This window comes from Cellulomonas sp. ATA003 (genome assembly GCF_031582905.1).
Lineage (GTDB): Bacteria > Actinomycetota > Actinomycetes > Actinomycetales > Cellulomonadaceae > Pengzhenrongella.
The window spans coordinates 1,374,941-1,432,611 of the sequence record NZ_CP133990.1; the positions used below are offsets into that span (position 1 = coordinate 1,374,941).

The 57,671-nt window shown below is 73.4% G+C and carries 42 protein-coding genes, 1 tRNA gene and 10 pseudogenes (2 of these 53 running past the window's edge); 28 read left to right on the top strand and 25 right to left on the bottom strand.

Translation table 11 applies throughout. The features are described from left to right. From REH70_RS06750 to REH70_RS06770, 6 genes and pseudogenes are all read left to right on the top strand, one after another. On the top strand, positions 1-231 hold the 3' end of the coding sequence (locus REH70_RS06750) for an extracellular solute-binding protein (RefSeq protein WP_310753343.1). Its footprint begins 1,161 nt before the window's first position; only the last 231 of its 1,392 coding nucleotides appear in the window; the start codon falls outside the window, past its left edge; it ends in the stop codon at positions 229-231. 349 nt (positions 232-580) lie between these two features. Further along, a pseudogene (locus REH70_RS20505) lies at positions 581-1,147 on the top strand (carbohydrate ABC transporter permease); the annotation flags it as partial. An 82-nt stretch (positions 1,148-1,229) separates the two neighbouring features. Next, positions 1,230-2,155: pseudogene (locus REH70_RS20510) on the top strand (carbohydrate ABC transporter permease). Positions 2,156-2,183: 28 nt separating this feature from the next. Then, positions 2,184-2,516, top strand: coding sequence for a LacI family DNA-binding transcriptional regulator (locus REH70_RS06760; RefSeq protein WP_310753345.1), 333 nt, complete (start codon positions 2,184-2,186; stop codon positions 2,514-2,516). Then, positions 2,513-3,271, top strand: a complete 759-nt coding sequence (locus REH70_RS06765) for a substrate-binding domain-containing protein (RefSeq protein WP_310753346.1) — start codon at positions 2,513-2,515, stop codon at positions 3,269-3,271. The genes REH70_RS06760 and REH70_RS06765 overlap by 4 nt, the downstream gene beginning before the upstream one ends. A 171-nt stretch (positions 3,272-3,442) precedes the next feature. Next, a complete protein-coding gene (locus REH70_RS06770; protein ID WP_310753347.1) occupies positions 3,443-3,790 on the top strand; it encodes an STAS domain-containing protein in 348 nt (115 codons plus the stop codon). A 9-nt stretch (positions 3,791-3,799) separates the two neighbouring features. Here REH70_RS06770 and REH70_RS06775 read toward each other — a convergent pair whose 3' ends face one another. After that, positions 3,800-6,433: an EAL domain-containing protein gene (locus REH70_RS06775; protein ID WP_310753349.1), complete on the bottom strand. Its 2,634-nt coding sequence runs from the start codon at positions 6,431-6,433 to the stop codon at positions 3,800-3,802. Between the two features lie 238 nt (positions 6,434-6,671). Between REH70_RS06775 and REH70_RS06780 the strand changes: the two genes are divergently transcribed. Next, positions 6,672-7,730 (top strand): GGDEF domain-containing protein, encoded by a 1,059-nt coding sequence (locus tag REH70_RS06780; protein WP_310753350.1) that lies wholly within the window; start codon positions 6,672-6,674, stop codon positions 7,728-7,730. Here REH70_RS06780 and REH70_RS06785 read toward each other — a convergent pair. The 9 genes and pseudogenes from REH70_RS06785 to REH70_RS06825 form a co-directional block, all read right to left on the bottom strand. Beyond that, positions 7,727-8,734 carry an IS481 family transposase gene (locus REH70_RS06785; protein ID WP_310747141.1) on the bottom strand — a complete coding sequence of 336 codons (1,008 nt, stop codon included), beginning with the start codon at positions 8,732-8,734 and terminating at the stop codon, positions 7,727-7,729. The genes REH70_RS06780 and REH70_RS06785 overlap by 4 nt on opposite strands. A 190-nt stretch (positions 8,735-8,924) precedes the next feature. After that, the gene (locus tag REH70_RS06790) at positions 8,925-9,488 is read right to left on the bottom strand and encodes an ATP-binding cassette domain-containing protein (RefSeq protein WP_310753352.1); all 564 of its coding nucleotides are present in this window, start codon (positions 9,486-9,488) and stop codon (positions 8,925-8,927) included. Next, positions 9,481-9,726, bottom strand: a pseudogene (locus tag REH70_RS06795) (ATP-binding cassette domain-containing protein); the annotation flags it as partial. The gene REH70_RS06790 and the pseudogene REH70_RS06795, both read right to left, overlap by 8 nt. After that, positions 9,723-10,688, bottom strand: coding sequence for a putative F420-0 ABC transporter permease subunit (locus REH70_RS06800; RefSeq protein WP_310754169.1), 966 nt, complete (start codon positions 10,686-10,688; stop codon positions 9,723-9,725). The gene REH70_RS06800 and the pseudogene REH70_RS06795, both read right to left, overlap by 4 nt. Before the next feature lie 307 nt (positions 10,689-10,995). After that, positions 10,996-12,165, bottom strand: coding sequence for a putative F420-0 ABC transporter substrate-binding protein (locus REH70_RS06805; RefSeq protein ID WP_310753354.1), 1,170 nt, complete (start codon positions 12,163-12,165; stop codon positions 10,996-10,998). A 197-nt stretch (positions 12,166-12,362) separates the two neighbouring features. After that, complete coding sequence (locus tag REH70_RS06810) at positions 12,363-12,602, bottom strand: hypothetical protein (protein ID WP_310753356.1); 240 nt, start codon at positions 12,600-12,602, stop codon at positions 12,363-12,365. A gap of 154 nt (positions 12,603-12,756) precedes the next feature. After that, positions 12,757-13,881: a Gfo/Idh/MocA family oxidoreductase gene (locus tag REH70_RS06815; RefSeq protein WP_310753358.1), complete on the bottom strand. Its 1,125-nt coding sequence runs from the start codon at positions 13,879-13,881 to the stop codon at positions 12,757-12,759. Between the two features lie 116 nt (positions 13,882-13,997). Continuing rightward, the gene (locus REH70_RS06820) at positions 13,998-15,524 is read right to left on the bottom strand and encodes an alpha/beta fold hydrolase (RefSeq protein ID WP_310753360.1); all 1,527 of its coding nucleotides are present in this window, start codon (positions 15,522-15,524) and stop codon (positions 13,998-14,000) included. A gap of 543 nt (positions 15,525-16,067) precedes the next feature. Continuing rightward, a complete protein-coding gene (locus tag REH70_RS06825; RefSeq protein ID WP_310753362.1) occupies positions 16,068-16,691 on the bottom strand; it encodes a helix-turn-helix domain-containing protein in 624 nt (207 codons plus the stop codon). Positions 16,692-16,733: 42 nt separating this feature from the next. On the opposite strand from REH70_RS06825, the gene REH70_RS06830 reads away from it, so the two are divergent. Further along, complete coding sequence (locus REH70_RS06830; protein ID WP_310753364.1) at positions 16,734-17,525, top strand: MFS transporter; 792 nt, start codon at positions 16,734-16,736, stop codon at positions 17,523-17,525. 17 nt (positions 17,526-17,542) lie between these two features. Beyond that, positions 17,543-17,944, top strand: coding sequence for an MFS transporter (locus REH70_RS06835; RefSeq protein WP_310753366.1), 402 nt, complete (start codon positions 17,543-17,545; stop codon positions 17,942-17,944). 106 nt (positions 17,945-18,050) lie between these two features. Here REH70_RS06835 and REH70_RS06840 read toward each other — a convergent pair whose 3' ends face one another. Continuing rightward, positions 18,051-19,727, bottom strand: a complete 1,677-nt coding sequence (locus REH70_RS06840; RefSeq protein ID WP_310753368.1) for a DUF222 domain-containing protein — start codon at positions 19,725-19,727, stop codon at positions 18,051-18,053. Between the two features lie 278 nt (positions 19,728-20,005). Next, on the bottom strand, positions 20,006-20,440 hold the full coding sequence (locus REH70_RS06845) for an HNH endonuclease (RefSeq protein ID WP_310753369.1): 435 nt from the start codon (positions 20,438-20,440) through the stop codon (positions 20,006-20,008). Positions 20,441-20,530: 90 nt separating this feature from the next. Between REH70_RS06845 and REH70_RS06850 the strand changes: the two genes are divergently transcribed. The 3 genes and pseudogenes from REH70_RS06850 (at position 20,531) to REH70_RS06860 (ending at position 22,708) form a co-directional block, all read left to right on the top strand. After that, positions 20,531-21,259: a DUF72 domain-containing protein gene (locus REH70_RS06850; protein ID WP_310753370.1), complete on the top strand. Its 729-nt coding sequence runs from the start codon at positions 20,531-20,533 to the stop codon at positions 21,257-21,259. Positions 21,260-21,567: 308 nt separating this feature from the next. Then, a pseudogene (locus REH70_RS06855) lies at positions 21,568-21,654 on the top strand (hypothetical protein); the annotation flags it as partial. Positions 21,655-21,778: 124 nt separating this feature from the next. After that, complete coding sequence (locus REH70_RS06860) at positions 21,779-22,708, top strand: MFS transporter (RefSeq protein ID WP_310754171.1); 930 nt, start codon at positions 21,779-21,781, stop codon at positions 22,706-22,708. A 163-nt stretch (positions 22,709-22,871) separates the two neighbouring features. Here REH70_RS06860 and REH70_RS06865 read toward each other — a convergent pair whose 3' ends face one another. From REH70_RS06865 to REH70_RS06880, 3 genes and pseudogenes are all read right to left on the bottom strand, one after another. Further along, on the bottom strand, positions 22,872-24,125 hold the full coding sequence (locus tag REH70_RS06865) for an endo-1,4-beta-xylanase (RefSeq protein ID WP_310754173.1): 1,254 nt from the start codon (positions 24,123-24,125) through the stop codon (positions 22,872-22,874). Between the two features lie 74 nt (positions 24,126-24,199). Further along, a pseudogene (locus tag REH70_RS20515) lies at positions 24,200-25,190 on the bottom strand (acetylxylan esterase). 217 nt (positions 25,191-25,407) lie between these two features. After that, positions 25,408-26,436, bottom strand: a complete 1,029-nt coding sequence (locus REH70_RS06880) for a LacI family DNA-binding transcriptional regulator (RefSeq protein WP_310753372.1) — start codon at positions 26,434-26,436, stop codon at positions 25,408-25,410. 116 nt (positions 26,437-26,552) lie between these two features. On the opposite strand from REH70_RS06880, the gene REH70_RS06885 reads away from it, so the two are divergent. From REH70_RS06885 to REH70_RS06925, 9 genes and pseudogenes are all read left to right on the top strand, one after another. Then, the gene (locus REH70_RS06885; protein WP_310753374.1) at positions 26,553-27,851 is read left to right on the top strand and encodes an extracellular solute-binding protein; all 1,299 of its coding nucleotides are present in this window, start codon (positions 26,553-26,555) and stop codon (positions 27,849-27,851) included. Positions 27,852-27,860: 9 nt separating this feature from the next. Next, on the top strand, positions 27,861-28,883 hold the full coding sequence (locus tag REH70_RS06890) for a sugar ABC transporter permease (RefSeq protein WP_310753375.1): 1,023 nt from the start codon (positions 27,861-27,863) through the stop codon (positions 28,881-28,883). A 67-nt stretch (positions 28,884-28,950) separates the two neighbouring features. After that, on the top strand, positions 28,951-29,766 hold the full coding sequence (locus tag REH70_RS06895; RefSeq protein WP_310754176.1) for a carbohydrate ABC transporter permease: 816 nt from the start codon (positions 28,951-28,953) through the stop codon (positions 29,764-29,766). A gap of 145 nt (positions 29,767-29,911) precedes the next feature. After that, positions 29,912-32,370: pseudogene (locus tag REH70_RS06900) on the top strand (beta-glucosidase). After that, a pseudogene (locus REH70_RS06905) lies at positions 32,367-33,188 on the top strand (glycoside hydrolase family 43 protein); the annotation flags it as partial. The pseudogenes REH70_RS06900 and REH70_RS06905, both read left to right, overlap by 4 nt. Positions 33,189-33,598: 410 nt before the next feature. Continuing rightward, a complete protein-coding gene (locus REH70_RS06910) occupies positions 33,599-33,979 on the top strand; it encodes a hypothetical protein (RefSeq protein ID WP_310753376.1) in 381 nt (126 codons plus the stop codon). Positions 33,980-34,157: 178 nt separating this feature from the next. Then, positions 34,158-35,063 (top strand): gfo/Idh/MocA family oxidoreductase, encoded by a 906-nt coding sequence (locus REH70_RS06915; protein ID WP_310753377.1) that lies wholly within the window; start codon positions 34,158-34,160, stop codon positions 35,061-35,063. A gap of 44 nt (positions 35,064-35,107) precedes the next feature. After that, a complete protein-coding gene (locus tag REH70_RS06920; RefSeq protein WP_310753378.1) occupies positions 35,108-35,359 on the top strand; it encodes a hypothetical protein in 252 nt (83 codons plus the stop codon). Between the two features lie 503 nt (positions 35,360-35,862). Then, positions 35,863-37,434, top strand: coding sequence for a DUF222 domain-containing protein (locus REH70_RS06925; RefSeq protein ID WP_310753379.1), 1,572 nt, complete (start codon positions 35,863-35,865; stop codon positions 37,432-37,434). Positions 37,435-38,131: 697 nt separating this feature from the next. Here the strand turns inward: REH70_RS06925 and REH70_RS06930 are convergent. The 3 genes from REH70_RS06930 to REH70_RS06940 all read right to left on the bottom strand — a co-directional run bounded on the left by REH70_RS06930 (position 38,132) and on the right by REH70_RS06940 (position 43,211). Beyond that, entirely contained in the window at positions 38,132-42,160 is a 4,029-nt protein-coding gene (locus REH70_RS06930) for an endo-1,4-beta-xylanase (RefSeq protein ID WP_310753381.1), read from the bottom strand. A gap of 298 nt (positions 42,161-42,458) precedes the next feature. Next, entirely contained in the window at positions 42,459-42,917 is a 459-nt protein-coding gene (locus tag REH70_RS06935; RefSeq protein ID WP_310753383.1) for a DUF2510 domain-containing protein, read from the bottom strand. 27 nt (positions 42,918-42,944) lie between these two features. Then, entirely contained in the window at positions 42,945-43,211 is a 267-nt protein-coding gene (locus REH70_RS06940) for a CDGSH iron-sulfur domain-containing protein (RefSeq protein WP_310753384.1), read from the bottom strand. 269 nt (positions 43,212-43,480) lie between these two features. On the opposite strand from REH70_RS06940, the gene REH70_RS06945 reads away from it, so the two are divergent. Next, positions 43,481-44,515, top strand: a complete 1,035-nt coding sequence (locus REH70_RS06945) for an iron-containing redox enzyme family protein (RefSeq protein ID WP_310753385.1) — start codon at positions 43,481-43,483, stop codon at positions 44,513-44,515. A 169-nt stretch (positions 44,516-44,684) separates the two neighbouring features. Here the strand turns inward: REH70_RS06945 and REH70_RS06950 are convergent, their stop codons facing one another. Beyond that, a complete protein-coding gene (locus REH70_RS06950) occupies positions 44,685-45,047 on the bottom strand; it encodes a sulfite exporter TauE/SafE family protein (protein WP_310753386.1) in 363 nt (120 codons plus the stop codon). A 65-nt stretch (positions 45,048-45,112) separates the two neighbouring features. Next, positions 45,113-45,478, bottom strand: a pseudogene (locus REH70_RS20520) (sulfite exporter TauE/SafE family protein); the annotation flags it as partial. 52 nt (positions 45,479-45,530) lie between these two features. Between REH70_RS20520 and REH70_RS06955 the strand changes: the two are divergent. Both REH70_RS06955 and REH70_RS06960 read left to right on the top strand, forming a co-directional pair. Next, complete coding sequence (locus tag REH70_RS06955; RefSeq protein WP_310753387.1) at positions 45,531-46,106, top strand: transcriptional repressor; 576 nt, start codon at positions 45,531-45,533, stop codon at positions 46,104-46,106. After that, entirely contained in the window at positions 46,103-47,761 is a 1,659-nt protein-coding gene (locus tag REH70_RS06960; RefSeq protein ID WP_310753389.1) for a catalase, read from the top strand. Before REH70_RS06955 ends, REH70_RS06960 begins: the two co-directional genes overlap by 4 nt. Before the next feature lie 57 nt (positions 47,762-47,818). Here REH70_RS06960 and REH70_RS06965 read toward each other — a convergent pair whose 3' ends face one another. The 5 genes from REH70_RS06965 to REH70_RS06985 form a co-directional block, all read right to left on the bottom strand. Then, on the bottom strand, positions 47,819-48,382 hold the full coding sequence (locus tag REH70_RS06965) for a hypothetical protein (RefSeq protein ID WP_310753390.1): 564 nt from the start codon (positions 48,380-48,382) through the stop codon (positions 47,819-47,821). Positions 48,383-48,801: 419 nt separating this feature from the next. Further along, complete coding sequence (locus tag REH70_RS06970) at positions 48,802-49,191, bottom strand: SelB C-terminal domain-containing protein (RefSeq protein ID WP_310753391.1); 390 nt, start codon at positions 49,189-49,191, stop codon at positions 48,802-48,804. After that, complete coding sequence (locus REH70_RS06975; RefSeq protein WP_310753392.1) at positions 49,191-50,573, bottom strand: GTP-binding protein; 1,383 nt, start codon at positions 50,571-50,573, stop codon at positions 49,191-49,193. Before REH70_RS06975 ends, REH70_RS06970 begins: the two co-directional genes overlap by 1 nt. Further along, positions 50,573-51,790 (bottom strand): L-seryl-tRNA(Sec) selenium transferase, encoded by a 1,218-nt coding sequence (gene selA, locus REH70_RS06980; RefSeq protein WP_310753393.1) that lies wholly within the window; start codon positions 51,788-51,790, stop codon positions 50,573-50,575. The genes REH70_RS06975 and selA overlap by 1 nt, the downstream gene beginning before the upstream one ends. Positions 51,791-51,972: 182 nt before the next feature. Beyond that, positions 51,973-52,067: transfer RNA gene (locus REH70_RS06985), tRNA-Sec, on the bottom strand. 113 nt (positions 52,068-52,180) lie between these two features. Between REH70_RS06985 and selD the strand changes: the two genes are divergently transcribed. From selD to nrfD, 4 genes and pseudogenes are all read left to right on the top strand, one after another. After that, positions 52,181-53,209: a selenide, water dikinase SelD gene (gene selD, locus REH70_RS06990; RefSeq protein ID WP_310753394.1), complete on the top strand. Its 1,029-nt coding sequence runs from the start codon at positions 52,181-52,183 to the stop codon at positions 53,207-53,209. Further along, a pseudogene (gene fdh / locus REH70_RS06995) lies at positions 53,196-56,523 on the top strand (formate dehydrogenase). The gene selD and the pseudogene fdh overlap by 14 nt, the downstream one beginning before the upstream one ends. 418 nt (positions 56,524-56,941) lie before the next feature. After that, positions 56,942-57,511, top strand: coding sequence for a 4Fe-4S dicluster domain-containing protein (locus tag REH70_RS20525; RefSeq protein ID WP_396134692.1), 570 nt, complete (start codon positions 56,942-56,944; stop codon positions 57,509-57,511). Between the two features lie 146 nt (positions 57,512-57,657). Further along, a pseudogene (nrfD, locus tag REH70_RS07005) lies at positions 57,658-57,671 on the top strand (NrfD/PsrC family molybdoenzyme membrane anchor subunit); its annotated part runs 502 nt beyond the window's last position; the annotation flags it as partial.

Sequence of the window (57,671 nt, forward strand, 5' to 3'; positions counted from 1 at the left end):
GTCCCCGAGCCGTGGGCGTCCGCGATCGACGCGGCCTACACCGCGAACGACAACTCGTTCTCGCTGCCGGCCAACCCGGCCGACGCCGAGTTCAAGTCCGCGTGGCAGGACGCCGTCAACCGCGTCCTCAACGGGCAGGCGGAGCCGCAGGAGTCGCTCGAGCAGGGGCAGGAGGAGGCCCAGGAGGCCCTCGACCAGGCCTGGGCCACCTGGGACGAGCAAGAGGGATGACGTCGTGAGCACCACGACCCGCGGTGCGGGGGACGCGCGCACGGCGCGCGCCGCCCGCACCGCCGACGGGTCGTCCGGCCCCGGCCGGGCGCGCGAGGCGCAGCGCACGAACCGGCGCCGGGAGACCCGCGCCGCGCTGCTGTTCATCAGCCCGTGGATCCTCGGGTTCCTGGTGCTCACGCTGTGGCCGGTGCTGTACAGCGGCTACCTGTCGCTGACGGACTACGACGTCTTCAACGCCCCGAACTTCGTCGGGCTCGAGAACTACGAGCGGCTGGTGACCGACGACGACGCCCGCCGGGCGATCGGCAACACGTTCTACTTCGCGATCATCCAGGTCCCGCTGCAGGTGGTCGTCTCGCTCGCCCTTGCCCTGCTGCTCAACCAGGCCGGGCGGTCGGCGGGCTTCTTCCGCACCGCGTTCTTCCTGCCGCGCATGACGCCGCCGGTCGCCGTCGGCGTGCTGCTGCTGCTGCTGTTCAACGGCCAGGACGGGCTCATCAACGAGGTGCTCGGCTGGTTCGGCATCGACGGCCCGAACTGGACGACGGACTCCGCATGGGTCAAGCCGGGGCTCATCCTCATGAGCCTGTGGGCGGTGGGGTCGTCCGTCATCATCCTGCTCGCGGCGCTGCGCAACGTGCCGACCGAGCTCTACGACGCCGCGCGCGTGGACGGTGCGAACGCGTGGCAGAAGACGATCAAGATCACCGTGCCGATGATCAGCGGGCCGCTGTTCTTCATCTTCATCATCAACTCGATCGACGCGCTGCAGTCATTCACGGAGGCGTACACCGCGTACTTCGGCGCCGGGAACTCGACCTACAGCAACGAGGCGGCCGAGTTCTACTCGATCTACCTGTTCCGCCAGGCGTTCGAGTTCCTCAACATGGGTTACGCGTCCGCGCTGGCCTGGGTCCTGTTCGTCATCATCCTGCTCATCACGCTCGTGCAGCTGAGGGTCTCCAAGCGCTTCGTCTACTACGAGGGGAGCAGCGATGACGCCCAACGCCACGACCGAGTCCATGGCGCGGGAGAACGTGGGCCGGGCCGCCGTCGTCGACAACACCGGCGGGCTGCACCGCGACCACCACAAGCCGATGACGCCGGGCCGGGTCCTGGTGATCCTCGCGCTCCTCGCGTGCACGGTGATCTTCATCTACCCGTTCGTCTGGCTGGTCTCGGCGTCCTTCAAGCCGCGCGGCGAGGTGTTCGACAACAAGATCATCCCCGAGACGTTCACGCTGGCGAACTACGTCGAGGTGTGGCAGGAGGCGCCGATGCTCCTGTGGCTCGGCAACACCCTGCTCGTCACAGTGCTGGCGGCCACGACGGTCACCGTCTCGAGCGCGCTGGTGGCGTGGGGCTTCTCCTACTTCCGCTTCCGCGGGCGGGGGCGCTGTTCGGTCTCGTGCTGGCGACCATGATGCTCCCCGGTGCGGTCACCATGATCCCCACGTTCCTCATCTGGAACTCCCTCGGGCTGACCGGGACCCTGTACCCGCTGTGGGCCGGCAACCTGTTCGGCAGCGCCTTCTACATCTTCCTGCTCCGGCAGTTCTTCCTCGGGCTGCCGCGCGAGCTGTTCGAGGCCGCCAAGATCGACGGCGCGAACAACTGGGGCATCTTCTGGCGGATCGCGATGCCGCTGACGAAGCCGGCGATCGTCGTGACGCTGCTCTTCGAGTTCCAGGCCGCGTGGACCGACCTCATGCGCCCGCTCATCTACCTGCGCGACTCCAGCACCTTCACCATCCCCCGGGGGCTCAAGTCGCTCGTCGACCGCTACGGCTTCGGCGGGGAGTGGCACTGGGAGATCATCGTCACGGCCAGCGTCATCACGACCGTGCCGATGATCATCCTGTTCTTCCTCGGCCAGAAGCACTTCGTCGAGGGCATCGCGACCACCGGCTCCAAGGGCTGACCGGGCGGCGCGGGACGCTCACGGGCGGGTGAGGACAGTGACGGGCACCGACGAGCCGCCGCACCGCCGGGGGTCGGCGCAGCGACGCGCCACGATCAAGGACGTCGCCGAGGCCGCCGGGGTGTCGCGGTCCACGGCGTCGCGCGCGCTGACCGGCCGCGGCTACGTCGGCCTCGGGGTGCGCGAGCGCGTCCAGGCGGCCGCCGACGCCCTCGGGTACGTGCCCGACGACATGGCGCGGCACCTCAAGGAGCGCGTGTCACGCTCCGTGGGCGTCCTCGTCCCCGAGCTGCGCGACTCGTTCTTCGCCGACGTCGCGGCCGGGATCAGCCAGGGGCACGCCGCCGCGGCTTCGCGATGATCCTCGCCGACGGGGACGGCTCCGCTGGCGGGGAGGTCGAGGCGGCCCGGCGCTTCGTCGCGCTGCGCGTCGCCGGGGTGCTCGTGGCGCCGCTGTCCGACCAGGTGACGAGCTTCCTCGCCGGTCAGCGCGTCCCGGTGGTGCAGGTGGACCGGCACGTCGGTGACGGCCCGGTGGACGCCGTCGTGGTCGACAACCACGCCGCTGCGCGGGAGGTCACCGAGCACCTCCTGGCCCTGGGGCACCGGCGGCTCGCCCTGCTCGTCGACGACTCGGGCTCGAGCACGGCGCGGGACCGTCACCGCGCGTACCTCGAGGTGTGCCGCGCCGCCGGGGTGCCGGTCGACGACGCGCTGGTCGTCACCTGCCCGCCGGACGCCGCGACCGCGCGGGACCGGGTGCGTGCGCTGCTCACGGGTCCCGGCGCCCCCACCGCGGTGTTCGCCGCGGGTGCACCGCTGGCCGAGGGGGCGTGGCGGGCGGCGTCCGACGTGGGACTGCGGCTGCCGGCGGACCTCAGCCTGGCGGCGTACGACGACGCCACCTGGATGAGGCTCGTGACCCCGGGCGTGACGGCGGTCCGGCAGGACGCGGTGGCCCTCGGCGAGGCCGCGCTCGCCCGGCTGCTCGACGTCATCGGCGCCCCGGGCCCGCCGAGGACGACGTCGCTCAGCGCCGAGGTGCTGCACCGCGGGTCGACGGCGCCGCCGCGGCCGGACCGCGTCGTCCCCGAGCCGGCCAGGGCGTCGTCCTGACGGGTGCGGGATCGGCCGGGTGCAGCCGATGCCTGTCAGTCATATGGGTGCCGACCCTGGTCAAGACGTCAGGTGACGTGGCACGCTGAGCGGGTCGCCGACGACGTCCGTCGGGCCCCGGCCCGCAGGACGCGCCGCACCTCGCTGCCGCCGTGATCGTCAGGACGCACCATGACCCAGACCCTGCCGTACCGGACCATCCCGCCGACCGGCGTCGGCCCCGCCGGTGACGTCACCCTCCAGGCACGGCGCGGGCGCCTGCTCGTGCGCTTCACCGGTGAGGTCGACACGGCGCTGCGGGCGCAGTTCACCCGCGTGCTGGGGGCCGTGCGCTCGAGCCACGAACCGGTCGAGGTGGACTGCCGCGACGTCACCTTCTTCTGCGCGGAGGGTGTCCGCATGCTCATGCTCCTGCAGGTGGCCGCCGGCGGACCGGGGGTGTGCTCGTTCAGGTCGAGCCCCACGGTCGACCAGGCGCTGCGGCTGTCGGGCATCGAGGGCTACCCCACGCCGGCCTGACGTCGGGCGTCAGCGCACCCGGGCGCCCGGTGCGAGCAGCGGCGTGAAGTCGTCGGCCCGGCACGGTCGGCCGAAGAGGTAGCCCTGCGCCGACGCGCACCCCAGGTCGCCGAGCAGGTCGCGCTGGCCCTCCGTCTCGACCCCTTCCGCGACCACGGCGAGGTCGAGCGCGCGCGCCATGCCGAGCACGGCGTCGACCAGGTGCCGGTCCCGCCCGTCGTGCTCGATGCGGGTGATGAACGACCGGTCGATCTTGAGCGACGTGATCGGCAGGTGCTGCAGGTAGGACAGCGAGGAGTACCCCGTCCCGAAGTCGTCCACGGCGACCTGGACCCCGAGGCGACGCAGGCGGTGGAGGTTCTCGATGCCACCGCCGGCGCGACGCACCACCGCGCTCTCGGTGACCTCCAGGCACAGGTGGTGCGGTGCCAGACCGGTGTCCCGCAGCACCTGGGCGACGCACCGGGCGAAGTCGTCGTCGAGCAGCTGGGCGGCGGCGACGTTGACCGACATGACGAACGGGTGGTCGGTGCGCTGCCACTGCGCGGCCTGACGGCAGGCGCGGCTGAGCACGAGGTCGCCGATCGCGGTGATCTGGCCCGACCGTTCGGCGACCGGGATGAACTGCAGCGGCGGCACGAGGCCGCGCTCGGGGTCCTCCCAGCGCACGAGCGCCTCGGCGCCGGTGATGCGGCCCGAGTCGAGGTCGACGATCGGCTGGTAGTGCACGACGAGCTCGTCACCGGCCAGCGCTCGACGCAGCCGGTGCTCGGTCTCCAGCTGGTGGGTGGCGCGCACCCGCATCGAGTCGTCGAAGACCGACAGCACGCGGCCGCCGGACTGGGCGTGCCCCAGGGCCGTGGCCGCCGCCCGGAGGAGGTCGTCGGCGGTGCGCCCGGCGTGCCGCCCGCCGTCGCGCGCCCGGTCGCCTGGGTCATCGCCTACGGGACCGTCGGCTGCCGACCCGTCGCCTGCCGATACGTCGGCTGCCGACCCGTCTGCTGCCGGCCCGTCGGCTGCCAGCCCGATGCCGGCCGTGACCCGCACGACCACGCCCGGCGCCGGCCAGCCCATCGGCTCACCGACGGCGACGTGCAACGACTGCGCGAGGTCGATCGCCTCGTCCCGGGTGAGGTCCTCGCACACCACGAGGAAGCCGTCGCCGGCCGCACGCGCGAGTGCGTCGCCGGGCCGCACGCCGGACCGCAGCCGCGCCGCGACCTCGATCACGACGCGGTCGGCCGCGTCGGGTCCGATGCCCGTGGCGATGGCGTCGAAGTCGGTGAGACCGAGATGGAGCACACCGGGGCGCGCGGGACCGGTCGCCCGGGACAGCAGGAGGTCGAGGCGGGCGCGCGCCCAGTCGGCGTCGGGCAGGCCGGTCAACCGGTCGTGCGACGCCTGGTAGGCCAGTCGCGCCTCCTGCCCGGCGCGCACGTCGAGCATCGAGTTGTAGGCGCGGGCGAGCTCCACGAGCTCCGCGGCGCCGTCCTCGGGGACACGGGCGTCCCCGGCGTCGTCCCGGGCGCGCACGGCGTTGCTCGTCAGCGCACGCAGCGGTCCTGCGACGCGGCGGTCGAGGACGGCGAGCGCGGCGGCGAGGAGCAGCAGCGCCGCGCCACCGGTGAGGGCCTGCCGGACGAGCGTCCCGCGTGCGGACTCCAGCACGGTCGAGTGCTCCAGACCCGCGACCACGCGCCAGGGCAGGCCGGCGACGTCGGCCGACGCCTGGGTGCGGACCACGCCGTCCGGTCCGGCCCAGCGTCCGGTGCCGCCCGCCCCCATCCCGCCGACGCGGGACGCGTCGGGGGCTGCGGGGTCGGAGGGGGCTGCCTCGGCTGGCGGGGCGTCGGCGGGCGCTGCGCCGGCGGGCGCGGGGTCGGCAGCCGCTGGGTCGGCGCCGGCCCGGTCCGGCGTCGAGGTGGACACGACGTCGGCCCCGGTGCGGTCCACCACGAGCAGGGCGGCGTCGGCCGGGAGGGCCTGCGTGGTCGCGAGCGCCGTGGCCGCGTGGGTGGCGTCGAGGAACACCGCGACCACCCCGGCCGGCTCGGTGCTCGGCCCGTCGGTCGGCCCGTCGTTCGGCTCGGTGCTCGGGCCCGCGATGGGCTGGGTGACGACCACCACCCGGCGTCCGGTCACGGCGTCCGTCGCGGGCCAGTGGATGGTGAGCCCGGGGGCGCCGAGCGCCTCGGCGAGCCACGGTGAGCCGCCGTGCACCTCGAGGTCGACGAGCGACGGCTCCGACGAGCACCCGACCCGGCCGTCCGGCGCGACGAGCGCCGCACGGGCGTCCGGGAATGCCTCGCCCCCACCCACGACCAGGGTGCAGTCGTTCGGCCCCTCGAAGGCTAGGGCGAGCGTCGGCTGTGCGGCGAGGCGCTCGACCTGGTCGGTCGCCAGGCCCAGGGCGTCGGTGATCTCCTGCGCGGCGATGCGCGCCTGGTCGGTCATCCGGGAGGTGGCGTACCGCTCGGCCTGGGCGGCGCTCCAGACGTAGCCGGAGCCGAGGGAGGCAGCCAGCACGACGACGGCGACCGCGAGGACGGTCCACAGGTGCGCCCGGACGGACCACGGCCGACGTGCCCGGCTCGAGGGCACGGCGGCGCCCGGACGTCCGGGCTGGCGGGTGCTGCGCGGCATCGGCTCACAGTTCGATCGGGTCGGATCGGGCAGCCGGGGCCGGCGTCCCGCGGTGTCGAGCCGTCACCGGTACGAGTGAGACCTGCCCCCGCGAAGAATGGAACGCTGAGTGCCGAGGGTCTGTCAAAACGACGCCACGAGCAAGTCACGGACGGTGTGTCGGCGCGCTCGTGCACGGCCGGACGGGTGAACGCTCACGGTGCGGTCAAGGACCGGGCCCGTCCTCCGATGGACAGGTGTGAAGCCGTTGGCGCAGGACGAGGAGCAAGTGCTCTTCTGGCGACGCCATGCCGTCCTGGGGGTGCTGCTGTGCACCGTGCTGCCGGCCGTCGCGGTCCTCGACACCTGGATGTCCGACGCACCCGCGCACGAGGCGCTGCGCTACGGCATCTGCCTGACCGTGATGGTGCTCTCCCCGCTCCTGCTGCTCGTACCGGTGGGACGCGTCGTGCGGCACCCGGCAGGGCGGTTGTTCTTCGACGCGTGGGAGACCGCCGGGCTGACGCTCGTGCTGACGATGGCGGTGCTCGACGGCGGCGCGTACAGCCCCTACCTGCAGATGCTGTACATCCTCCTCGCGCACGCCGCCCTCGCGTACCCGCCCGGCGGCATGGTGGTGGCCGGCGCGCTCGCGGTGACCGGGTTCCTCGGGGTATCGCTGACCGGCGGCGCGCCCGACGCCCGGTACCTCGTGACCGGCGCGCTGCTGCTCACGGTCACCACCGGGACCTGCGCCTTCGCGTCGCACAACCACGTGCGCGCGTACCGGCGCACCGCGAGCCGGGCCCGCCGCGTGGAGCGGCTCGCCGAGCTCGACGGGCTCACCGGCTGCGTCAACAACAGGACGTTCCACGAGCGGCTCGCCGACGCCGCCGAGGTCGCCGGGCCGGCGCACCCGCTGAGCCTCCTGGTGATCGACATCGACCAGTTCAAGTCCGTCAACGACGGTCTGGGGCACCCCGCCGGGGACGCCGTGCTCCAGCGCGTGGGCGCCATCCTGCGCGGGGTCTCCCGCGCGATCGACACCGCCGGGCGGCTGGGTGGCGACGAGTTCGCCCTGCTGCTCCCCGCGACGACCACCGACGACGCCGTGCGGGTCGCGGAACGCGTGCGCGAGCAGGTCCGCGCGGTCACCGGCGACGGGGCGGTGACCGTGAGCGTCGGGGTCGCGACGTGCGCGACGGACCGCACCGACCCCGCGGCGCTGATGGCCGCCGCCGACCGGGCGGTGTACCGGGCGAAGGCGACCGGGCGGGACCGCGTCGTCCGTGGCGCGGCGGACGCGCAGACGGTCTAGGTGTTCTGGCTCAGGACGTTGGTGACGCCTGCGTGCAGGCGTGAGGCCGGTGGTTGGTTGCCGGCGGCAGTGTGAGCGCGATGGTAGTTGTAGTGCACGTTCCACATCGTGATGGCCGCGGCGCGCTCGTCCTCGCAGGTCCAGACGCGGGCGTAGAGGAGCTCCTCGGCCAGGGTCCGGTTGTACCGCTCGACCTTGCCGTTGTGGCGCGGGGTGTGGGGGCGGATGCGCTGGTGGCGGGACGCGACGGCGGTCACGGTGCGGGCGAACGCGGTGGCCTTGTAGTTAGCGCCGTTGTCGGTGACGACGCGGACCAGGCGCACGATGCCGTGAGCGGCGAAGAACGCCCGGGCCCGGTGGAAGAACCCGATGGTGGTGACGGCCTTCTCGTCCGCGAGGTGTTCGGTGTACGCCAGCCGGGAGTACCCGTCGATCGCCGAGTGCAGGTACACGTACCCCGCACGGGCCCCGGTTGTCTTGGCGCGCCGGGCGGCCTTGTCCTGGGCTGAGCCGCGGCCGTGGGCGCGCCATCCGCCCCCGTCGGGGATGCGGCCGACCTTCTTCACGTCCAAGTGCACCATGTGCCCGGGGTACCGGGCCGTGATCGCCGTGGTGGTGCGGTTGGTCTGCCCGTCGGGGTCGATGTCGCGGCGGCGGTTGATCCCCAACCGGACCAGCCACCGTGACACGGTCGCCAGGGACACCGTGTGTCCGGTGCGGATCAGCTCGAGGTGGATCTGCCGGGCGGTCCACTTGTGCGTGCGCCGCCACGTCTCGATTTGCTCGACCACGTCGGCCGGGACCTGGGTCGGGGTGCGGTGCGGGACGCTGGGCCGGTCGACCAGGCCGGCGTCGCCGAGGTCGTCGTACCGGGTCTTCCACTTCGACAGGCACTGGCGCGACACCCCGGCCTCAGCCGCGACGTGCGCGATCGGACGGGACTCGCACCGCAGGACCAGACGGAGCCGGCCGGCAGGGGTCAACGGAGCGTTAGCGTGGGTCATCGAGGGGTAGGTCCTTCAGCTCGCAGGAGGTTGGTCGCACTTCCATCCTGCCGCCGGGACCTACCCCTCCCTCACACCCCCGCCGGCGTCACCAACCTCATGAGCCACAACATCTAGGGCCTCGGCACGACGCCGCCGGCGCTGTCGATGCCGTTGATGCCGTGAATGCCGGCGGGTCGGACGCTCCAGATCACGCGGGGGTGGTCGCGGCCGCGAAGGTGAGGACCGGGCGTCCCGTCAGGGGATGGCGCAGCACGGTGGTCGAGACGCCGTAGACGGGGTCCAGCACCTCGGGCACGAGCACGTCGTCGACGGGGCCGGCCGCGACGACGCGGCCGCGGGAGAGCACCACGACGTGGTCGCAGTAGGCGGCGGCGAGGTTGAGGTCGTGCAGGGCGACGAGCGCCGTCGTGCCGGCGCCGGCGGACCCGCGCACGAGGTGGAGCGCGGCGAGCTGGGCCGCGACGTCGAGGTGGTTGGTCGGCTCGTCGAGGAGGAGCAGCTCGGGCTCCTGGGCCAGTGCCCGCGCGAGGTGCACCCGCTGCCGCTCGCCGCCGGACAGCGTGCCGAACCGCCGGTCGGCGAGGCCCGCGAGGTCCACCGCGGCGAGGGCGGTGCGGACCGCGGCGACGTCGGCGGGGAGTCCGCCGCCCAGCGCGAGCGGTGGGGGTGCGGCCCAGCGCGACGGCGTCGTGCACGGAGAGGTCCACCTCGGTCTGCGCGTCCTGCTCCACGAGGGCGACCCGGTGGGCACGGTCGCGGGGGCGCAGCGCGAGCAGGTCGTCGCCGCGCCACAGCACCGCGCCGGTGGACGACGACCGCCCGGGCAGGGCGCCGCCCACGCCCGCGACGAGGCGCAGCAGGGTCGACTTGCCCGAGCCGTTGGGTCCGAGCAGACCGGTGACGGTGCCCTCCGGGACGGTGAGGTCGACGTCGTGCAGGATCGTCGCGTCACCGACCCGCCAGCCGCCGCCTCGCACCTGCAGGGTCATGCCGCGGCCCGGCGGCGGCGCAGGATCCACGCGAACACGGGGGCCCCGATGAACGCCGTCAGCACGCCGACCGGCAGCTCGCGGGGGGCGAACACCGTGCGAGCGAGCGTGTCCGCCCAGATGAGGAACGACGCGCCGACGAGCGCCGACAGCGGCAGCAGCACGCGGTGGCGGGCACCGACCAGCAGCCGCGTGGCGTGCGGGAGGATCAGGCCGATGAAGCCGATCGAGCCGCTGACGGCGACCATGCCGCCCGTCAGGAGTGCGACGCCGGTGAGCATGACCCAGCGGGTCCGCCGGACGTCGACGCCCAGCGCGGCGGCGGACGTGTCGCCGAAGGCGAAGGCGTCGAGCGTGCCGCCGGCCGAGGCCAGCAGCGTGCCGACGACGAGAAGCGCGGTCGTGGCGATCACGACGCTCGACCACGTCGCGCCGCCGAGCGAGCCCATCAGCCAGCTGAGGATCTCGCGGTAGGAGTCCCCGGTCGACGACCAGAAGATGACGAACGACGTCGCGGCGGCGCACAGCTGCGCGACCGCGAGGCCGGCCAGCACCGTGCGCGTGGGGGTCAGGGCGCCGAGCGACCCGGCCAGCGCGAGGGTCGCGACGAGGGCCCCGGTGGCGCCGAGGAACGCCGCGGCCGGCAGCGCGACGCCGATTCCGAGCACGAGGACGCCGACCGCCCCCAGGGAGGCCCCGGAGGACAGCCCGAGCAGGTAGGGGTCGGCCAGCGGGTTGCGGGTCAGGCTCTGCATGACCGCGCCGGCCAGCGCGAGCCCGGCCCCGACGGCACCGGCGGTGAGCACGCGGGGCAGGCGCATCTCCCACACGATCGCGTCGCGCAGCTCGGTGAGCGGCGTGGTGCCCAGGCCGGCGTGCGAGGCGACCGACCGCCACACCTCCGTCGCGCTGATCTGGGCCGGGCCGACGGTGATGGAGAGCACGACCGAGGCCGCGAGCAGGACGCCGGCGAGGACGACGAGGACCGGGGCGGGGACCGGCCGGCGGCGTCGGCCGGCGTCGGAGCGGTCGAGGTTGCTCGCGCCGGTGCCTGCGTCCACGCTGTCGCCGGTGCGCTCGCCGGTGCGCTCGCCGGTGGGCTCGCCGCCCGTGCCGAGCGCGCGCCCGGACCGCGGGGACGTGGCCCCGGCGGCGTCGGGGACGGCGCGGGCTCCGCTGCGGGGGTGGGCGGTCTGGGTCACGGCCGGGTCGCCGTCGTCGGTGTCGTCGCTGTCATCGCTGTCGTGGCTGTCGCCGGTGTCACGGCTGTCACTCCGGGACGCGGAGGTCGGCGAGCTGGCCCGCGAGGTCGTGCACGGCGTCGACGGTCCGGACGCCGGCCTCGGTGGCGGGGAACGGGACGACGAGGTAGCTGCCCTCGCGGACGGCCGTCAGGCGCGCGGTCGCGGGGTTGCCCTCGAGGACGTCGATCTTCTTCTCGGCCGTGTTCCACTCGGCGTCGACCAGGACGATGACATCGGGGTCCGCCGCCACGACCTCCTCCCAGGCGAACGACGTCCAGGTGTCGCGGACGTCGCCGGCGATGTTCTCGAGCCCGACGGCGTCCATGACGAGCTGCGGTGCACCGATGCCGGCGCCGACGTACGGGACGTCCGAGCCCGAGGAGTACCAGAGGGCGGTGCGGCCGGCGTCGTCCGGGACGACGTCGTCGAGCCGGGCGCGCTGGTCGGCGACCAGGTCGGCGGCGGCCTGCGGCGCGCCGAAGAGCCGGCCCGCCTCCTCGATCTCCGCGAAGACGTCGTCGAAGGTCAGCGGGTCGGGCTGGTACCCGGCGGTCCGGCAGGCCGACGGTGACACGTAGGACGCCACCCCGAGCTCGGCCAGCGCCGCGCGCTCGCCGGCGCTCTCGGTGGAGAAGCTGCTCTCCCAGCCGGCGTAGACGAGGTCGGGCTCGAGCGTGAGGACGGCCTCGGGGCCGGGGGCGCGCTCCGAGAGCACCGGCAGGTCGGTCGCGGCCGCAGCGAGGGACTCGGGCACGGGGCCGTCGAGGAACGACGCGCCCACGATCCGGTCACCCAGCCCGAGGGCGAGGAGCATCTCGGTGGTGCTCGACTTGATGGTCACGATGCGCTCGGGCGGGGCGTCCACCGTGACGTCGAACCCGCAGTTGTCGACCGTGACGGGGTAGCCGGCCTCGGCGCCCTGGCCTGCACCGGCGGAGCCGCCGCCGCCCTCGCCCGCACCGGCAGAGGCGCTCGCGTCCCCAGCGGTCGGGGCGTCGTCGGCGGATCCGCCGGAGGATGCCGCGCCGGCGGACGAGCAGCCGGCGAGGACGAGCGCCGCGAGGAGACCGAGGGCACCTGTCGTTCGGCGGGCCGCCGGTCGGTTCGGGCGGTCACCGGTCGCGCGCGCGGGGACGGGGTCGAGGGGGCAGCGGTCGGCATGGGGGCTCCGGGAGGGTCGGTGGAGGCGGCGCACAGCGCGCGGCGTCGGACCAGCTGCCCAAAGTCGGAGCAAGCGCACAGGGCCAACTCCGACCCCGGGATCCCGATGTCCATTTGTACCCCAGGACGGCGTCGGACCCCGTACCGAGACGGGTCGGTACGGGGTCCGGTGCGGTCGTGCCGCGGTGGTGGTGTCGTCGCGCTGCCGTCGTGGCGCGGTGAGGCGCCGCGTCAGCCCGCCGAGCTGAGCCGGCCGGCGAGCATCGACTTGCCGAGGTCGGCTCCCTTGCGACTGTCGGCCTGAGCCTTGCGGAAGAACTCCGCGAGCTCGGTGTCACCGTCGCGGTCGGCGTCGTCGATGTACGTCTGCAGGCGCAGCACGTTGCTCAGGCACGCCTCGACGAACCAGATGAGGTTGTAGTCCTTGTCCTTCGTCCCGGTCAGGGCGCCGGTCTCGCCGTCGATCGCCATCGTGGTCCTCCTGTCGGATCCTGCGGACTGCGGGCCCGCGGTGCGTGCCCGAGGTCGACGTTACGACCGGGTGGGCGGGTCCGCACGGGTCCGGGCGCCTGCGGCTCCGACGGGTCGGGGCACCCGGTGCCTCGAGGTCGTCCGGGGGCGCGGCTCAGCGCGCGGCCGCGGCGCGGTGGCCGGCGAGCAGCGTGTCGATCACCCGGGTGGTGCGCAGCGCCGTGCGTCCCGTGCTCGGGCACCGGCCGCGACCGGTGAGCTCGTCCACGACGGTCTGGATGAGGGGCAGCTGCACCGTCTCGGGGTTCGGCGCGCTCACCTCGCGGGTGCCGCCGGGGGTCACGACGCGGATCGGCTCGCGGCCGAAGCTGGAGAAGCGCAGCGACCCGCCGTCACCGACGATCTCGACCTCGTCGAGCGACTCGGCGGCGTCGAACAGCCACAGCCCGGTCCCGTGCACGCCGGACGCGAACGAGAAGCTTGCGGCGACGACGTCTTCGGCGAGAGGACCCACGGCGTCGGCGGTGCCGTCGACGTTGCCGGTGCCGACGTTGCCGGTGCCGGCGCTGCCGGTGCCGGCGTCGGCGGTGCTGTCGTCGGCGGTGCTGTCGGGGCTGACGGTGCCGCTCGTGCTCCTCGGCGGTGCGCCGGCCGCCACCCCGCTGCAGTCGGTCACCGGTCCCAGCAGGTGGTCGAGCAGGTCGAGCGTGTGCGACCCGAGGTCGACGAACAGCCCACCGCCGGAGACCTCCGGGCGCAGCCGCCAGGGCAGGACGCCGTCGGGGGACGTCGGGGCGGGCCGCTGCAGCCGCACGCTGACGGCGCGCGGTGTGCCGATGGCGCCGTCGGCCAGGAGGGTCCCCACCGCGGTGAAGCGCGGGAGCGTCCGCCGGTAGTACGCGACGAAGAGCGGGACGCCGGCGCGGTCGGCGGCGTCGATCATCGCCTCGCACTCGGCCGACGTTCGCGCCATCGGCTTCTCGACGTAGACGGGCTTGCCCGCGGCCGCGACCCGGATCGCGTAGTCGGCGTGTGAGTCCGGGGGCGTCGCGATGTACACCGCGTCCACGTCCGGGTCGGCGATGAGGGCGTCCGCGTCGTCGTACCACCGGGGCACGCCGTGCCGGCGGGCGTAGTCGGCGGCACGTACGCCGTCACGTCGCATGACGGCGACGAGCTCGGACCCTTCGGCCTGCTGGAAGCCCGGTCCGCTCTTGGTCTCGGTGACGTCGCCGACGCCGATGATGCCCCAGCGGACCGGGCCCGTGATCGTTCGCATGGTGGGGACCGTAGCGCCGCCGGTGGGCGTGGGTCCGTCGTCCGCGCCGGTGAGGGCCGTGACCGGCCGCGGGCGGTGGTCCGGTGCGCGCGGTGGACCGGTGCGGACAGCCGTGGTCAGGTGGGCAGCCGGGTCGACCACCACTGCAGGACGTGGTCGAACCGTGCCACGCGATGACGGGGCCGGCCCGACCGGGTCAGCTCGTGCCCCTCACCCGGGAACAGCAGCAGCTCGGTGTCCACGCCCCGCCGCTTGAGCTCGACGAACCACCGCTGACCCTGCTCCACCGGGCAGCGCCAGTCGTTCTCGGAGTGGATGACGAGCGTCGGCGTCCGGACGTCGCCGACGTGCGCCATCGGCGACTGCGCGGCGAGGGCACCGGCGGCGTCGGGCGTGTCGTTGTCACCCAGGTACTGGAGCCCGAAGAACCAGCCGATGTCGCTGGACCCGACGAAGCTCACCGGGTCGAGGAAGCCGCGCTCGACGACGGCGGCGGTGAACCGCTGCGTGCGCGTGGTGAGCCACGCCGTGAGGTAGCCGCCGTAGGAGCCGCCCATGACGCCGGTGCGGTCGGCGTCGAGCGCCAGGCCGGGGTCGGCGAGGGCCGCGTCGAGGAGCGCGAGGACGTCGTCGGTGTCGACGGTGCCGAAGGCTCGCTGGATGGCGGTGCCGTGCGCGCGGCCGTACCCGGCGGAGCCGCGCGGATTGCCGTACACCACCGCGTACCCCGCCTCGGCGAGGACCTGCACCTCGTCGAACAGCGCGTGCGTGTACTGCGCGTACGGGCCGCCGTGGATCATGAGGATCACCGGGTGCGGTCCGGCGCCGTGCCGGTCGGCGTCGGGGAGCGCGACCCACCCGTGCACCGGGTAGCCGTCGGGGGCGGTGGCCGTGAGCTCACGCGGCGTGCGGATCCGGCCGGTCGCACGCAGGTCGGCCGAGAGGTCGGTGAGCCGGGTGGTGGTGCCCGACGACGCGTCGACGGCCAGGACGTCGCCCGCCGAGTTCGGGGCGGCCGCCGTGACGACGATGCGGCCGCCGTCCGGTGCGGCAGCGACGGCCTGCACGACCGCGGGCGAGTCGACCAGCACCCGTCCGGTCGGGGCATCGGCGGGTGCCACGTCGGCGGCGACGTCGGCCGGGAGCGCGACGAGCACGACGGCGCCGCGGCGCTGGTCGGCGACGAGCACCTCGTCGCCCGCGACGGCGAGCAGGCCGGGCACGAGGTCGACGGCGTCGACGTCGGTGCGGCGGTGGGGGACGGGGCTCGCGGCGGTGAGGTCGAGCGAGAACAGCCCGGTCTGCGACGCGACGAACTCCAGGCGCGTGGGCCCCTGGTCCGACGCGAGCATCCACAGGGTGCGGCCGTCGGCGGAGGGCAGCACGGTGTCGACCGCCAGCGTCGACGTGCCGGCGCCGTCGGTCAGCGGCCGCGGGGCGGTGGGGCCGTCCGCGCCGGGTCGCGCGTCGACGACGACGGCGTCGCGCAGCAGGTCCTCCTCGCGGCCGGGGTGCACGGCGCTGACGGCGACGAGGTGGTCGCCGTCGGGCAGCCAGCGATGGGCGCCGACGTCGGTGTCGCCCGCCGTGAGGGCGACCGGCTCCGGGAGGTCCCCGGGGCGCGGGTCGGTGGGGACGTCCACGACGAAGAGCTGCTGCGGGCGGTCGCGGAAGAACCCGGTTCCGTCACCGCGGTACCGGTAGGTGGTGATGTGGCGCGGGGGCTCCGCCCCGGGTCGCCGCCGGGGACGTAGCGGCCGTCCTCGGGGACGCGCGCCAGGTACGCCAGGCGCGCGCCGTCCGGGGAGAAGCGAGGCTCGGAGACCCCGAGCGGGGCGTCCGTCAGGCAGACCGGCTCGCCGCCGGACGCCTCGACGACGTGGAGCTGGGGCTTGCCCGTCGGCTCCGACCGCAGGAACGCGATCCAGCGGCCGCCGGGGGAGAAGTCCGGCGCGGAGTCGCGGTGGCCGCGGGTGAGCCGGACAGGCTCGGTCGAGCCGTCGGCGGGAGCGCGCCACAGCTGACCGGTGTACTCGTCGGTGTCCGGGTCGGGTGTGGTGACCGGGAAGACGACCGTCGTCCCGTCGGGGCTGAGGGCGGGGGAACCGGGGTGCGCAGCAAGGCGACGTCAGCGGGGATCACCCGGTCAAACTAGGCGGTTCGGGACGGACTCCTGAACCGGGGGATCAGCACCGGCGTGAGTCAATCCGGTCGGGTGCGGTGGCGGGCGATCGCTGCGCGCGCGAGCTCGCGCGTGGGAGGCGGCGTCGGGCGGGGGCGTCGTCGTCGGCGAGGGCGCGGCGACTCCGCGCAGCGAGTGCGCCGTCGTAGAGCAGCAACAGCTCGGTGGCGAGGCCGGCCGGGTCGGTGGCGCCCGTGGCCGCCGCGAGGCTGCGCAGGCGGTCGTCGAGGAACGCCGTGTCGGCGGCGAGCCACTGGTGGGCGGGGTGTGCCGGGTCGGTCACCTCCACGGCGGCGGCGAGGAAGGCGCACCCGCGCGTCGACGGGTGGTCGCGGTGGAACTCGTCCACGGCGTCGAAGATCGAGAGTGCGCGCTCGTCCGCGTCGGCACCGCACCGCTGCAGGACGTCGTCCCACGTCGCACGCCACCGCTCGTGGCGGCGCTGCAGGTAGGCCGCGACGAGGTGGTCCTTGCCGGCGAAGTGCGCGTAGAGGGTCGCCGGCGCCACCCCGGCACGGCGCAGGACGGCGTCGACCCCGGTCGCCGCGATGCCGCGCTCGTAGAAGAGCTCCTCGGCGGCGTCGAGCAAGCGCTCGCGCGCCGTTCCTCTCGCGCTCGTCGCCGCCATGGCCCTACTGTAACGACCACTATGGTGAAACGATCGTTACAGGTGCCGCGGTCGGGGACCGGATCGGCGGGCCTGCTGGCCTCCGGGGCGGGCCTGATCGCGGTGGCCTACGGGTTGGTGCGCTACGGCTACGGGCTGCAGCTGCCGCAGCTCACGGAGGACTTTGCGCTGTCGCCGGGGATCGCCGGGGCCATCGCATCGGGCAGCTTCGGCGCCTACTGCGTCGCCGCTCTGGCGGCGCAGCGCCTGATCGGCCGGCGCGGAGCGGGGGTGGTGCTGTGGTCGGCGGCCGCCCTGGCCGCGTCCGGTGCCTCGCTGGTCGCGGTGTCGTGGTCCACGGGGACGCTGGCGCTCGGTGTGCTCGTCGCAGGCAGCGCGGCGGGTGCGGCGTCCCCGGCACTCGTGGTCGCGGTCGCCTCGACGGTCCGCGAGCCGCTCGTGGCGCGGGCCCAGGCGATGGTGAATGCGGGCACCGGCATCGGGGTCGCCGTCACCGGTGCAGTGACGCTCGCCGCGCCGCAGGCGTGGCGTCCGCTCTGGGCCTGCGCCGCGGTGGCTGCCCTGCTCACTGCTGCGGCGGTGGATCGTCGGACGTGCTGGCCCCCAGGGCCGCGGTTGCGCGCGACCACGGGGGAGGTCGTCGGGCGGTCCGGCGGGTCGGCGTGGGGACGGCCATGCGCCGCCCGGTCGTCGCCGCCTTCGCCGCCGGCGCCGGCAGCGCAGCCGTGTGGACCTTCGGTCGCGACCTCGTCACCACCACCGGCGGGCTGCCGGAGCGGACCACCGCTGCACTGTGGTGCCTCCTCGGTGCTGCGGCCGTCCTCGGCGCGCTGAGCGGGGACGCCGTACGGGTGCTGGGTCTGCGACGTGCGTGGGTGCTCACGGCTGCCGCGACGGCCGCGGGGACCGCTGCGCTCGTCCTCGCTCCCGGGCAAACACTCGTCGCCGGTGTCGCCGGGGCGGTCTTCGGCGGCGCGTACACGGCACTCAGCGGCGTGCTGATCGCCTGGGCCGCCGCCCTCCGACCCCGAGCCGCCGGACAGGCCACCGCCACGGTTTTCATCGCCCTGACGGCCGGGCAGGCGCTGGGCGCCGTGGTGACCGGCGTGCTGGCCGGCCGCGCGGGGGCGCCGGCTGCCTTCTGGCTGTGCGCGGGCCTTCTTCTCGCCGCGGCCGCCGTCCGGCCCACGACGACGCCTGCCGGCGCGACGTCCGAGGAGACCTCGCGGGATGCCGAAGTCGCGGAACGGTGACGCCCGGGTGCGCAACCTCCTGCTGTTGTGGCCTCGGTCGCGCCCCCGGTCGTCCCTGCCTCTGCCCTGCCCTCGGCCCGAAACGGTCGCCGGTCACCACGGGCAATCATCCGTCCGGGTCGGGTGATCCGCGGTCACCTGGCCACTTCTCCGTCGTGGCGTGGATGGGGCTGCCATGCCGGTCGGTGAAGGCCCAGGTGTTGGTGTCGCGGGTGATGGTGATGTTCATGCGGTGGATGAGGTCGTGGTGGTGCCAGCACAGGAGTACTCCGTTGGTGACGCTGGTGGTGCCGTGGTCGCGGGCCCATTGGTCGACGTGGTGGGTTTCGCAGAGCACCGGTGGTGCGGTGCAGCCGGGATGCGCGCAGTGTTTGTCGCGGGCGATGATCGCGGCGCGCATGTGCGGGGTGAAGAGTCGTTTCTCGCGGCCGACATCGAGGATCTGGGAGTCGGCCGAGAAGAGGAACCGGGTGAATCCGCCGTCGCACATGAGCCGGTTCAACGCCGCCCGCGGGACGGGGGTCCCGTCGTGGTATTGCGGGATGCTGATCGGGGACTGACCGCTGACCGCGGCGGCGGTGAACAGGTCGTCGGACCCGGGCTGGTGGACCGTCCCCTCGGCCGCCTCGGCCCCCTCGGTGGCCTCGGCTCGCTCGACGTAGCCGGCCTGCTCGGGTTGCTCGGTCTGCGCGCCGTGTGCGCTCAGCTGGGCGGGGGCCTCGCCACGGGCCGGCGCCACGACGCCGTCCGTGCCGTCCGTGGAGTGCGCGGTGGACATCTCGGGACCGGGGCCGGCGCTGTCTTCGGCCTGGCCGCCGTCCGCGCCGGCTCTCGTTCCGTTGGCCGCGGCTGTCGGAGCGGTTGTTGCTGCGCCTGCCCGGGCGTGTGCGGCTGCTTCGGCGTCGGTGATGACGCTGTAGGGGACCAGGACGCTGACGTGGGGGCGGACTGCGCCGCGGGTGCCGGTCAGGCCGCGGTCGAGGACGACGCGGGCGAGGTCGCCGAGGGCTTGGGCGCGCCGCTTGGCGGGGGTCCGTTCGTCACCGACCGCGGGAACGGGGGTCACCGCTTCGAGGGCGGCTTTGAGGTACTGGCCGTTGTCGATGGTGAGCAGCCCGGCCAGGTGGTACCCGTCCGACGTCCGCGACATCGTGAAGTGCTGACGGTCCGCCGCCTCGCGGTACCCGCGGTCATCGGCGTCGGGGTCGGCAGCGGCAGCCCACCGGCGGGTGAGGATCCGCAACGAGTCCACGGGCCACACCTTCGCCTGCCCGACCAGGAACGCCTCGTTGCACTCGTTCCCCGGGTCGGCGAGGACCTCGCGCCGCAGCGGGGTGGTGGGGGCGATGGTCCCGATCAGCTGGACCTGCTCGTGGGTGATCACCCCGGCCACGCCGGCCGCCGCGGTCGCGGGCAGATGGTCACGCAGTGCCCGGCCCAGGCGCACCTGGGCGTGTGCGGTCCGCACCGAGACCCGGTGCCGGGCGGCGACCCACCTCGGGAACGACCGTGCCCCGCCCAGGGCCCACAGCCCGTCGGCCTCGATGACCGGCAGCATCCGGGCGCCGACCACCCCGAGGCGGCTGACCACGGACGCCGCTGCAGCAGCGATCACCGCGGCCTGGGCACCGTCCAGGCCGGTGGTGTCCACCCCGGCCACCGCGTCGGTCGCGGACAGCAACGCACCCACCGCCGCGGCGACGTCGGGCGGCAAGGCGGAAAGGTCAGGTGACGACCCGCGCGAGATTCCCGAAGGGGTGGGCGTGACGTCGTCGGAATCCACCACACCCACCTCCCCGCCGGACGGTCGCGGCGCCCTCGTCGCTGTTCCTTGTCTTTCTCAGACCATGCTAGGACGAGCCACTGACAAGGCCGACGAGGCGCCGGAGTGCTGTGGACGGCACTGCGAGAAGAATGGCTGTGGTCTGCCAGCACGTGCGATATGAGAACTGAAGTGGGGTTGACCCTTGGAGCGTGAGTGTGTCTTTGCCTGATCCGTACCGGAAGAATGGTGGGGCGGTGAAGTCACGCGTTCCCAAGGACGCGGCGAGGTGCCAGCCCTCAATCAGCCAGGTGCTCGAGTCGGCGCCGTTGGCCCTGGAGGTAGGGCCGAGCCCGCCGCTGGCCACCCCGGGCCGCGATGGCGTCGTCCAGACGCGACAGCGTCGTCGCCAGCCGCCCGGCATCCGCTGCCCACCCACGACGCCGGCATTCCTCCATCCAGTCGACCGGCGCCAGGTGCCCCCGCTGCGCGTTGCACCGGCGGCACGCCGCCACCTCGTTCTCCCGCCACGACGGCCCACCCTTGACCCGGGGGACGAGGTGGTCGGTCGTCGGCGGTACCAGCGACGAGAACTCCCGACCACACCAGAAGCACCGCCCCTGCTGCTCGTCGACGGCAGCGCGCAGGCGCTCGACCCGCGATGACGACCCCGGCGGGGGCGGCGACGCCGGGCCGGGCGTGACCCGGGCGGTGGCGCGGCGGGACGGTGCCATGGGCCCATCCTGCGGCCGACGTCGAGCACCGGCACCACGGCAGCGACCCACCCCGACGAGGCTGTCGGTGGCGGATGGGAGAGTCACGTCGTGACGATCCACATCGGCACGTCGGGGTGGAGCTACGACCACTGGCACGGGGAGCTCTACCCGCACGGGTCTCCGCCGCGGGACAGGCTCGGGCACTACGTGCGTCGCTTCGCCACCGCCGAGCTCAACGCGAGCTTCTACCGGTGGCCTCGGGACGCGAGCTTCGCTCGCTGGCGCCGAACGCTGCCCCCGGGGTTCGCTCTGTCGGTCAAGGCGCCGCGCGGGCTGACCCACGGCAGACGCCTCTTCGGCCCGGAGGTGTGGCTGGACCGGATCGCCTCCGGATGGCACGAGCTGGGGGACAAGCGGGCAGTCCTGCTCGTCCAGCTCCCGCCGACGCTCGCCCGTGACGACGCCCGGCTCGACTACTTCCTCGCGCGGGTCCCGTGGTGGATGCGCGTCGCCGTCGAGCTCCGCCATCCCAGCTGGGACCACGACGACGTGCTGCACATCCTCGAGCGCCGCGGTGCCGCGCTGTGCGTGATGAGCGGCGCACACCTGCCGTGCCGCCTCCGTGCGACGGCGCCGTTCGTCTACGTGCGGTTGCACGGACCGGACCGGCAGCACCTGTACGCCGGGTCGTACTCCGACGACGACCTGCGGTGGTGGGCCGATCGCCTGCGGGAGTGGGAGGGCGCGGGGCACGAGGTGTTCGCCTACTTCAACAACGACGGCGACGCGAACGCCGTACGCAACGCGTCGACGCTCCGGTGGCTCGTGGGGCAGTGAGGTGCGAAGCCGATCTGTCGACTCTGTCGACCCTGTCGACGGCATGACCATCGGTCGGCCGGGGCCGTACCCGAAACGATTCGATGGCAGGATCCTCGCGTGCCGATCGAGAACTCCACCGAGCCGCGAGTGGGTGGTCACGTCGCCGCGACGCGATCCGCGTCGTCCGCGTCGTCCGCGTCGTCTGCGCCGTCCGCGTCGTCCGAGCCCCCGCCCCGTCCGTGCCGTCGAGTGCGCCGCGTGGCCGGTATGTCGGCCTGGTCGTCCTCCTCGGCGCGCTGGCCTTCCTCCCTGCCGCGACCACGGACATGTACCTGCCGTCGTTGCCGGACGTCGCCCGCGACCTCTCGACCACGGCCGCCGCCGCCCAGCTGACGATCAGCGCCGTCCTCATCGGCGGGGCGCTCAGCCAGCTGTTCATGGGCCCGCTGTCCGACCGCTTCGGTCGCCGACGGCCCGCCGGTCCTCGGGCTCGGCGCCTACGTCGTCGTCGCGCTGCTGTGCGTCGTCGCCGGGTCGATCGGCCAGCTGCTCGCCCTGCGGGTGCTTCAGGGCGTCGTCGGGGCGGCCGCGTCCGTCGTGGCGATGGCCGTCATCGGCGACCGGTACAGCGGCGCGGAGGCCGCCCGCCTCATGTCCCGCCTGTGGATCGCGATCGCCGTCGCACCGATCCTCGCGCCGCTCGCGGGTACCGCCATCGCCGAGCAGTGGGGCTGGCGCGCCGTCTTCACCGTGCTGGCCGTGATGGGCGCCCTCCTCGCGGTCGCCGTCGCCCGTGCGCTGCCCGAGACGCTCCCGCCCGAGCGGCGGATCGCGCGCGGCGCCGCGGCGTCGCTCGGCGGGTACGGGCGCCTCCTGCGCGACCGCCAGTTCGTCGCCCTCGCGGTGCTGCCCGGGCTCGGGCTCGCGGTGATCATGAGCTACGTGACCGGCTCGCCGTTCGTCTTCCAGGGCGAGTACGGGCTCAGCGCGCGGGAGTTCGCCGTCGTGTTCGGGTTGGGTGCGACGTCGATGATGGTCGGCTCGCAGCTCAACGCGACCCTCGTGCGCCGGGTCGGCCCGGTCCGCCTCCTGCGGGCCGGCCTGCCTGCCACCGCGGTCAGCACCGCCGTCCTGGTGGTCGTCGCCGCGACCCACGCCGGCGGCGTCGTCGGGCTGATCGTGCCGCTGTGGTTCACGGTCGCCCTGCTGGCCTCGGTGATCTCCAACGCGTCGGCGCTCGCGCTGTCGCGACACCCCGAGCGCTCCGGCACCGCGGCGGCCGTCATCGGCTTCCTCCAGGGTGCGCTCGGTGGTGCGGTGAGTCCGCTGGTCGGCGTCCTGGGCGGCACCGGCGTCGCGATGGCTGCGGTCATGCTCGGCGCCGCGACCGCCGGTTTCGTCGTCCTCGCGGTCGGCACCTCGGCGTACCACCGGGACGGCGAGCTCGAGCCCAGCAGCGTCGCCTGAGGTCGTCGGGCCGACACCGCACACCCGCACGCACGACGACGACGACGCCCGCCCCGCACCGAGCGGGACGGGCGTCGTCGTGCACGGGACGGGCGTCGTCGTGCAGGCGGCGGCCGACCAGCCGACGGCCGACCAGCCGACAGCTCGTCAGCTCGTCAGCTCGTCAGCTCAGCGTGACCTCGGCCGCCGTCTCGCCCGCGGCGTCGAGCGTGAAGGCCGCCGTCGTGCCGCCGGCGGTGACCCGGTAGTCGCCGAGGAACCCGCGCACCGGCACCCGGCCCTGCGCGTCGGTGTGCAGCGTGGTGGGCGCGAGCCACCACTCGCCCTTCACCACGTCGCGCAGCGCCTCGTACGAGGGCTTCGGCGAGCCGTCCGCCCGCACGAAGCCGACCGGGGCGCCCAGCCACGCGCCCTCGTCGGACAGGCCCCAGTACGTGATCGCCTGCACCGACGGGTGCGACACCAGGGTCCGGTAGTGCCGGACCATCTCGTCGGCCTGCCGGGCCTCGCCCTCGGGCGTGCTGGGCCAGGACGGGATCTGGTAGTCGTTGAGGTCCTTGATCTCCGGCGGCATGAGGTGCCCGGACAGCAGGGTGCTCTCGGTGAAGTGGATGGGCAGGCCGTACCGGGAGAACCGCTCGAGGACGCGGAGCGTCTTCTCCTCGCCCCAGTAGCCCTGGTGCATGTGGCTCTGCAGGCCCAGGGCGTCGATCTGGATGCCGGCTTCGAGGACGCCCTCGATGAGGCACTCGTAGGCGCTGGACATGTCGAAGTCGTTGAGCAGCAGGGTCGCGTTCGGGTTGGCTGCGCGGGCCTCCTCGAAGGCCATCCGGATCATCGCGATGCGGCCCTTGTCCAGGGCGAGCTTGGTGATGCCGTTCATCCGCTCCTCGTTGGTGAAGACCGGCATGATCACGACCTCGTTGATCGCGTCCCAGACGTCGACGACTCCGCGGAAGTCCGTCACGTCGCGCTGGATGCGCGCGCGCTGGGCGGCCTCGATCTCCTCGACCGACAGGTCCCGCAGCCAGTCCGCGGCCACGGTGTGCCAGACCAGCGGGTGCCCCTTGACCAGGACGCCGTGCTCGGCGAACCACTGCGCCGTCCGCAGCAGGCGCGCGGTGTCCGGCTTGCCGCGCTCGGGCTCGAAGCCGCCCCAGTAGAACGGCAGCGTCGTGGCGTTGAACAGGTCGAAGTACAGCTCCGCCAGCCGCTCGCCGAGCTCGGGACCCGCGCCGCCGAAGGGGCTGTCCGGCGTCGCCGTCGTCTCGCCGTTGGCGTAGCCGATGAAGTCGAACCCGATGTTGCCGAACGCGAACGCGTGCCGGGTCTGCTCGACGACGACCTCGGTGTCCGCGAGCGGGGCGCCGTCGGGCCGGCGCAGCGTGACCGTCGCCTGCGCGATGCGGTGCTGCATGGTCGGGTCGGGGGTGGGGGTGTGGCGATCATCGGGTCTCCTCGTCGAGGGATGGTGGGCGAGTCGGGTTCGGGTCAGGTGGCGGGGGAGCCCGTGACGGGTCGGCCGGCGAGGACGCCGTCGAGGAAGGCCATGGCCTCCTCGTCGTCCACGACGGCGCCCGCCTCGTGCCCGTTGAAGGGCCACACCCGCATCTGCGCCGGGGCGGCGTAGACGTTGTGCGCGGCGAACACGGTCGACGGCGGCACGATGGCGTCCATGAGCGCGGCGGAGAAGTACGCCGGCGCCGTGGCGCGACGTGCGAACGCGACGCCGTCGATGTAGCCGAGCGTGCGCAGGACGACGTCGACCTTCTCGCGGTGGATGGCGAGGTAGTCGGCGACCTCGCGGAACGGGTAGGCGTCGGTGATCGTGATCGCCCGCGCGATGTCGCACAGGAAGGGCACGTAGGCGACGACGGCGGCGAGGTCCGGCACGAGACCGCCGACGGCGAGCGCGGTGGCACCCCTGGCTGCCGCCCAGGACGGCGACCCGCTCGGGGTCCACGCCCGGCAGACGCCGGGCGGCGTCGACGGCACGGACGCCGTCGATGAACAGGCGCCGGTAGTAGTACTGCTCGGGGTCCGTGATGCCCTTGGTCATCACGCCGCGCTGCTGCGGTCCGGAGCCCCACGCGTCCGGGGTCTCGCCTCGGCTCCATCCGGAGCCCTGGCCGCGGGTGTCCATCTGCAGGTGCGCGTAGCCGGCCGACGCCCACAGCAGGTTCTCCAGGTGGTGACCCCGACCGCCGCCGTAGCCGACGTACTGCACGACGACCGGCAGCGGCTCGGTCGTGCCCGCCGGGCGGCGGTACCAGGCCCGGACGGGCTCGCCGTCGAACCCGGGGAAGGTGACGTCGTGGACCTCGACCGTGCTCAGCGGCCCCGGGACGCGCTCGAGCGTCGGCGCGGCGTCGTGCCGACGTGCCGCGGCCAGCGTTCGGGCCCAGAACTCGTCGAAGTCGGGCGGCTCGACGGCGTCCGAGGTGTGCTGCCACAAACGGTCCTGGGGCATGTCGGTGTACATCGGTCTCCTCGCGGCGGTGCGGGTCGGGTCGGTTGGGGGACGACGGGAACGGGACGACGGGAACGGGACGACGGGAACGGGGGACGACGGGGACGGCGCCTGGCGGGCGCGCTGAGGGCGGACGCCACGCGCGGTCGGAGCGAACCGGCGAGCCGCGCCCCGGCGGGCGCGAGCGCGCACGGGCGCGCACGGGCGCGGCCGCCGGGTGCCGGACGGGCTACAGCGCCCGCGTCGAGCCGCGCTCGACGAGCGCGGTGGGGAGCCGCACGTGCGTGCTGCACCCGTCCGTGCTCGCCATGAGCCGGATGAGCAGGTCGACGGCCCGCGACCCCATCTCCTGCATCGGCTGGTTGACCGTGGTCAGCGGCGGGTCAGTCAGCGCGGACTCGGGCACGTTGTCGAAGCCGACGACGGACAGGTCCTGCGGCACGGACAGCCCGAGCTCGCGCGCGACGTCCATCGTGCCGAGCGCGGACAGGTCGTTGGCCGCGAAGATCGCCGTCGGCGGCTCGGGCAGGGACAGCAGCTCGCGCGCCGGACCGACCGCGAGGTGGCGCTGGTAGCCGCCGACGCGCATGAGCGCGGGGTCGGCCGTGAGCCCGGCGCGCTCGTGGGCGGCCCGGTACCCCTGCTCGCGGAGCCGGGCCGACTCCAGGTCGGGGCGCCCACCGAGGAAGCCGATGCGGCGGTGGCCGAGGCGGAGCAGGTGCTCGGTGGCCAGCAGCGCGCCGGCGAAGTTGTCGGCGTCGACGGTCGGCATGTCGGCCGGGCCGGCGTGCGGGTCGATGGCGACCACGGGCACCGAGCCGCCGGTGCTCACCACGGTGGGGGTCACGAGGATGGCGCCGTCGATCAGCGTGCCGCTGAGGCGGGACAGGTAGCGGCGCTCCCAGCCGACGTCCTCACCGGCCCGCCCGCCGCCCGAGTAGGCGAGCAGCTCGTAGCCCGACCCGGTGATCGCGTGCGACGTGCCCTTGAGGATCTCCGTGCTGAACGGCTCGAACTCGGCCACCAGGATGCCGATGACGTTCGTCCGGTGGCTGCGCAGGCTGCGGGCGACGAGACTCGACTCGTAGCCGAGCTCGTCGATGACCTGCTGCACCCGCTCGGTCGTCCGGGCCGCGACACCGTAGCGGCCGTTGATCACCTTGGACACCGTCGCGACCGACACGCCCGCCGTACGGGCGACATCGGTGATGGTGACCCGTCGGTAGGCGGGCGCCGGCAGGGAGTGAAGGTCGGTCACGGTGCCGACCCTATCGCTACGAAAACGTTATCGACATCGATTGACAACGTCGTAAACCGCCCCGTAACTTCGCTGCGCACCGTCAGTCGACGAAGACACCGAAGGGTTCCACGATGATGAGGAAGACACGAGGCGCGGCCATCGCCGCGTTCGGGATGAGCATCGCCATGCTCGCTGCCGGCTGTTCCGGTGGCGACGAGTCGGGCGGTTCCGCGGAGGAGGGCGGCGACGTCTCGCTCACCATGTGGCACAACTCGACCACCGGCCCGGGTGCCGCGTACTGGGACGAGACCGCGGCAGCCTTCGAGGCCGCGAACCCCGGCGTGACGATCGACATCCAGGCCGTCCAGAACGAGGACATGGACGGCAAGCTGCAGACCGCGCTGAACTCGGGCGACTCGCCCGACATCTTCATGGCCCGCGGTGGCGGCAAGCTGGCCGACGTCGTCGAGGCCAACCAGATCATGGACCTCACCGACCTGATCACCGACGAGACCCGTGCCGCGGTCGGCGAGGGTGCCCTGCAGGCGTTCTCGATCGACGGCAAGGTCTACGGCATGCCGACCGCCGTGCTCCCGGGCGGGTTCTACTACACCGAAGAGGTCTTCGAGAAGGCCGGCATCACCGAGACGCCGGAGACGTTCGAGGAGCTCACGGCGGCCACCGAGGCGCTCAAGGCCGCCGGGATCGCCCCCGTCGCGCTCGGCGCCAAGGACGCCTGGCCCGCCGCGCACTGGTACTACTTCTTCGCCATCCGCGAGTGCTCGGAGGAGGTCGTCTCCACGATCGCCGAGACGATGGACTTCTCCGACGAGTGCTGGCTGCGTGCCGGTCAGGACCTCGAGGAGTTCGCGGCGACCGAGCCCTTCAACGACGGCTTCCTCACGACGCCGGCGCAGCAGGCCGCCAACTCGTCGGCCGGCCTCATCGCCAACAAGCAGGCCGGCATGGAGCTCATGGGTGCCTGGAACCCGGGCGTCATCGCCGACCTCACGCCGGAGAAGCAGCCGCTCGAGGACCTGGGCTGGTTCCCGTTCCCGTCGGTCGAGGGTGGCGAGGGTGACCCCGCCGCGATGATGGGTGGCGTCGACGGCTACTCGTGCCACGTCGACTCGCCCGCCGAGTGCGCCGACTTCCTGAACTTCTTCATGCAGCAGGAGTACCAGGAGGCCTACGCCGAGGCGTTCGTGACGCTGCCGGCCAGCCAGGACGCCCAGGCCGTCGTCACCGACCCGGCGCTCCAGGAGATCCTCGCCGCGTACAACGAGGCTCCGTACGTCACGGTGTGGCTGGACACGCTGTTCGGCCAGAACGTCGGCAACGCGCTCAACGGCGCGGTCGTCGAGATGCTGGCCGGCGACGGCGATGCCGAGAGCATCGTCACCGCCATGACCGACGCCGCAGCGCGCGGCTAGTCGGCGACCATGAGTGACTCCTTGGGCGAGAACTCGGTCGCTGTCCGGACTTCGCCCGAGGGTCGTGGACCGGTCGGGGGCGGCGCCAGCACGGCGCCGGCCCCGGCCGGCCGGCGGCGTGCGGGCGCAGACTGGCGCAAGCGCGCCGAGATCGCGATCCTCGCCGGCCCGGCCATCCTGCTGTTCCTCGCGTTCGTCGTCTTCCCGGTCGTCATGGCCGCGTACTACGGCTTCTACCGGTGGAAGGGCTTCGGACCGCCGACCGACTTCGTCGGTCTCGAGAACTACCGCATCATCCTGCAGGACAGCACGTTCCACGACGCGCTGATGCACAACGGCTTCATCGTCGTGATGTCCCTGATCCTGCAGGGGCCCGCCGCGATCGCCTTCGCGCTGCTGCTCAACCAGAAGATGCGCGGACGCTCGCTGATCCGCGTGCTCATCTTCGTCCCGTACGTCATCGCCGAGGTGATCGTCGGCACCGGGTGGAGCCTCATGCTCCAGACCACCGGTGCGGTCAACGACCTGCTGGTGAAGATCGGTCTGCCGGACTGGACCGTCGAGTGGTTGTCCGACCCGGACATCGCGATCTGGGCGCTCATGCTGATCATCACCTGGAAGTACATCGGCTTCGCCGTGATCCTCTTCCTCGCCGGGCTGCAGAGCATCCCGGAGGAGCTGTTCGAGGCCGCGGCGATCGACGGCGCGTCGTACTGGCAGATGCAGCGCAGCATCACGCTGCCGCTGCTCGGCCCGACGATCCGGATCTGGGCGTTCCTGTCCATCATCGGGTCGCTGCAGCTCTTCGACCTCGTCTACATCATCTGGGGCCAGTACATCTCCGCCACGGCCGGTACCTCGACCATGGCGACGTACATGGTGCTCAACGGACGACTCGCCGGGGCCTACGGCTACGGCAACGCGGTCGCCGTCGTGCTGTTCGTGATCTCGCTGATCATCGCGCTCGTCTACCAGCGCTACGTGCTCCGCCGGGACACCGAGGGCGCGATCACCGAAGGGAAGAAGAAGTAATGGCGGCGATCTCGACTGCTCCACCCCCACCACGCCGGCACCGGTCCGGCCGCGCCGGAACCGGAGCCTGTCGCGGGCCGGCTGGCCGACCTACGTCTTCGCCTACCTGCTCGTCGGCGTGTGCATCGCCCCGGTGCTGTATATCGTCCTGGGCGGCTTCCGCACCAACTCCCAGATCACCGCGGACCCGTCCGGCCTGCCCAACCCGTGGGAGGTGGTGAACTACCTCGACGTGCTCAGCAGCTCGGTGTTCTGGCGGCAGGCCGGCAACTCGGCCTTCGTGGGCATCCTCACCACGCTCGGTGTCGTCGTGCTCGGCGTCATGGCGGCCTACGTGATCGCGCGGTACAACTTCAACGGCCGCGCCGCGATGTACTCGCTCTTCGCCGCGGGGCTCATGTTCCCCATGACCGTGGCGATCACGCCGCTGTACATCATGATCCGCGGGCTCGGTCTCATGAACACCCACTGGGGCATCATCCTGCCGCAGATCGCGTTCGCGCTGCCGACGACCATCATCATCCTCACGCCGTTCCTGCGGGCCATCCCGAAGGAGCTCGAGGAGGCGGCGTCGATCGACGGGGCGAGCCGGCTCGGCTTCTTCTGGCGGATGGTCATCCCGCTGTCGGTGCCGGGCGTCGTCACGGTCGGGATCCTCGCCTTCATCGCGAGCTGGAACAGCTACATGCTCCCGCTGTTCATCCTCAACGACGAGATGCAGTACACGCTGCCGCTGGGCGTGCAGTCGTTCGCCTCGCAGTTCTCGACGGACACCGCACGGGTGCTGGCCTTCACGTCGCTGTCGATGATCCCCGCCCTCATCTTCTTCTCGCTGTTCGAGAAGCGGATCGTGGGCGGGCTCACCGGGGCAGTCAAGGGCTGATCTCCACGACGGGCGTGCCGGGTCCCCGGCACGCCCGTCGACGTTCCCGGACGGGCCCACGCCCGCCCGAGCTGCTGCTCTCGCACGTCCTCGGACGTCCCTGCTGTGCCTCGCTGTGCCCCGCTGTGCACGACCCCGTGAAGGAATGAGAACCGTGACGCTCCCCGCAGTCCCCGAGGTGTCCGAGCGCGTGCGTGCCCTGCACGCCCGCATGACCCTCGACGAGAAGCTCGCCCAGATCGTGGGCTACTGGCTCGACCAGAACGGCCTCGTGGCCCCCATGCAGGGGGAGATGGTGGCCGACGGGGTGGACGCCGGTCGGCTGAGCGAGATCACCGAGCACGGTCTCGGGCACTACACCCGGGTGTACGGCACGCGGCCGGTGGAGCCCGCCGACCGGGCCGCCTGGCTCTGGACCGAGCAGCGCCGGCTGAAGGCCGAGACCCGCCTGGGCATCCCCGCCCTCGTGCACGAGGAGTGCCTCACCGGGCTCGCCGCGTGGAAGGCCGCGACGTTCCCCACGCCGCTCGCCTGGGGTGCGTCGTTCGACCCCGACCTGGTCGAGGAGATGGCGTCGTCGATCGGTGGGTCGATGCGCGAACTGGGCATCCACCAGGGCCTGGCGCCGGTGCTCGACGTGATCCGCGACCCGCGGTGGGGCCGCGTCGACGAGTGCATCGCGGAGGACCCGTACGTCGTCGGCACCATCGCCACCGCGTACGTGAAGGGCCTGCAGGACGCCGGGGTGCACGCGACGCTCAAGCACTTCGTCGGCTATTCGGGCTCGCGGGCGGGCCGCAACCACGCGCCGGTGTCCGCCGGGCCTCGCGAGCTGGCCGACGTCTACCTGCCGCCGTTCGAGATGGCCGTGGTCGAGGGCGGGGTCCGCTCGGTCATGAACTCCTACGCCGACGTCGACGGCGTCCCGATGGCAGCCAACACCGAGTACCTGACGGACCTGCTGCGCACGCGCTGGGGCTTCGACGGCGTCGTCGTCGCCGACTACTTCGCGGTCGCGTTCCTCGAGGTCATGCACGGGGTCGCGCGCGACCGGGCCGAGGCCGCCGAGCTCGCGCTGACCGCGGGCATCGACGTGGAACTGCCGGTCGGCGACGCCTACCTCGCGCCGCTGGCCGAGGCGATCCGCGCCGGCCGGGTGTCCGAGGAGCTGGTCGACCGCGCCGTCCTGCGTGCCCTGCAGCAGAAGGAGGACCTCGGGCTGCTCGAGCCGGGTGCCTTCGCGGACGAGCCGCCGACCGACGTCGACCTGGACACACCCCGCCACCGCGACATCGCGCGGCGCCTGGCCGAGGAGTCGGTCGTCCTGCTGTCCAACGACGGCCTGCTCCCGCTCGGCGGGCGCGGCGAGGCGCCCCGGCGGATCGCCGTGATCGGCCCCAACGCGGACCGGTCCGAGGCCCTCATGGGCTGCTACTCCTTCGCCAACCACGTCCTCGCGCACCACCCCGAGTTCCCGATCGCGGTCGAGATGCCCACCGTGCTCGAGGCGCTCGGGCGCGAGACGTTCGGCGGCACCGGCACCGGCACCGGGCCGGAGCTCGTCTTCGCCCTGGGCTGCGAGGTCGAGGGCGACACGTCCGGCTTCGCCGAGGCGGTCGCCGTCGCGCAGGACGCGGACGTCGCCGTCGTCGTCGTCGGTGACCAGGCCGGGCTCTTCGGTCGCGGGACCGTCGGAGAGGGCAACGACACCCTCACGCTCGACCTGCCCGGGGTGCAGCGCGAGCTGGTCGAGGCCGTCCTGGCCACCGGGACGCCGGTCGTCATGGTGCTGCTCACGGGTCGGCCGTACGCGGTCGACTGGGCGCTGGACGGCGACGTGCGTCCGGGTGCGGTCCTGCAGGCGTTCTTCCCGGGCGAGGAGGGGGGACGGCGATCGCGGGCGTCCTCTCCGGTCGGGTGAACCCGTCCGGTCGGCTTCCGGTGTCGCTGCCGCGGGCCGCGGGCGCGCAGCCGTACACGTACCTGCACCCCATCCTCGGGGGCCCGTCCGACGTGACGTCGACGGACTCGACGCCGCTGCGGCCGTTCGGGTTCGGCCTGTCCTACAGCGAGTTCGCCTACGGCGAGCCGCAGGTCGACGCGGAGGTCACCGCCGGGGGCACGTTCGCGGCGTCCGTGACCGTGACGAACACGGGCCTGGTGGCCGGTACCGACGTCGTGCAGCTGTACGGCCGGGACCTGCACGGCTCGGTCGCGCGGCCGGTGGTGCAGCTCCTCGGCTACGAGCGGGTCGCGCTCGGGCCCGGCGAGTCCGCCAGGATCGACTTCGCCGTCCCGACGCAGCGGTTCGCGTTCTCCGACCGCACCATGACCCGCGTCGTCGAGCCCGGCGACGTCGAGGTGTGGGTCGGCTCGCACTCCTCGGCGTCCGCCGCCGCCGCTGCCGAGGAGGCGACGGGCGGGGCGATCCGCAACGAGCGGGTGGCCCGGCGACGCGAGATCCCGGGGACCGCGACGGCGCGCTCGGTGGTGTCGGTGTCCGGTGACGTCCACCGCGTCACGCTCGCCGACCCGCGCCGGGTGACGGCCGAGGTCGTGATGCACGGGGCTGCAGTGGAGGACGCCGAGGTCGGCGCACGATGAGCACGGCCACCAACCCGATCCTGCCGGGGTGCTACCCGGACCCGTCGATCTGCCGGGTGGGGGAGGACTACTACCTCGTCTCCTCGACGTTCGAGTACTTCCCCGGGCTGCCGATCCACCGCAGCCGCGACCTGGTCAGCTGGGAGCCGATCGGGCACGCGATCGACCGGCCGGACCAGCTCGACTTCGACGGGCTGTGGTCCTCCAGCGGGCTGTTCGCCCCGACGATCCGGTACCACGACGGGCTGTTCTGGATCATCTGCACCCTCGTGGACCAGCGGGACGGCCAGCGCGGCGGCAACTTCTACGTGACCGCGACCGACCCGGCCGGGCCGTGGTCCGACCCGGTGTGGATCGACGAGTCCGGGATCGACCCATCGCTGTTCTTCGACGACGACGGCCGCATCTGGGTCCACGGCACCCGGCTGGCCGTCGACCCGCTGTGGCACGACCAGACCGAGGTGTGGATCCGCGAGCTCGACCCGGTCGCCGGCCGGCTGGTCGGGGACGAGCACGTCGTCTGGCACGGCGCGCTCGAGAACGCCGTGTGGGCCGAGGGGCCGCACCTGTACCGGGTCGACGGCACGTACTACCTCCTCGCCGCGGAGGCCGGGACCGAATTCCACCACGCCATCTCGGTCGCGCGGGCCGACGCCGTCACCGGCCCGTACGTCGGCCACAAGGGCAACCCGGTCCTCACCCACCGCCACCTCGGGCGCGGGACGGACGTCGTCGGGGTCGGCCACGCCGACCTGGTCCAGGCGGTCGACGGCTCCTGGTGGGCCGTGCTGCTCGCCATGCGGCCCTACGGCGGGTACCACTACAACCTCGGCCGCGAGACGTTCCTCGTCCCGCTGGTGTGGGAGGACGGGTGGCCGGTGTTCGCGCCGGGGGTCGGACGCGTCCCGATGCGGGTCGAGGTGCCGTTCGCGGCCGACCCGCACCTGGGCGTCACCCAGGGGTCGGCGTCCGGGGTGGTCCGGCCGGACGACGTCCGGTGGACGTCGTTGCGTGGTCCGGCGCGGGACTTCGCGACCCCGGACGGCGACGGCTGGCGGCTCCGGCTCACGCCCACGAGCCTGGCCGAGCCCGCGGCGTCGGCCTTCCTCGGCGTGCGCCAGCAGCACGTCGACGTCGACGTCCACGCCACCGTGCGCGCGGCGCTGGCCCCGGCTCCGCCGAGGAGGTGGGCGTCGTCGTGCGTCAGTCGGAGGCCGACCACGTGCGGATGTTCATCGCCCCGGCGGCCGCGGACGCGGGTGCGGACGCCGGTGCGACGTCCGGCCGACGGGTCGTCGCGGTCCACCGGCAGGGTGGTGTGGACCGGGTGCTCGGGGAGACGACCGTGTCCGCCGCGAAGTCCGAGCCGCTCGCCCTGACGGTCAGCGTGCGCGGGCAGGACTACGCGCTGCTCGTGCAGGAGCCGGGTGGCGCGCCGACGACCGTGGCGGTCGCCGACGGTCGCACGCTGGACACCGTGACCACCGGCGGCTTCCTCGGTCTGTGGTTCGGGGTGTACGGGACGTCCAACGGCCGGCCGACCTCGACCGTCGCGCACGTGGAGCGGTTCGAGTACGTCCCGCGGGGCGTGGAGCGAGCACGGGCATGAGCACCCCCACGACCTTCGGCGTCATCGGCACCGGCTGGCGCTCGGACTTCTTCCAGCGGGTCGCGCAGGCAGCGCCCGACCGGCTGCGGGTCGCCGGCGTCGTCAGCCGCAGCACCGACAAGGGGAGGCCGTCACCGCGCGGTGGGGCACCCCCGCCTACCGGAGCGCCGACGAGCTCGTGCGCGCGCAGCGCCCCGACTACGTCATCGCGTCGGTTTCGTGGCCGGCGATGCCCGGCGTGGTCCGTGAGCTCGTCGACGCCGGCGTTCCCGTCATGGCCGAGACGCCGCCCGCCCCGGACCTCGACGGACTGCGGTCCCTGTGGGCCGACGTCGGCGGGCGCGGCTCGGTCAGCGTCGCGGAGCAGTACATGCTCATGCCCGGCCACGCCGCGCGGCTCGCCGTCGTCCGCGACGGCGTCATCGGCACGCCGACGTCGGTCGAGGTCGCCTCGACGCACCTCTACCACGCGGTCTCGATGATCCGGACGTTCCTCGACGCCGGGCTCGACGACGCCGTCGTCAACGCCCGGCAGTTCAGCGCGCCGTTGCTCGACCCGCTGTCGCCGTCCGGCTGGGACGCGTCCGCGACCGAGCGCGAGCGGACGACGACGATCGCGACGATCGACCTCGGGCAGGGGCGGATGGGGCTGTACGACTTCGTCGACAACCAGTGGTGGAACCCCGTGCGGGCGCGCCGGCTGGTCGTCCGCGGGTCGGTGGGGGAAATCGTCGACGACACCGTGATCCGGCTCGTGGAGCCGACCGTGCCCGTCACCTCGCACCTGGAGTACCGCCGCACCGGGGTCGACATGAACCTCGAGGGGAACGACGTCGTCCACGTGTCGTTCGACGGCCGGGTCGTCTACCGCAACCCGTGGGTCGGGACGCGGCTGTCCGAGGACGACATCGCGGTGGCGAGCATCCTCGAGGCGCAGGGCGCCTTCGCCCGCGGCGAGGGTCCCAACCCGTACGGACTCGCCGAGGCGTGCCAGGACCACGCGATCGGCCTGGCGATCGGGGAGTCCGCCCGCTCGGGAGCCGACGTGCGGGTCGCGGGGGAGGCCTGGGCGACGCGCGGGTAGACGGGGGCCCGCCGCGACGACCTCCTGGGTGTCATCGTCGAGGCATGACGGCGACCTCGCGCATCCCCGGCGTCGAACGCGGCACCGGGCGGTCGTGGGACGACGGGCTGCGGTTCCTCGACTCCGTTGGCGCCGCGCACCTCGTTCACCGCGCCATCGCCCACCGGGTGCACGAGGAGCTGGACGGGACGGTCGCGTCGGCCTTCGTCGTCACGCACAGCGGACTGGCGACGGTCGAGGCGAGCGCCGCTGCCCGCGGACGGTGGGCGGCGGCGCTGGGACGGTTCCTCCGGTGACGGGTTGGCTCTCGGCGTCGCTGCGCTGACAGGGGGCGTGCGAGGGAGCCGTGGCGTGGACTCCGGCTCGCGATTGCTGCCCGGGGATGCTGCAGCGGACGCTGCTCGCTGCGCTTCAGCGCGTCGTGTGTGGCAGAACTCCTGGGTCGATGCATGACGTTCTCCGTGCGGTGGTCGACTGGCTGCTTCGCTGTCGGACGTCGTCCACAAGCGTCTTCTGAGCCCGCTGCGTGTGGGTGGTCGCCGGTAGACTTCGAACAGACGTTCGAAGTGAGGAGGTGGCGACGATGACGACGGACACCAGGCATGCTCGGCGCCTGCGTCGCGCTGCGACACCGGCCGTCGGTCTTGCCTGTGACCCGCTGGTCCTCACCGGTGCGGCACCGTCCGGCGAGGGTGGCTCCCACAGTCCCACCCCAGCCACGGGTGCCGGTGTCTCTGCCGGTGCCGCTCCGCCCGCCATCGCCGACGCCCGGACCTCGGTCACCGTTGCGACCTCGTCCGTGGACGCGCTCGCCTCGGTGCGTTCTCTTGTCTCGGCGATGGCGTCGCTGAGCGGGCAGGTCGCCGGTGCGGCCGTGTGGTCGGCCGCGGACCGGTCGGCGTTGCTGGCGGATGTGGATCGGGTGATCGACGGTCTGAGCGTCGTGCGGGCCGGGGTGCTGGTGGCGGACCGGGATGCCGGGGCGTGGCGTGGTGCGGGTGACCGGTCGTACGAGTCGGCGCGCGGGCGCGTCTCGGGTGTCGGTGCCCGGGCGGCGGGGGCGCAGGTGCGGCAGGCCGAGCAGCTCGACGCCGCCCCCGCCGCCACAGCAGCGGTCACCGAGGGGCGCATCACCGTGGGTCACGCGGCGGTGCTGGGGAAGGTCGCGGCGACCGGGACTCCGGTGCAGCGGGAGGCCCTGGCGGACCCGGCGGTCCAGGAGGCGCTGGTCCAGGTGGCCGAGCGGCAGGACGCCGGCACGTTCCAGATCACCGTGGACCGGTGGGCCGCCACGGTCGACCCGGACGGGTTGGAGCGCGACCATCAGGCTCGCCGGGCCGAGCGGTACCTGCACGTCACCCACGCCACGACCGGGACGTACCTCAAAGGACGGTTGGACACGATCGCCGGGCACCGGCTCGCGTTGGCGTTGGAGGCGCCGACCCCGCGCCCGGCGCAGGACGACGACCGTGACCCGGGCGAGCGCCGCGCCGACGCGCTGACCGAGATGGCGGGGCGGGTCCTGGCGTCGGTGGACACGAAGCCTGGTGGGCATGTGCCGGCGCAGATCACGATGATCATGACCCCCGAGACCTGGGCGGCAGCCCGGGCCGAACGCGACCGGCGCCGCCCCGCGGTTGAAAGCACCGGGCCTCAGGCGGGTGCAGGTGCCGTCAAGACGACGCGTGCCGGCACGCGGACAGCCACGGGCACCAGCACCGGCACGAGCACAGGCACGCCCACGGGCACGGCCACAGGCACGGCCACGGGCACCGCTACGGGAGCGGGCACGGTGGACCCCGGCGGCCGCAGTCCCGGCACGGCGGGCTCCGGCAGCGACTCGGCCATGGCATCGGCGACGACCGTGCCCGTGAGCTACCCGCCGGCGACCCTGGAAGACGGCACTCCCGTCCCGTTCTCCGAACTGGCTGCGGCGATGTGCGACTGCGACATCACCAGGGTCGTCATCGACGCCCACGGCGAGCTGCTCGACCTGGGTCGCACGCAGCGGTTGTTCACAGGGGCGCTGCGCAAGGCGATCATCGCCCGCGACAGGCAGTGCGGGTGGCCCTCGTGCCACGCACCGGCACGGTGGTGCGAGATCCACCACATCGCCTGGTGGGACCGCGACGACGGACCCACCTCCGCCGACAACGGCGTCCCCCTGTGCTCCTTCCACCACCACGAGACCCACCGACGCGACCTCGCCATCACCCGCGTGCCGACCGCGGCGGGAGCGAGCGCGGCACCGTCGCCGCCTGGCCATCCGCCGCGCGCCGGTGCCGCACCACCGGGATCACTCGCGCGAGCCACCTACGAGTTCCGGGACCGAGCCGGTCGACCTGTCGGGGCGACCACCGTCGCTGGCTGATCGAGTGTCGACACGGCGTCGGGGTGCGCCGCGGCGCTGGTGGACGGCGCCGGGTCGCGGGGCACGATCGGGACGCCGGTGGGCGGTGCCGGGTCACGAAACAGAACCGGTCCGTCGCTGGAGGGCGCCGGGTCACGGGACATACCGGTCCGTCGCCGGACAGCGCCGGGTCAAGGGACTGCGGCCCGCCGTCGCCGATCGGCCCCGCAGCCTAGGACGAGCCACGACCATGGCCGGCCGACACGGTGCCGCGGGGCGCCGCCCGCCCGCGGCCCACCGCACAGGCGAGCGAGAACCCGCTCGAGTGGGCGACCGACCCGTTCATGGGGCGCGCGTGCTGCGTTCGTCCTTGAGACGGGGAGAGGCGACGGGCGACGAACGTCCCGCTCGTACGACGCGGATCACTCGCATGAGCCAGGCCCGCACGAGCGGTCGATCCACGTGAGCCGGACCCGCATGAGCCGGACGATCCACATGAGCCGGACCCGTCCGAGCCGGACGATCCACATGAGCCGGACGAACCGGACGCGTGAACATAGTGGCGGCGGGGACGGTGAACCCGGGAAGGCGAGCTGGGGGCCCAAGTCCGAGGTGGGGGCAAGCCAAGGGCGGGTGCCGGCACCCGTTGAGGTGCCGGCACCCGCCCAGACCTGCCCCGGCCTACCGCGCCACCGAGGTGGGGCGGTAGGCCGAGTCGTCAGCGGCGGCCGGGGCCGCCCTTGACGGGAGGTGCCTTGCGGATGACGATCCGCTCCTCGTCGGTCAGGTCACCGGACCGTGCGATGAGGTAGTACGGCCCGTTGTCCGTGGTGCGGGCGGTGGGGAAGTTCGCCATCGCCGTGCCGTCGGCCGCCACGGTCACCTCACCGAGCGTGATCGTGGTGACGGGACGGGTGCCCCGGCGCGACTCGAGCACGACGTCGACCGTGGTGCCCGGACGGTAGCCGGTGATCTCGACCACGAGGTCGTCACCGGCCTGGATGACGCGCTCCGGCGTGGTCAGCGACGGGTCGATGACCGGCTCGGGCTCGGGCTCGGGCTCCGGCTCCGGCTCCGGCTCGGGCTCGGGCTCCGTGTCGGCTGCCTCGACGAGCTGGACGACGCCCCAGCGCTCCGAGGACTGGTAGCCCAGACCGGTCGGGTCCGCCCACGACTTCACCGAGGTGCGCACACCGGCGGTGGCGTCGTTGACCTGGAAGTCCAGGCCGTGGAAGGTGCCCAGCCCGCTGAGCTCGTCGCCGAGCTCGATGGCGGCCTCGACGACGTAGCCGCCGTCGACGACCGCGGTCGCGCTCTGCAGTCGACCCGCCTGGTACGCCTCGTCACCGGTGCCGAACGACACCACGTTCTCGACGTTGATCCGCAGCTGGCTGGTCTCGTACAGGAACGGGCCGTTCTTGAGGTTGCCCGTGTCGATGAAGATCTCGAGCGAGTCCTGCACCCACGGGTCGGACCCCGAGGTGTCGAGCTCGGCGTCCGCCACGGTGGCGAGCACGTAGAGCGTGCTGCCGTTCCACATCGTCCGGACCTCGGCCTCGGCGCCGTCGGCGGCGCCCTGGACGACCGTGTCGGTGGTGACCGACTCGGCCGCGGCCCAGGCGGCGTCGACCGTGCCGTCGACCACGGGAGCCTCGACCGCCTGGACGGCCTCGGTGTAGGACAGCTCCTCCACCAGGGTGAGCGCCCCGGTGACCCCGGGCGCGTTCCAGCCGGACGTGGTCGTGCCGTCGGTGACCCGGACGTCGAACGCGAGCGTGTCGCCCAGCTCGGCACCGGACACCGGCAGGTGGACCACGGCAGCCCAACCGGTCGCCGTCTCCACGACGACGCCCTCGACGTCACCCTCGCCGTCCCGGCCGAAGGTGTAGGTCGCGTCGCCCACCGTGAAGGACAGGCCGTCGGTCGCCTCGTCGGTGTCGTCGGTGACGTCCACCCACGCGGTGAGGTGGTCGGGTGCCCAGCGCAGCTGGAACTCCCCGACGGTCTGCGACTGCGCGCCGGTGATCTGGAGCAGCGGCAGCCGCGCCCAGTCGGCAGCCGTGATGGCGTCCGGGGTGAGCGCGATGTCGCCGGCGAACACGTTCGCCGTCTGCACCGGTGCCGGCAGCGCCTCGTCGACCGCGCCGAGGAAGGCCGGCTTGGCCTGCAGGGCGTCGTCGAACAGCAGCGGGCCGCCGTTCGCGTCCCGCCAGCTGCGCGCGTCGTTCAGGCCCCACACCGTGACGGAGTACAGGTCCTCGGCGTACTGCCGGAAGACCCGGAAGGCGTCGCGGTAGTAGTACCCCTGCTCGATGAAGAGGGCCTCGGACTCCGGCGTGCCGGTGGTCACGTCGAGCTCGGTCACGACCTGGGGGAGCCCGAGGTCCTGGAACCGCACGATCGCGGCCTCCAGCGCGCTGACCGGCAGCGCGAGGTTGACGTGGAACTGGTGCCCGACGCCGTCGATCGGCACGTCGCGGGCGATGAGGCGCTCGATCAGGGCGCGGTAGCGGTCCTGCTTGCCGGCCTGCTCGGTGTTGTAGTCGTTGATGAACAGCGTGACCGGACGGTCGGTGCCCTCGGCCGCGTACTCGCCGTTGAACGCCTCGTCGGCGTAGCGGAAGGCGAGGTCGATGAACTCCTCACCGAGGATGCGGTACCACTCGCTGCGACGCAGGCCGTCGGCGTACTCGCCGCTGTCCGAGACGACCTCGTTGACGACGTCCCAGGCCACGAGCGGGTTGGTGTCGCTGCCGAACTCGCCGTAGGTGCCGGCGAGGTTCTCGGCGATCGCGAAGATGTGCGTCCGCATCCGGTCCCGCAGGACCTGCTGGTCGGCCTCCGAGTCCGTGAGCGGCTGACCAGCCTCGTCGGTGAAGAAGGACGACGGGGTCTGGCTGTGCCACACCAGGACGTGCCCGTAGACCCGCAGGTCGTCGGCCTGGGCGAAGTCCATCATCGCCGTCGCCTCGGGGTGGATGCGGAACGCGCCGTCGGCGTCGTACCAGGCCTCCGGCTTCATGTGGTTCTCGCCGGTGATCTGGTCGAAGTGCCGCGTCACGAGCTCACCGGCGGCGCCGGTGGTCTCGCGCGAGTCGATCGCGACACCCACGGGCATGTCGAGCGTGCTCTTGAGCGGCGTGACGTCCTGCACCACGGGGGTGTCCCGCGGGGCGACGACGACGTCGTCGACGAGGAAGCTGCCCGCCCCGCCGTCGTTGTAGCTGGTCTCGAAGTACAGCGTGACCGCGTCCGTCTCCTGCGCGGTGAACGAGGCGGTGACCTCGCGCCACTCGCTCGACGCGACGTCCGCGAACTGGCCCACGGTGTCGAAGGCGTCGGCGCCGTCGGTGGTGCGCTGCATGCTCAGCCAGATGTCATCGGGCTGCTCGCCGGCCGCCATCTTGACCCAGGCGGTCACGTCGTAGGTGACGCCGGGGGTGAGGAGACCGGTGAGCGGGTGCGCGATGCCGTCGCCCTGCGAGGTGCGGTCGGAGACCAGCGCGGCGGAGGTGCCGCCGTGGAACTCCTCCGTGGTCACGGTGACCGTCGGGTCGCCGTCGGCGTCGCCGCGCGGGACCCAGCCGTCCAGGCCGTCCTCGAAGTCGGAGTCGACGACCGGGACGCCCACCGGAGCGGTGGTGACGACGCCGCCGACGGGCAGCGTGAAGGTCCAGCCGTCCGCGAGGCGCTCGTCGACGACGGTGCGGACGGCGGCGATGCCGTTGTCGCGCACGCCGCCGCCGTCGTGCACGAGCACGACCGCACCGGGGGTGATGGCGCCACGCAGGTTCGCCGTGAGCGTCTCCTCGGACAGGTCGTTGCCGTCCCAGTCGGAGATGACGTTGCCCAGGCCCAGCGGCTGCATGCCGAGCGCGACGGCGACCGCGGGTGTGACGCCCCAGCTGCCGTTGGGTGCCCGGAAGTAGGGGACCGGGTAGTCGGGGTCGCCGAGGGCCTCACGGATGATCGCGAGGTTCGCCTTGAGGTCGGCCTCGACCTGCTCGTGCGTCCAGCTGCCCATGTCGGCGTAGCTGGTCGTGTGGTTGCACAGGGTGTGCCCCTCGGCGACCGTGCGGCGGAGCAGCTCGGCGCCGCCCTCGGCCTGGATGTTCTGGCCGATGACGCAGAACGTGGCGGTGAGGTCGTTCTCCGCGAGGTAGTCCAGCAGCGCGTCCGTCTCGCCCGGGTTGGGGCCGTCGTCGAACGTGAGCGCGGCGACGTCGCCGGTGCCGCGGGCGGTGGAGACCTGCGCCTCGACGGGGTTGGTCGCGCCGCCGGGCACGAAGTCGGGGTCGGGCGTGGGCTGCCACGCGCCGCCGTCGTCGTCGCCCGCGGCGGAGGTGATGACGAGGTCGTCGACGAGGTAGGTGTACGCGCCGGCGCCGGCCGGCAGGTCACCGGTGCCGAGGTAGACCTGGCCGTCGGCGGGCGCGGTGAGCGTCCCGGTGACGGTGGTCCACGCGTCGGCGGACATCGTCGTGTTGCCGATCCAGGTGTATTCCGGCTTCATGACGAAGCGCACGCCGGCCGGTCCGGCCGTGCCCTCGGCGAGGCGGGCCTGCATGGAGAAGGTGTACTCCGTGCCCTCCTCGAGGGCGCCCGCGGGGGTCTGGATCCCGACGAAGTCGCCGGTCCGGTTGGCGATCTGGAGCGCCTTGTCGCCGTCGACCGTGACGATCGACAGCTGGGGGTCGCCGCTGGCCTCCCACGGCGCCCAGCTGTCGTCCTCGAAGTCGTTGCTCACCAGGACGGCCGGTTCGACGGCTGCCGCGGGTAGTGCTGTTCCGACCGGTGCGGCCGCAGCAGTCGCCGCGAGCCCTCCGGTCATGGCGAGGGACAGGAAGCCTGCTCCCCATGCTGTCCGACGTGGACGTGACCGTGTCATGCAATCGCCCCTTTGCGATGGTTTGGGTGGATCGAGGGGCCACCGTAGGCACCCCGTGACCACTTTGTATAGACGCTGAACTATCGAAAGTAAAACGTTTTCGAAACGGCGCGGCCGGAGGCTCGTCAGGGCGGGCGACAGCGCGGCGGCGTGCGACCTAGAAGAGGAAGCTCTTGACCAGCACGGTCGCCGCCGCACCCACCGTGGCGAGGACGAGTCCAGCGACCGCTCGACCGCGGCCCACCCCGCCGTACCCGGCGGCCACGAGCTGGCCGGCGCGCGCGAGTCCCAGCACGCACAGGACCGCAGCGGCGAGCGAGGTGACCAGCAGCGTGTTGACCAGCAGCGACGCCACGCCCAGGACGAGCCCGACGGTGGCGGGGGTGTTCCGGATGACGGCGGGGCGCGTCAGCGGCCGGGCGAGGACCGACGTCGACCGGGTGTCCGCGCTCCAGGCGGTGCCGTCCCACCAGCGCTCGAGCGGTGCGCCACCGGGGTCCGGGTACCACCCGGGGCCGGTGCGGCGCCACCTGTCGGGTCGGTGGGGTACGACGTCGCGTCGGTCATGTCCGCCTCTCGTCCGGCAGCGGTCGATCGACCGCCCGCGCCCGATCATCCGTGACGCCCACCCGGGCGTCGAGCGTCACCCCGCGACCGGCTCGTCGTCCGTCCGGAAGCCGATGGCCTTGTGGCTGCCGTCGCAGAACGGCTTGATCGCCGACGCACCGCACCGGCACAGCGCCACCGTCCGGCGTCGACGGTCGGCCGGGGCGCCGTCACCGAGGAGGATCTCGACGTCGCCGCGCACGAGCAGGGGGCCGTGCGGACAGGCCGTCACGCTCGCCCATGGTTGGCGGGCGGCACGGCCGGGCTCGCTCGGGGGTCGGGGGTCGGGTGCTGCGGTGCTCACGCGGGCAGTCAACCGCGTCCGGGGCGCCGGCGCTCGACCAGCCGCCGGGGCGGCCGGGGCGGCCTCGACGGCCGGGGCAGCGGGGCCGCGTCGCGACGACGGTCCTCGGCGGCTCGGCGGCTCGGCGGCTTGCAGCGGCCGGCCGGGATGCGGCGCCGACGGCGTGGTGCGAACCTGGCCCGGCTCACGCCGGCGACCGCGCGTGACCGGCCGCGTCCGGGCGCAGTCGGTCCCGCCGTGCCGACCACCCCGACGCCCAGGAGGCACCGATGCGCCCGCCCGCCGCCCGAGGACCGCTGAGCGAGTCGCTCCTGGACGCCCTGCGGGGCGCGCCCGGTCCGGTCCCCGCGGTCCAGGCCGCCGCGGACGGTCTCCGCGCCGGTGACCTCGACGTCGTCGCCGACGACGACCTCCAGCTCACCCTGTTCGTGCTGTACGAGCTGCACTACCGCGGGGTGGAGGGCGTCGACGAGGCGTGGGAGTGGCAGCCGGACCTGCTGCGGGTCCGCGCCGACCTCGAGGCCGAGCTCGAGGCGGCCCTGCGTGACCTCGTGCCCGTGCCGTCGACGGACGCGCGCTCGGCGGGTGAGGTCGCCCAGGCGCTGTTCGACCTCACCGCAGCCGACAGCGGACCCGGCCTGTCGGGCTACGTCGCCAAGCGCGCCACGGACGAGCAGCTGCGCGAGTTCGTCGTCCAGCGCTCGATCTACCACCTCAAGGAGGCCGACCCGCACAGCTGGGCGCTGCCCCGGCTCAGCGGGCGACCGAAGTCCGCGCTCATCGAGATCCAGGCGGACGAGTACGGCGGTGGGCGACCGGGGCACATCCACGCCGAGCTGTTCGCCACCACCATGCGCGCCCTCGGGCTCGACGACGCCTACGGCGCCTACCTGGATGCGGTGCCCGCGCCGACGCTCGCCTCGGTCAACGTCATGAGCCTGTTCGGTCTGCACCGGCGCCTGCGCGGCGCGATCACCGGGCACCTGGCCGCGTTCGAGATGACGTCGTCGATCCCGTGCCGTCGGTACGCGTCCGGCTTCCGCCGGCTCGGGTACGGCGACGACGTCACCCGCTACTTCGACGAGCACGTCGAGGCGGACGCGGTGCACGAGCAGATCGCGGGCCGCGACCTCGCCGGTGCGCTCGCGCAGGACGACCCGGCCGTGCGCGACGACGTCCTGTGGGGCGCCGCGACGTACCTCGCCGTCGACGGGCTCGCCGGGGCGCAGATGCTCGCCGCGTGGCAGGAGGGACGCTCGTCCCTGCGCAGGTCGTCCGCGCTCGCCGCGGCGCCGGTCGGCTGACCGGACCGGACTACGCCGGCGGGTGACCGCCCGGCGGGTGGCCGACGCCGGAGGCAGCCGACGAGGTGGGGCACAGAGAGGTGGGGCACAGAGAGGTGGGGCACAGAGTGGTGGGGCACAGAGTGGTGGGGCACAGAGGAGTCGCAATCGCGCGCTCCGGACGGGGCCGTCAGCGACCCGACCGGATGGCCCGCACGCTGAGCTGCACCGCGGAGAACAGGACGAGGGCGGCGAAGAGATAGCCGGCGACGTCCGGCGGCAGCCAGAACGCCAGCGCGACACCCCCGAACGACGCGGCCGTGGCCGCCACGCCGAGCACGATCCCCTCCCGCAGGTTGAGCAGGTGGGCCCGGGTGTTGGTGATCGTGCCCATGGTCGCCGTCGGGAGCATGACGAGCAGGGACGTCCCCTTGGCGACGAGATCGCCCGCGCCGAACAGGGAGATGAGCGCGGGGACGAGCACCACCCCGCCGCCGATGCCGAACATCCCGGACGCGATCCCCATCCCCAGGCCGACGGCGACGAGCGCCACCCCGACCCCCAGCTGAGGTCGAGGTCCTCGCCGCGCTCGGGGGTGATGAGCAGCATCCGTGTCGCCGCGGCGAGCAGGAGGCCGACGAAGAGCCAGCGCAGCAGGGGCAGGGACAGCCGCCGCAGCAGCTTGGAGCCGAGCACCGACCCGGCGACCCCGCCGACGGCCACGATGAGACCGATCGGGACGTCCACCTCGTCGTTCGCGAGGTAGGTCAGCATCCCGGCGATCGAGGCGGGGATGATCGCGGCGAGCGACGTCGCCGCCGCGCGGCGCTGGTCCATCCCCACCAGGGTGATGAGCAGGGGGACCATGAGGATCCCGCCGCCCACGCCGAACGCCCCGGACAGCAGGCCGCCGAGGAGGCCGACGACGACGAGGATGAGCCAGGAGCGGGCGGAGCGCTGGGCCGGGGGTTGGGTGTCGGGCACCCGCCGATGCTAGGCCCGCAGCGGACGGGTGAAGAGTGGACTCATTCCAGTCTTGCTGCGAGACTGGGGCCATGCCCCCGCGACGACCGAACCCACCGCTGCGCTGCGCGCTGCCGGGCTGCGGGTCACGGGGCAGCGCGTCGCCGTGCTGGGCGCACTCGACCACGCCCGGGCGGAGGCGCGGCACCTCACGGCCGCCGAGGTCGCCACCGCCGCGCGCGGCCGCACCGCAGGCATCTCGACGCAGGCCGTGTACGACTGCCTCGACGCGCTGACCCACGCCGGGCTCGTGCGGCGCATCGAGCCGGCCGGTCGGCCCGCCCTGTACGAGACGCGGGTCGGCGACAACCACCACCACCTGGTGTGCCGCGCCTGCGGCCACACGGTCGACGTCGACTGCACCCACGGGGCCGCGCCCTGCCTGACCCCGGACGCCGACCACGGCTTCGTCGTCGACGAGGCCGAGGTGCTGTTCTGGGGCGTGTGCCCGGCCTGCGCCGCGTCCGCGGCGCACGCGGCCGGCGGCCCCGTCGGCGCCGTCCCCCCTCCGTCCGGCAGGTCCCCGTGGCCGCCGGTGCGCACACGCACCACTGACCTCCGCTCGACCCCTACCCGAGGAGACCCATGACCGACGTCGCATCGCAGTCGTCCGCCCCCGACGACGACCGCCCCGTCCTGACCAACCGGCAGGGCCACCCGGTCTACGACAACCAGAACCAGCGCACCGTCGGCGCGCGCGGCCCGGCGACGCTCGAGAACTACCAGTTCCTCGAGAAGATCAGCCACTTCGACCGCGAGCGGGTCCCGGAGCGCGTCGTGCACGCGCGGGGCACCACCGCGTTCGGCTACTTCGAGGCCTACGGCACGGTCGGCGACGAGCCGGTCAGCCGCTACACCCGCGCGAAACTGTTCGGCGAGAAGGGCAAGCGCACCGACGTCGCGCTGCGCTTCTCGACCGTGGCCGGTGGGAAGGACTCCTCGGAGTCGGCGCGCGACCCGCGCGGCTTCGCGATCAAGTTCTACACCGAGGACGGCAACTGGGACCTCGTCGGCAACAACCTCGGCGTCTTCTTCATCCGTGACGCGATCAAGTTCCCCGACTTCATCCACTCCCAGAAGCCGGACCCGGTGACGTTCGAGGCGAACGTCGCCAACCGCGCGTTCGACTTCTTCTCCCAGACGCCCGAGGCCATGCACATGGTCACGCTGGTGTTCAGCCCCCGCGGGACGCCGGCGTCGTACCGGACGATGCAGGGCTTCGGCGTGAACACCTACAAGTGGGTGAACGCCGCCGGTGAGACCGTGCTGGTGAAGTACCACTGGCTGCCGAAGCAGGGCGTCAAGTCGTGGACCGCCGCGGACGCGTCCGCCGTGCAGGCGCAGACGCTCGGCGCGCACACCAAGGACCTCTACGACGCGATCGAGGCGGGCGACTACCCCGAGTGGGAGCTCAACGTCCAGATCATGAGCGACGACGAGCACCCCGAGCTCGACTTCGACCCGCTGGACGACACCAAGACGTGGCCGGAGGAGGTCTTCCCGCTGCGCCCGGTCGGCCGGATGGTGCTCGACCGCAACGTCAGCGACAACTTCGCGCAGAACGAGCAGATCGCCTTCGGCACCGGTGTGCTGGTGGACGGGCTGGACTTCTCCGACGACAAGATGCTCGTCGGCCGGACGTTCTCCTACTCCGACACCCAGCGTCACCGCGTGGGGCCGAACTACCTGCAGGTTCCCGTGAACCAGCCCAAGGTGCCGGTCAACACGAACCAGCAGGGCGGCCAGATGTCCATGGGCCGCGACGAGGTGGGCTCGAACCCGCACGTCAACTACGAGCCGTCCATCACCGGCGGCCTGCGTGAGGCGACCTACCCGACGCACGACGAGCAGGGGCCGGAGATCACCGGCCGCCTGACCCGCAAGCGGATCCCGCGCACGAACGACTACCAGCAGGCCGGTGAGCGCTACCTCCTGTCCGAGCAGTGGGAGAAGGACGAGCTCGTCGCGAACCTGGTGGCCGCGCTCGAGCAGTGCGACCGGCCGATCGTGGAGCGCATGGTGTGGCACTTCCTCATGTGCGAGGACGAGCTGGGCCTGCGGGTCGGTGAGGGCGTGGGCCTGACGCCCGACGACGTCCGGCACCTGCCGCCGCTGCAGAGCCAGACCCTGTCCGAGGACGAGCTCGAGCGGCTGGCGAACCTCGGCAAGAACGGCCCGCGCGACGTCACGGGCCGCGTCATGACGCACTGCGTCCCGAACGAGCGGGTCGTCGTCGCGGGCTGAGCCCGTCCGACCCTCACGTGACCCGGCCCGTGCCGGTCCCTCCGGACCGGCACGGGCCTACGTGAGCAGGCTCGCGGTGCGACGGGCCGCCTTGCGGATGCCGGCCCGCTCGTCCAGCCAGCCACCGGCGACGCCGACGACGGGGAGCTTGCCCACCGCGCGGGTGAGCAGGTTGCCGCGGGGTCGCTCGTCGAGCAGGTCCGGCAGCCCGAAGAACGTGCGGGCGAGTCGCCACACGGTGCGGGCGGCCTGCTGGGCGCCACGCCCCAGGCTCGCGATCCGGCTGTCGCCGGAGGGCTCGTCATCGACGACGTCGGCGTCGTCGGCGTCGCCGTCTCCGTCGGCGTCGTCGTCCTCGCCGGCGGCGAGCTCGGCCTCGGCGTCGGCCGCGGCCAGGATCGACACCTCTTCACCGAGGTCGCGGTCGAAGAGCACCTGCGCGAGCAACGGCACCCACTCCTCGGGTGCGGTCCGCCCGTGCTCGCGTGCCGTGGCGCACACGGCCAGCCCCGCCGCCGAGGCACCGAGGGCGGCTTGCAGCGGGATCCGGTCGGCCAGGGCGCCGGCGAGCCGGGGGCTGCGGCCGCGAGGCCGGCGCTGATCCCGATCCGGGTCACCCACCAGTCGACGCGCCGGTCGACCGGCTGCGCGCCCCACGCGGGCGACGCCGGGGTGACCTCGCCCATCGCGCGGTCGCGCAGGGCGTCCAGCACGCGGACCGGGAAGGCCGCGGTGGGCGGCGGGTCGTCGTCGAGGCCGAGCCACCGCTGCGGGTCGGTCAGGACGTGGTCCACCATGCCCGCGTAGGCGCCGAGGGCACGCGCGAGCTGGGCATCGGTGACCGGGGGCTTCGCCACGTCGGGTCCTCTCGGGTCCGGCCGGGGCGCCCAGGGGACCGGGTGCCGCCGGCGAGCACCCGGTCCGGCGTGGACCGGGCGCGAATCAGTCGATCACGACACCCGCGTCGTCGCCGCCCGGGGACCGGTGCCGGCTGACGACGTAGACCCGGACGACGACGCAGGCCTAGGCGACGCGCAGGCCTAGGCGACGACGCCGACCTGGACGACGACGCGTCGGTCGTCCGGGAGCCGTCGCGTCACCCGCGCACGGTCCAGGTGCTCCAGCAGGGGCAGCACGACGCGGCGGCTGGTCCCGAGCCGCGACCGCGCCTCGCTGGTCGTGAACGGCTGGGGCAGCCCGGCCAGCTCGGCCACCGCGCGCCGGTCGGCGTCCGGCATGAGCACGATGCCCGGTGCGAGGCGGAGCAACCGGCCCGCCTTCGCCGCTGCGGCGACCCGCTCGGCGTCGAGCCCGAGGTCGCGCAGCCGGTCGGCGGTCGGCGCCTGGAACGGGTTCTCGGCCAGGTCGTCGGCCAACGTCGCGAGAGCCCGCTCGAGCTCGGGTGGCAGCCGATCGGCGGACGCAGCCATCACGCGGCCACCCACGAGCCGGAGCGGCTCGCGCACCACCGCGGCGACGAGGTCGGGGGACGGCAGTCCGACCCTGTCGGCCAGCACCGTGAGGGGAGCCCCCGGTCCAGGGGTCGGTCGCGGTCGTGGTCGGTGAGCGTCCGGCGGACCTGCTCGGCGGCCAGCTCGGCGCGGGCGGGGCTCATCAACCAGCGTCCGGCCCTGATGACGTCCCCGGACCTCGAGGAGTCGGGCACTCCGATCTGGCGAAGGGTGTCGACGTCCACCAGCTCCCGACGCCGCACCTCGGCGACGAGGTCCGGCGCGCCGCTCGCGGACCGCAGCGCGCGGGCCCGGTCGTCCGCCGCCCCGCGCCGGAGCAGCGGCGGCGGCACCGGGTCGAGCACCTGCAGGCCCCACACCTGCCGGCTGCCCGGGTCCCGGAGCAGCGCCCGGTCGCCCACGCGCAGCGGCAGCGGCCGCTCGAGGGTGAGGCGCACGAGGTCGCCGGCCAGCGGGCGGCACCCCGTCGCCATCGACAGGGCGCCGACGTGGAGCATCGGCCGCAGCGGCAGACGCGCCATCTCACCGGTGACGCGGACGTCGACGACGTCCGTCCACCGGTGCGCCCCCGGCGTGGTCAGGCTGCCGGCACGACCGACGTCGTCGACCTGGCCCGAGAGGTTGAGCGCGACCCGCGCGACCCCGGACACCGACTCGACCGTCCGGCCGAGCGTCTGGACGCCCCGCACCCGGACCGTGCCGGTGCCGGCACCGGTGCTCAGCCGGTCACCGACCGCGATCGTCCCCGCGGGGAGCGTCCCGGTCACCACCGTCCCGGCTCCGCTGATCGTGAAGCGACGGTCGACCCACAACCTCACGTCGGCGTGGGGATCGGCCGGCGGGACGCCCCCGACCATGTCCACCAACCGGGTGCGCAGGTCCCCGAGCCCGGCGCCGGTCAGGCTGCTCACCGGCACGACGGGCGAGCCCCGCAGCGAGGTGCGCTCCAGCTCGGCCCCTACCTGGGCCACGGCCGGGCCGGGGTCGGCGAGGTCGCTGCGGGAGACGGCCACGACGGCGTGCCGGACGTGCAGGGCGTCGAGCGCTGCCAGGTGCTCGGCGGCCTGCGGCATCCACGGGTCGTCGGCGGCGACCACGAAGAGCACGGCCGGGACCGGTCCGACCCCCGCCAGCATGGTCGTGACGAACCGCTCGTGCCCCGGGACGTCGACGAAGGCGACGTCGCCGGCGCCGGGCAGCGAGGTCCACGCGTAGCCGAGCTGGATCGACAGGCCGCGCCGGCGCTCCTCCGCGAGGCGGTCGGGCTCGGTGCCGGTCAGCGCCCGCACCAGCGCCGACTTGCCGTGGTCGACGTGTCCCGCCGTCGCGACGACGTGCACTACGCCTCGCCCGGGAGGTCGCGACGGGGCCCGGGACGTGTCGCAGCCCGCCGCACGGCGTCCACCAGCAGCGCGTCGTCCTCGGCGGGCACCGCGATGAGGTCGAGCAGCAGCCGGCCGCGCTCGACGCGGCCCATCACCGGGTGGACCGGGTCCTGCCGCAGGGGCCCGGCCAGCGGAGCGGGCAGGGAGACGGCGGCGCTGGGCAGCGTCACCTCCGGCGCGCCCCCGCCGCCCACGGCCGCGCGGGACGGCACAGCCACCGCATCGACAGTGCCCACCGTGTCCGCGAGCTGCGCCGCGACCCCCTCGGCACGTGCCAGGAGCGCGTCGGGTGTGGTGGCGAGCGCGGTGACGACCGGCGGCGGCGGACCGGTGAGGGTGGCCTCGAGCGCGGCCAGCGTCAGCTTGTCCACCCGCAGCGCCCGGGCGAACGGGTGCCGGCGCAACGCCTCGACGAGGTCGGCCCGGCCGAGCATCAGCCCGCACTGCGGGCCGCCGAGCAGCTTGTCCCCGGAGGCCGTGACGAGGTGCGCGCCCGCGCGCAGGGCCGACGCGGCGCTCGGCTCCGCGGGCAGCCTCGGGTGGGCCGCGAGGAGGCCGGAGCCGATGTCCACGACCACGGGCACGCCGAGCGTGGCGAGCTCGGCGACACCGACGGACGACGTGAAGCCGGAGACGACGAAGTTGGACGGGTGGACCTTGAGGACGAACGCGGTCCGCTCGCCCACCGCGGCGGCGTAGTCGGCCAGGCGGACCCGGTTCGTGGTCCCGACCTCGCGCAGCCGGGCGCCGAGCGACTCCAGCAGCTCCGGGATCCGGAAGCCGTCGCCGATCTCCACCAGCTCGCCCCGCGCGATGACGATCTCCCGGCCGGCCGCGAGCGCGCAGGTGACCAGGGCGAGCGCCGCGGCGCCGTTGTTGACGACGTGCACCGCGCCGGCGTCGGGCACGGCCGCCGCGAGCGCCGCCATCGCCGAGCGCCCCCGCCGCGCCCGCCGACCGGTCGCCAGGTCCAGCTCGACGTCGGTCGTGCCGGCGACGACGCCCAGCGCCTCGACCGCGGCTGCGGACAGCGGCGCGCGCCCGAGATTGGTGTGGACGACGACGCCGGTGGCGTTGACGACGCGGCGCAGCGCGGTGGCGAACGGGGAGATCGGACAGCACCTGCGCGACGACGTCCTCCGGGGCGAGCTCACCGGCCCGGCAGCGGTCAAGCGTCGCCACCACGACGCGCTTGACGAGACCGGACCCGAGACGTCGGTGCGCCTCGGCCAGGCCCGGGTCGCGCAGCACGGCGTCGGTGCGCGGCGTGGTGCGACGCGGGTCCGTCACGGGCACACACCTCCGACCGACCGATCAGCCCGGACCGGGGACGGCCCACCGGACACGCGATGCTTGGCGGAGGCGGACGGGAATCGAACCCGCCTGACCGAGATGCTCGGTCACTACGGTGTTGAAGACCGCGCCCATCACCAGACGAGGAACGCCTCCGCGGTCATCCTAGGGATGATTTCTCCGCGCACCGCCTTAACCTGGCGCGATGACCAGCGACGTCACCCGGATCCGCCTCACCCAGTACGCCGCCGGCGGGGTGCGCGTGCAAGGTGCCGCCCGGCGAGCTCGAGCGCGTGCTGGCCGACCTGCCGGGTGGCCGCGCGGCCGGGAGCGGGGTCGGCGACCTCCTCGTCGGCCTCGAGCACGGTGACGACGGCGCCGCGGTGCGGATCGACGAGGGCCCCGGTGGGCGGGCGGTGATCGCGACCGCCGACTTCTTCACCCCGGTCGTCGACGACGCCTACGACTGGGGCCGGATCGCGGCCGCCAACGCGCTGTCCGACGTCTACGCGATGGGCGGCGAGCCGCTGCTCGCCGTCAACCTGCTGGCGTGGCCGCGGGACCGCATCCCGTTCGAGCTCGCGGCCGAGGTCCTGCGGGGCGGCGCCGACATCTGCCGGGAGGCCGGCACGCACCTGGCCGGCGGGCACAGCATCGACGACCCGGAGCCGAAGTACGGGCTGGCCGTCACCGGCTTCGGCACCGCCGACACCCTGCTGCGCAACGACGCCGCGACCGCCGGGTCGGCGCTGACCCTGACCAAGCCCCTCGGGCTGGGCATCCTCAACAACCGGCACAAGGCGACCGGCCAGCGCTTCGAGCACGCCGTCGAGGCCATGACGACCCTCAACCGGGACGCCTCCCGGGCGGCGCTCGCCGCGGGGATCCGGGCCGCCACGGACGTCACCGGCTTCGGTCTGCTCGGGCACCTGTACAAGATGGCGCGCGCCAGCGGCGTCACCGCGGTCGTGGACGCCGCCGCGGTGCCCTACCTCGCCGACGCCCGGGAGTCCTTCGCGCAGGGCTTCGTGCCCGGCGGCAGCCGACGCAACCTCGACTGGGTGCGGCCGCACGTGAACTCCGCGGTGGACGACGACGAGCTCGTCATGCTCGCCGACGCGCAGACCTCAGGGGGCTCCTGGTCGCGGGGGAGCTGCCCGGGCACCCCGTCGTCGGCGAGCTCGTGCCCGCCGGCGAGTTCCCACTCGTCATCCGGTAGGCGGTCTGCAAGGATCGCGATCGCGCCTGCGGCGAAGCAGGTGGTCGACGCAGGGGAGGCGTGGCATGGGCATCGGTGACGGGCTGAGCAAGACGTTCCTGTCCTGGCCCGTCGTTCGCCAGCTCACCGGCCCGGACCCGCTCGGCCGCGGCCCGGCCGCCCGGTCCGCGCAGACCGAACAGCTCACCGCCCGCACCGAGACCGCCGACCGCGTCGCCCGCAGCGTCTGCCCGTACTGCGCCGTGGGGTGCGGCCAGCGGGTGTACGTCAAGGACGAGCAGGTCGTCCAGATCGAGGGCGACCCCGACAGCCCGGTCTCCCGCGGCCGGCTGTGCCCCAAGGGGTCCGCGAGCAAGAACCTCGTCACCAGCCCGCTACGCCAGACGACGGTGCGCTACCGCCGGCCCTACGCGACCGAGTGGGAGGACCTCGAGCTCGACGTCGCGATGGAGATGATCGCCGACCGCGTGGTCAAGGCCCGCAACGACACGTGGCAGGAGCTCGACGACGACAAGACGGTCCGGCGCACGCTGGGCATCGCGAGCCTCGGAGGGGCGACCCTCGACAACGAGGAGAACTACCTCATCAAGAAGCTGTTCACCGCGATGGGCGCCATCCAGATCGAGAACCAGGCGCGTATTTGACACTCCGCCACGGTCCCCGGTCTGGGGACCTCGTTCGGGCGCGGCGGCGCCACCGGGTTCCTCCAGGACCTGGCCAACGCGGACTGCATCGTCATCCAGGGCTCCAACATGGCCGAGGCCCACCCCGTGGGCTTCCAGTGGGTGATGGAGGCCAAGGCGCGCGGTGCCAAGGTCATCCACGTCGACCCCCGGTTCACGCGCACGAGCGCGCTCGCCGACACGTTCGTGCCGCTGCGCGTCGGCACGGACATCGCGTTCCTCGGCGGCGTCATCAACTACGTCCTGCAGAACGAGCTCGACTTCCGCGAGTACGTCGTGGCGTACACCAACGCCGCGGTGATCGTCGGGGACGACTACCGGGACACCGACGACCTCGACGGGCTGTTCTCCGGCTTCGACCCCGAGACGCGCACCTACGACCCCGCCAGCTGGCAGTACGCCGGGGCGGAGGCGTCCGAGGCCGGCGGTGGGGACCAGGACCACGTCGTCCAGCGGGAGACCGCGAGCGCCCTGCAGCACGAGACCCACGGCGCCGGCGTGGAGAGCGACCCCGCGCGACGAGACCCTGCAGCACCCGCGGTGCGTCTACCAGATCCTCAAGCGCCACTTCGCGCGCTACACCCCCGAGCTGGTGTCGCAGACCTGCGGGGTGTCGGTCGAGGCGTTCGGAGAGGTGGCGCGCGCGTTCGCCGAGAACTCCGGGCGCGAGCGCACCACGGCGCTGGTCTACAGCGTGGGGTGGACCCAGCACAGCGTGGGTGTGCAGTACATCCGGACCGGCGCGATCCTCCAGCTCCTCCTCGGCAACATGGGCCGCCCCGGCGGCGGCATCATGGCCCTGCGTGGCCACGCGAGCATCCAGGGCTCGACGGACATCCCCACCCTGTTCAACCTCCTGCCCGGCTACCTCCCGATGCCCACCGCCGGGAAGGACGACACGCTCGACGAGTGGCTCGAGGGCATCAGTCACCCGGGGTCCAAGGGGTACTGGGCCAACGCGCGCGCCTACGGCGTCAACCTGCTCAAGGCGTACTGGGGCGACGCCGCCACCGCCGAGAACGACTTCTGCTTCGACTACCTGCCGAAGATCACCGGGGACCACGGCACCTACCGCACGGTGCTCGACATGATCGACGGCAAGGTCAAGGGCTACTTCCTGCTCGGGCAGAACCCGGCCGTCGGCTCCGCGCACGGCAAGGCCCAGCGGCTGGGGATGGCCAACCTGGACTTCCTCGTGGTGCGGGACCTCTTCGAGATCGAGAGCGCGACCTTCTGGAAGGACTCGCCCGAGGTCGAGACCGGCGAGATCGTGCCCGAGGAGTGCCGCACCGAGGTGTTCCTCATGCCGGCGGCGTCGCACGTGGAGAAGGAGGGGACGTTCACCCAGACCCAGCGCATGCTGCAGTGGCGCGAGCGCGCGGTCGAGCCGCCGGGCGACTGCCGCTCGGAGCTGTGGTTCTTCTACCACCTCGGCCGGATGATCCGGGAGCGCCTGGCGGGCTCCACCGAGGACCGGGACCGCCCGCTCCTGGACCTTGCGTGGGACTACCCGATGGTCGGCGACACCGACGACCCCGACGCCGAGGCCGTGCTCCGGGAGATCAACGGGTTCGACGTCGCGACCCGGCGCCCGCTGTCCTCCTACACGGAGATGAAGGACGACGGGACCACGCTCGGGGGCTGCTGGATCTACACCGGGGTCTTCGCCGACGGCGTCAACCAGGCGGCCCGCCGCAAGCCCGGCCCCGAGCAGAGCTACGTCGCACCCGAGTGGGGCTGGGCCTGGCCGGCCAACCGGCGCACCCTGTACAACCGCGCCTCCGCCGATCCCGAGGGCAGGCCGTGGAGCGAGCGCAAGGCCTACGTGTGGTGGGACCCCGAGCGCGGCGAGGCCGGCGAGTGGACCGGTCACGACGTCCCCGACTTCGAGCTCACGAAGCCGCCGTCCTACCGTGCACCGGCCGGCACCGACGGGGTCGCGGGGATCGAGGGGGTCGACCCGTTCATCATGCAGGGCGACGGCAAGGGGTCCCTGTACGTCCCCAAGGGCCTCATCGACGGCCCGCTGCCGACGCACTACGAACCGGTCGAGTCGCCGTTCCGCAACCCGATCCACGGCCAGCAGTCCAACCCCACGCGCAAGGAGTACGTGCACCCGGCCAACCGCATGAACCCCAGCCCGCCCGAGTCGCACGCGGAGGTCTTCCCGTTCGTCTTCACCACGAGCCGGCTGACCGAGCACCACACCGCCGGCGGCATGAGCCGCTACGTCGCGCGCCTGGCGGAGCTGCAGCCGGAGATGTTCGTCGAGGTGTCGCCCGAGCTCGCCGCCGAGCGCGGGCTGGAGAACGGCGGCTGGTGCCACGTGGTCACGGCCCGCGCCGCCGTCGAGGGCCGCGTGCTGGTGACCGACCGCCTCTCGCCGCTGCGCGTCGAGGGCCGGACCATCCACCAGGTGTGGCTGCCGTACCACTGGGGCACCGGGGGCATGGTCACCGGCGACTCCGCCAACGACCTCTTCGGCATCGCGCTCGACCCGAACGTCCTCATCCAGGAGAGCAAGGTGGGCACCTGTGACGTCCTCCCCGGTCGCCGTCCGACGGGCCGTGACCTGCTCGCGTTCGTCCAGGGCTACCAGCGTCGCGCCGGCGTGGACCACGACCTCGCCCGGCCCATCGTGACCGTCGGTCCGGGCGCGGGGACGCCCGACGCCGGCGACGAGACGCCCGACCCGACCGGAGGATCCTGATGGCAGGCGAGAACAGCTTGTTCGGCCCGGTGGACCCGGCGGCCGACGCGGGCTACGACGAGGACCGGCCCAAGCGCATGGGGTTCTTCACCGACACGAGCATCTGCATCGGCTGCAAGGCGTGCGAGGTGGCGTGCAAGGAATGGAACGACGTGCCGGCCACGCACTTCGACCTGCTCGGGTCCTCCTACGACAACAGCTTCTCGCTGAACGCCGACCAATGGCGGCACGTCGCGTTCATCGAGCAGGCGAAGCCGCTGGGGGAGCAGGAGTCCGGCCTGCGACGACAGGCCGTCGCCCTGGGGATGCCGACCGTGGGTCCGCCCGGCGAGGCCGCCCCGCACGCGGGGAGCACCACGCGGGAGAGCACCACGCGGGGGAGGACGACGACGCCGGCCGCCCGGACTTCCGCTGGCTCATGTCCTCCGACGTGTGCAAGCACTGCACGCACGCGGCGTGCCTCGACGTCTGCCCCACCGGCTCGCTGTTCCGCACCGAGTTCGGCACGGTGGTCGTCCAGGACGACATCTGCAACGGGTGCGGCTACTGCGTCCCGGCCTGTCCCTACGGCGTGATCGAGCGTCGGCGTGGGCCCGAGGGGGCCAAGAACGTCGGCATCGCGCAGAAGTGCACGCTCTGCTACGACCGGCTGGGCGCCGGGAACACCCCGGCGTGCGCGCAGGCGTGCCCGACCCAGTCGATCCAGTTCGGTGACGTCGACGAGCTGCGCGAGCGGGCCGACGCCCGGGTCAGGCAGCTGCGGGAGGCCGGGGTCGCGGACGCGCGGCTGTACGGCCACGACCCGGACGACGGGGTCGGCGGGGCCGGCGCGTTCTTCCTGCTGCTCGACGAGCCGGAGGTCTACGGCTTCCCGCCGGACCCGGTGGTGACGACCAAGGACCTGCCGCAGATGTTCAACCGGGCGGGGGTCGCGGCCGTGACCCTGCTGGCCGGCGCCGCGCTGTCGTTCCTGGGCCGACGCCGATGACCGCCGCGCCCGGCGAGCCGGGCGGCGGTCCGGCCGGACGCGACGGCGTCCCGGACGCGCGGCCGGACCGGGAGGCCACGCCGGGTTCCGCGGGCGGGAGGTCGAGGCGGCGTGGTGGCCGCCGTGGGGGCGGCGGGGACCGCTCGATGGTCCCCGAGGC

What these genes read in the sequence shown, in the direction of transcription:
- REH70_RS06765 (WP_310753346.1), top strand. Translation starts at nt 2,513, where the DNA reads ATGATCCTCGCCGACGGGGACGGCTCCGCTGGCGGGGAGGTCGAGGCG.
- REH70_RS06770 (WP_310753347.1), top strand. Translation starts at nt 3,443, where the DNA reads ATGACCCAGACCCTGCCGTACCGGACCATCCCGCCGACCGGCGTCGGC.
- REH70_RS06775 (WP_310753349.1), bottom strand. Translation starts at nt 6,433, where the DNA reads ATGCCGCGCAGCACCCGCCAGCCCGGACGTCCGGGCGCCGCCGTGCCC.
- REH70_RS06785 (WP_310747141.1), bottom strand. Translation starts at nt 8,734, where the DNA reads ATGACCCACGCTAACGCTCCGTTGACCCCTGCCGGCCGGCTCCGTCTG.
- REH70_RS06810 (WP_310753356.1), bottom strand. Translation starts at nt 12,602, where the DNA reads ATGGCGATCGACGGCGAGACCGGCGCCCTGACCGGGACGAAGGACAAG.
- REH70_RS06815 (WP_310753358.1), bottom strand. Translation starts at nt 13,881, where the DNA reads ATGCGAACGATCACGGGCCCGGTCCGCTGGGGCATCATCGGCGTCGGC.
- REH70_RS06825 (WP_310753362.1), bottom strand. Translation starts at nt 16,691, where the DNA reads ATGGCGGCGACGAGCGCGAGAGGAACGGCGCGCGAGCGCTTGCTCGAC.
- REH70_RS06845 (WP_310753369.1), bottom strand. Translation starts at nt 20,440, where the DNA reads ATGGCACCGTCCCGCCGCGCCACCGCCCGGGTCACGCCCGGCCCGGCG.
- REH70_RS06865 (WP_310754173.1), bottom strand. Translation starts at nt 24,125, where the DNA reads ATGCAGCACCGCATCGCGCAGGCGACGGTCACGCTGCGCCGGCCCGAC.
- REH70_RS06885 (WP_310753374.1), top strand. Translation starts at nt 26,553, where the DNA reads ATGAGGAAGACACGAGGCGCGGCCATCGCCGCGTTCGGGATGAGCATC.
- REH70_RS06890 (WP_310753375.1), top strand. Translation starts at nt 27,861, where the DNA reads ATGAGTGACTCCTTGGGCGAGAACTCGGTCGCTGTCCGGACTTCGCCC.
- REH70_RS06910 (WP_310753376.1), top strand. Translation starts at nt 33,599, where the DNA reads ATGTTCATCGCCCCGGCGGCCGCGGACGCGGGTGCGGACGCCGGTGCG.
- REH70_RS06920 (WP_310753378.1), top strand. Translation starts at nt 35,108, where the DNA reads ATGACGGCGACCTCGCGCATCCCCGGCGTCGAACGCGGCACCGGGCGG.
- REH70_RS06935 (WP_310753383.1), bottom strand. Translation starts at nt 42,917, where the DNA reads ATGATCGGGCGCGGGCGGTCGATCGACCGCTGCCGGACGAGAGGCGGA.
- REH70_RS06945 (WP_310753385.1), top strand. Translation starts at nt 43,481, where the DNA reads ATGCGCCCGCCCGCCGCCCGAGGACCGCTGAGCGAGTCGCTCCTGGAC.
- REH70_RS06960 (WP_310753389.1), top strand. Translation starts at nt 46,103, where the DNA reads ATGACCGACGTCGCATCGCAGTCGTCCGCCCCCGACGACGACCGCCCC.
- REH70_RS06970 (WP_310753391.1), bottom strand. Translation starts at nt 49,191, where the DNA reads ATGGCTGCGTCCGCCGATCGGCTGCCACCCGAGCTCGAGCGGGCTCTC.
- REH70_RS20525 (WP_396134692.1), top strand. Translation starts at nt 56,942, where the DNA reads ATGTCCTCCGACGTGTGCAAGCACTGCACGCACGCGGCGTGCCTCGAC.